At 66.5% G+C, this 55,765-nt stretch carries 52 protein-coding genes and 2 pseudogenes (1 of these 54 cut by a window edge); 28 read left to right on the top strand and 26 right to left on the bottom strand.

Annotated elements, in window-relative coordinates; all coding sequences use genetic code 11:
• On the bottom strand, positions 1 to 111 hold the 5' portion of the coding sequence (locus tag CAG11_RS30775) for a PaaI family thioesterase (protein WP_085600117.1). Its footprint begins 429 nt before the window's first position; the window shows 111 of its 540 coding nt (coding positions 1-111); its start codon is at positions 109 to 111; the stop codon falls past the left edge of the window.
• 103 nt (positions 112 to 214) lie between these two features.
• Positions 215 to 1,123, bottom strand: coding sequence for a LysR substrate-binding domain-containing protein (locus CAG11_RS30770; RefSeq protein WP_085600115.1), 909 nt, complete (start codon positions 1,121 to 1,123; stop codon positions 215 to 217).
• A 97-nt stretch (positions 1,124 to 1,220) separates the two neighbouring features.
• Here CAG11_RS30770 and CAG11_RS30765 point away from each other — a divergent pair, with 97 nt between their 5' ends.
• The 4 genes from CAG11_RS30765 (at position 1,221) to CAG11_RS30750 (ending at position 5,275) form a co-directional block, all read left to right on the top strand.
• Positions 1,221 to 2,096 carry a pirin family protein gene (locus CAG11_RS30765; RefSeq protein ID WP_053137284.1) on the top strand — a complete coding sequence of 292 codons (876 nt, stop codon included), beginning with the start codon at positions 1,221 to 1,223 and terminating at the stop codon, positions 2,094 to 2,096.
• Between the two features lie 145 nt (positions 2,097 to 2,241).
• Positions 2,242 to 2,868: an isochorismate family cysteine hydrolase YcaC gene (ycaC, locus tag CAG11_RS30760; RefSeq protein WP_022639815.1), complete on the top strand. Its 627-nt coding sequence runs from the start codon at positions 2,242 to 2,244 to the stop codon at positions 2,866 to 2,868.
• A 259-nt stretch (positions 2,869 to 3,127) separates the two neighbouring features.
• Positions 3,128 to 4,570 (top strand): mechanosensitive ion channel family protein, encoded by a 1,443-nt coding sequence (locus tag CAG11_RS30755; RefSeq protein ID WP_085600113.1) that lies wholly within the window; start codon positions 3,128 to 3,130, stop codon positions 4,568 to 4,570.
• 264 nt (positions 4,571 to 4,834) lie between these two features.
• The gene (locus tag CAG11_RS30750; RefSeq protein ID WP_085600111.1) at positions 4,835 to 5,275 is read left to right on the top strand and encodes a carboxymuconolactone decarboxylase family protein; all 441 of its coding nucleotides are present in this window, start codon (positions 4,835 to 4,837) and stop codon (positions 5,273 to 5,275) included.
• 11 nt (positions 5,276 to 5,286) lie between these two features.
• Here CAG11_RS30750 and CAG11_RS30745 read toward each other — a convergent pair whose 3' ends face one another.
• A complete protein-coding gene (locus tag CAG11_RS30745) occupies positions 5,287 to 6,051 on the bottom strand; it encodes a helix-turn-helix transcriptional regulator (RefSeq protein WP_085600109.1) in 765 nt (254 codons plus the stop codon).
• Between the two features lie 97 nt (positions 6,052 to 6,148).
• Here CAG11_RS30745 and CAG11_RS30740 point away from each other — a divergent pair, with 97 nt between their 5' ends.
• The 6 genes from CAG11_RS30740 to CAG11_RS30715 all read left to right on the top strand — a co-directional run bounded on the left by CAG11_RS30740 (position 6,149) and on the right by CAG11_RS30715 (position 13,312).
• On the top strand, positions 6,149 to 7,276 hold the full coding sequence (locus CAG11_RS30740; protein ID WP_085600147.1) for an MFS transporter: 1,128 nt from the start codon (positions 6,149 to 6,151) through the stop codon (positions 7,274 to 7,276).
• A 97-nt stretch (positions 7,277 to 7,373) separates the two neighbouring features.
• Positions 7,374 to 8,285 carry a universal stress protein gene (locus CAG11_RS30735; protein ID WP_085600107.1) on the top strand — a complete coding sequence of 304 codons (912 nt, stop codon included), beginning with the start codon at positions 7,374 to 7,376 and terminating at the stop codon, positions 8,283 to 8,285.
• A gap of 153 nt (positions 8,286 to 8,438) precedes the next feature.
• The gene (locus CAG11_RS30730) at positions 8,439 to 8,822 is read left to right on the top strand and encodes a DUF2946 domain-containing protein (protein WP_085600105.1); all 384 of its coding nucleotides are present in this window, start codon (positions 8,439 to 8,441) and stop codon (positions 8,820 to 8,822) included.
• Between the two features lie 118 nt (positions 8,823 to 8,940).
• The gene (locus tag CAG11_RS30725) at positions 8,941 to 11,109 is read left to right on the top strand and encodes a TonB-dependent siderophore receptor (protein WP_085600103.1); all 2,169 of its coding nucleotides are present in this window, start codon (positions 8,941 to 8,943) and stop codon (positions 11,107 to 11,109) included.
• Positions 11,110 to 11,161: 52 nt separating this feature from the next.
• Complete coding sequence (locus CAG11_RS30720) at positions 11,162 to 12,655, top strand: PepSY domain-containing protein (protein WP_085600101.1); 1,494 nt, start codon at positions 11,162 to 11,164, stop codon at positions 12,653 to 12,655.
• Between the two features lie 126 nt (positions 12,656 to 12,781).
• Positions 12,782 to 13,312 carry a DUF3087 family protein gene (locus tag CAG11_RS30715; protein ID WP_085600099.1) on the top strand — a complete coding sequence of 177 codons (531 nt, stop codon included), beginning with the start codon at positions 12,782 to 12,784 and terminating at the stop codon, positions 13,310 to 13,312.
• Position 13,313: 1 nt separating this feature from the next.
• Here CAG11_RS30715 and CAG11_RS30710 read toward each other — a convergent pair whose 3' ends face one another.
• Entirely contained in the window at positions 13,314 to 15,944 is a 2,631-nt protein-coding gene (locus CAG11_RS30710; RefSeq protein WP_085600097.1) for a patatin-like phospholipase family protein, read from the bottom strand.
• Positions 15,945 to 16,257: 313 nt separating this feature from the next.
• Here CAG11_RS30710 and CAG11_RS30705 point away from each other — a divergent pair, with 313 nt between their 5' ends.
• A complete protein-coding gene (locus tag CAG11_RS30705) occupies positions 16,258 to 17,040 on the top strand; it encodes a sulfite exporter TauE/SafE family protein (protein ID WP_085600095.1) in 783 nt (260 codons plus the stop codon).
• 64 nt (positions 17,041 to 17,104) lie between these two features.
• Here CAG11_RS30705 and pcsA read toward each other — a convergent pair whose 3' ends face one another.
• Together pcsA and ampC are read right to left on the bottom strand one after the other, a co-directional pair.
• The gene (gene pcsA, locus CAG11_RS30700; protein WP_085600145.1) at positions 17,105 to 17,821 is read right to left on the bottom strand and encodes a phosphatidylcholine synthase; all 717 of its coding nucleotides are present in this window, start codon (positions 17,819 to 17,821) and stop codon (positions 17,105 to 17,107) included.
• Positions 17,822 to 18,125: 304 nt separating this feature from the next.
• Entirely contained in the window at positions 18,126 to 19,298 is a 1,173-nt protein-coding gene (gene ampC / locus CAG11_RS30695) for a class C beta-lactamase (protein WP_085600093.1), read from the bottom strand.
• 227 nt (positions 19,299 to 19,525) lie between these two features.
• Here ampC and CAG11_RS30690 point away from each other — a divergent pair, with 227 nt between their 5' ends.
• The 3 genes from CAG11_RS30690 to CAG11_RS30680 all read left to right on the top strand — a co-directional run bounded on the left by CAG11_RS30690 (position 19,526) and on the right by CAG11_RS30680 (position 21,984).
• Entirely contained in the window at positions 19,526 to 20,410 is an 885-nt protein-coding gene (locus CAG11_RS30690; protein WP_085600091.1) for a LysR substrate-binding domain-containing protein, read from the top strand.
• A gap of 140 nt (positions 20,411 to 20,550) precedes the next feature.
• On the top strand, positions 20,551 to 21,360 hold the full coding sequence (locus CAG11_RS30685; protein ID WP_085600089.1) for a helix-turn-helix domain-containing protein: 810 nt from the start codon (positions 20,551 to 20,553) through the stop codon (positions 21,358 to 21,360).
• Positions 21,361 to 21,567: 207 nt separating this feature from the next.
• Complete coding sequence (locus tag CAG11_RS30680; protein WP_085600087.1) at positions 21,568 to 21,984, top strand: hypothetical protein; 417 nt, start codon at positions 21,568 to 21,570, stop codon at positions 21,982 to 21,984.
• 9 nt (positions 21,985 to 21,993) lie between these two features.
• Here CAG11_RS30680 and CAG11_RS30675 read toward each other — a convergent pair whose 3' ends face one another.
• On the bottom strand, positions 21,994 to 22,440 hold the full coding sequence (locus CAG11_RS30675) for a hypothetical protein (RefSeq protein ID WP_085600085.1): 447 nt from the start codon (positions 22,438 to 22,440) through the stop codon (positions 21,994 to 21,996).
• Positions 22,441 to 22,527: 87 nt separating this feature from the next.
• On the bottom strand, positions 22,528 to 23,103 hold the full coding sequence (locus CAG11_RS30670; protein WP_085600083.1) for a helix-turn-helix domain-containing protein: 576 nt from the start codon (positions 23,101 to 23,103) through the stop codon (positions 22,528 to 22,530).
• Between the two features lie 154 nt (positions 23,104 to 23,257).
• Between CAG11_RS30670 and CAG11_RS30665 the strand changes: the two genes are divergently transcribed.
• From CAG11_RS30665 to CAG11_RS30650, 5 genes are all read left to right on the top strand, one after another.
• On the top strand, positions 23,258 to 24,163 hold the full coding sequence (locus CAG11_RS30665; protein WP_085600081.1) for a DMT family transporter: 906 nt from the start codon (positions 23,258 to 23,260) through the stop codon (positions 24,161 to 24,163).
• Positions 24,154 to 24,306, top strand: a complete 153-nt coding sequence (locus CAG11_RS33900; protein ID WP_022639787.1) for a hypothetical protein — start codon at positions 24,154 to 24,156, stop codon at positions 24,304 to 24,306. The genes CAG11_RS30665 and CAG11_RS33900 overlap by 10 nt, the downstream gene beginning before the upstream one ends.
• Positions 24,307 to 24,386: 80 nt before the next feature.
• A complete protein-coding gene (locus tag CAG11_RS30660; protein ID WP_053137336.1) occupies positions 24,387 to 24,887 on the top strand; it encodes an RNA polymerase sigma factor in 501 nt (166 codons plus the stop codon).
• 40 nt (positions 24,888 to 24,927) lie between these two features.
• Complete coding sequence (locus tag CAG11_RS30655; protein WP_085600079.1) at positions 24,928 to 25,911, top strand: FecR family protein; 984 nt, start codon at positions 24,928 to 24,930, stop codon at positions 25,909 to 25,911.
• Positions 25,912 to 26,007: 96 nt separating this feature from the next.
• Positions 26,008 to 28,455, top strand: coding sequence for a TonB-dependent receptor (locus tag CAG11_RS30650; protein WP_085600077.1), 2,448 nt, complete (start codon positions 26,008 to 26,010; stop codon positions 28,453 to 28,455).
• Positions 28,456 to 28,628: 173 nt separating this feature from the next.
• Here CAG11_RS30650 and CAG11_RS30645 read toward each other — a convergent pair whose 3' ends face one another.
• Positions 28,629 to 29,780, bottom strand: coding sequence for an MFS transporter (locus CAG11_RS30645; protein ID WP_085600075.1), 1,152 nt, complete (start codon positions 29,778 to 29,780; stop codon positions 28,629 to 28,631).
• Positions 29,781 to 30,311: 531 nt separating this feature from the next.
• Here CAG11_RS30645 and CAG11_RS30640 point away from each other — a divergent pair.
• Entirely contained in the window at positions 30,312 to 30,779 is a 468-nt protein-coding gene (locus tag CAG11_RS30640) for an Lrp/AsnC family transcriptional regulator (RefSeq protein ID WP_085600073.1), read from the top strand.
• Between the two features lie 3 nt (positions 30,780 to 30,782).
• Here the strand turns inward: CAG11_RS30640 and CAG11_RS30635 are convergent, their stop codons facing one another.
• Entirely contained in the window at positions 30,783 to 31,673 is an 891-nt protein-coding gene (locus CAG11_RS30635; RefSeq protein ID WP_085600071.1) for a LysR family transcriptional regulator, read from the bottom strand.
• Between the two features lie 99 nt (positions 31,674 to 31,772).
• On the opposite strand from CAG11_RS30635, the gene CAG11_RS30630 reads away from it, so the two are divergent.
• Together CAG11_RS30630 and CAG11_RS30625 are read left to right on the top strand one after the other, a co-directional pair.
• Positions 31,773 to 32,771 carry a cyclase family protein gene (locus CAG11_RS30630; RefSeq protein WP_085600069.1) on the top strand — a complete coding sequence of 333 codons (999 nt, stop codon included), beginning with the start codon at positions 31,773 to 31,775 and terminating at the stop codon, positions 32,769 to 32,771.
• 67 nt (positions 32,772 to 32,838) lie between these two features.
• Positions 32,839 to 33,834, top strand: coding sequence for a hypothetical protein (locus CAG11_RS30625; RefSeq protein ID WP_085600067.1), 996 nt, complete (start codon positions 32,839 to 32,841; stop codon positions 33,832 to 33,834).
• A 38-nt stretch (positions 33,835 to 33,872) separates the two neighbouring features.
• Here CAG11_RS30625 and codA read toward each other — a convergent pair whose 3' ends face one another.
• The 9 genes from codA to CAG11_RS30580 all read right to left on the bottom strand — a co-directional run bounded on the left by codA (position 33,873) and on the right by CAG11_RS30580 (position 40,509).
• Positions 33,873 to 35,129 carry a cytosine deaminase gene (codA, locus tag CAG11_RS30620; RefSeq protein ID WP_053137352.1) on the bottom strand — a complete coding sequence of 419 codons (1,257 nt, stop codon included), beginning with the start codon at positions 35,127 to 35,129 and terminating at the stop codon, positions 33,873 to 33,875.
• A gap of 138 nt (positions 35,130 to 35,267) precedes the next feature.
• Positions 35,268 to 36,353, bottom strand: coding sequence for a cytosine permease (locus tag CAG11_RS30615; protein WP_085600065.1), 1,086 nt, complete (start codon positions 36,351 to 36,353; stop codon positions 35,268 to 35,270).
• A gap of 194 nt (positions 36,354 to 36,547) precedes the next feature.
• Positions 36,548 to 36,745, bottom strand: coding sequence for a helix-turn-helix transcriptional regulator (locus CAG11_RS30610; protein ID WP_022639774.1), 198 nt, complete (start codon positions 36,743 to 36,745; stop codon positions 36,548 to 36,550).
• Positions 36,742 to 37,116 (bottom strand): hypothetical protein, encoded by a 375-nt coding sequence (locus CAG11_RS30605; RefSeq protein WP_022639773.1) that lies wholly within the window; start codon positions 37,114 to 37,116, stop codon positions 36,742 to 36,744. Before CAG11_RS30605 ends, CAG11_RS30610 begins: the two co-directional genes overlap by 4 nt.
• A gap of 82 nt (positions 37,117 to 37,198) precedes the next feature.
• Positions 37,199 to 37,822, bottom strand: a complete 624-nt coding sequence (locus CAG11_RS30600; RefSeq protein WP_085600063.1) for an NUDIX hydrolase — start codon at positions 37,820 to 37,822, stop codon at positions 37,199 to 37,201.
• 60 nt (positions 37,823 to 37,882) lie between these two features.
• Positions 37,883 to 38,386, bottom strand: coding sequence for a nucleoside 2-deoxyribosyltransferase (locus CAG11_RS30595; protein WP_085600061.1), 504 nt, complete (start codon positions 38,384 to 38,386; stop codon positions 37,883 to 37,885).
• A 17-nt stretch (positions 38,387 to 38,403) separates the two neighbouring features.
• Positions 38,404 to 38,868 (bottom strand): GNAT family N-acetyltransferase, encoded by a 465-nt coding sequence (locus CAG11_RS30590; RefSeq protein ID WP_103326047.1) that lies wholly within the window; start codon positions 38,866 to 38,868, stop codon positions 38,404 to 38,406.
• Between the two features lie 78 nt (positions 38,869 to 38,946).
• A complete protein-coding gene (gene queD, locus CAG11_RS30585; protein ID WP_022639769.1) occupies positions 38,947 to 39,303 on the bottom strand; it encodes a 6-carboxytetrahydropterin synthase QueD in 357 nt (118 codons plus the stop codon).
• 126 nt (positions 39,304 to 39,429) lie between these two features.
• Entirely contained in the window at positions 39,430 to 40,509 is a 1,080-nt protein-coding gene (locus tag CAG11_RS30580; RefSeq protein WP_022639768.1) for a patatin-like phospholipase family protein, read from the bottom strand.
• Positions 40,510 to 40,669: 160 nt separating this feature from the next.
• Between CAG11_RS30580 and CAG11_RS30575 the strand changes: the two genes are divergently transcribed.
• From CAG11_RS30575 to CAG11_RS30560, 4 genes are read left to right on the top strand one after another with little or no spacing between them, the layout of a single operon-like run.
• Positions 40,670 to 40,978, top strand: a complete 309-nt coding sequence (locus CAG11_RS30575) for a PepSY domain-containing protein (protein WP_022639767.1) — start codon at positions 40,670 to 40,672, stop codon at positions 40,976 to 40,978.
• Entirely contained in the window at positions 40,978 to 41,292 is a 315-nt protein-coding gene (locus CAG11_RS30570) for a PepSY domain-containing protein (RefSeq protein ID WP_031320197.1), read from the top strand. The genes CAG11_RS30575 and CAG11_RS30570 overlap by 1 nt, the downstream gene beginning before the upstream one ends.
• Positions 41,292 to 41,960, top strand: a complete 669-nt coding sequence (locus CAG11_RS30565) for a response regulator transcription factor (protein WP_022639765.1) — start codon at positions 41,292 to 41,294, stop codon at positions 41,958 to 41,960. Before CAG11_RS30570 ends, CAG11_RS30565 begins: the two co-directional genes overlap by 1 nt.
• On the top strand, positions 41,957 to 43,270 hold the full coding sequence (locus CAG11_RS30560; protein ID WP_022639764.1) for a sensor histidine kinase: 1,314 nt from the start codon (positions 41,957 to 41,959) through the stop codon (positions 43,268 to 43,270). The genes CAG11_RS30565 and CAG11_RS30560 overlap by 4 nt, the downstream gene beginning before the upstream one ends.
• 150 nt (positions 43,271 to 43,420) lie before the next feature.
• On the opposite strand, the pseudogene CAG11_RS34600 reads toward CAG11_RS30560, so the two are convergent.
• Positions 43,421 to 43,930 (bottom strand): annotated as a pseudogene (locus CAG11_RS34600) (methyl-accepting chemotaxis protein); the annotation flags it as partial.
• 348 nt (positions 43,931 to 44,278) lie between these two features.
• Positions 44,279 to 45,349 (bottom strand): annotated as a pseudogene (locus CAG11_RS34595) (HAMP domain-containing protein); the annotation flags it as partial.
• Positions 45,350 to 46,014: 665 nt separating this feature from the next.
• On the opposite strand from CAG11_RS34595, the gene CAG11_RS30550 reads away from it, so the two are divergent.
• Positions 46,015 to 47,331: a Na+/H+ antiporter family protein gene (locus tag CAG11_RS30550; protein ID WP_164485057.1), complete on the top strand. Its 1,317-nt coding sequence runs from the start codon at positions 46,015 to 46,017 to the stop codon at positions 47,329 to 47,331.
• Between the two features lie 60 nt (positions 47,332 to 47,391).
• Here CAG11_RS30550 and CAG11_RS30545 read toward each other — a convergent pair whose 3' ends face one another.
• The 5 genes from CAG11_RS30545 to CAG11_RS30525 are packed head-to-tail and all read right to left on the bottom strand — an operon-like array spanning position 47,392 to position 55,072.
• Positions 47,392 to 48,294 (bottom strand): DMT family transporter, encoded by a 903-nt coding sequence (locus tag CAG11_RS30545; RefSeq protein ID WP_158091451.1) that lies wholly within the window; start codon positions 48,292 to 48,294, stop codon positions 47,392 to 47,394.
• Positions 48,291 to 49,184 (bottom strand): phosphoserine phosphatase SerB, encoded by an 894-nt coding sequence (gene serB / locus CAG11_RS30540; RefSeq protein WP_085600053.1) that lies wholly within the window; start codon positions 49,182 to 49,184, stop codon positions 48,291 to 48,293. The genes CAG11_RS30545 and serB overlap by 4 nt, the downstream gene beginning before the upstream one ends.
• A gap of 53 nt (positions 49,185 to 49,237) precedes the next feature.
• A complete protein-coding gene (locus CAG11_RS30535) occupies positions 49,238 to 50,053 on the bottom strand; it encodes a 2OG-Fe(II) oxygenase (protein ID WP_207245112.1) in 816 nt (271 codons plus the stop codon).
• Positions 50,054 to 50,085: 32 nt separating this feature from the next.
• Entirely contained in the window at positions 50,086 to 50,841 is a 756-nt protein-coding gene (locus CAG11_RS30530; protein WP_022639757.1) for an SDR family oxidoreductase, read from the bottom strand.
• A gap of 31 nt (positions 50,842 to 50,872) precedes the next feature.
• The gene (locus CAG11_RS30525; RefSeq protein WP_256578798.1) at positions 50,873 to 55,072 is read right to left on the bottom strand and encodes an amino acid adenylation domain-containing protein; all 4,200 of its coding nucleotides are present in this window, start codon (positions 55,070 to 55,072) and stop codon (positions 50,873 to 50,875) included.
• A 302-nt stretch (positions 55,073 to 55,374) separates the two neighbouring features.
• Between CAG11_RS30525 and CAG11_RS30520 the strand changes: the two genes are divergently transcribed.
• A partial coding sequence (locus CAG11_RS30520; protein ID WP_143494828.1) for an SDR family NAD(P)-dependent oxidoreductase occupies positions 55,375 to 55,765 on the top strand: 391 nt, incomplete at its 3' end.

The raw sequence follows: 55,765 nt of genomic DNA, 5'->3' as shown, positions 1-55,765 counted from the left end.
GGCGCTGACCTCGGCCAGGGACAGGCTCCCGGGGCCGGCCAGGCGCGCACGCATGGCTTGTTCCTGGGCTTGCCATTGGGCCAGGGTGGCTTCACGGGTTGGGCTGTGCATGGGCTTCTCCTCGGCTGGGCGACAGGGTTTGGGGAAAATATTATGGCTGGAATATTTTCTTGCCCAGTGCCATACCTGCCATGGATCAGCCGTTTCCCGCGTTTCAGGCCATGTCGCTGTGGCTGAACTCCTCGCCGAGAAAATCGATCAGGCTGCGCACCGAAGGCAGCAGGCCCCGGCGTGAAGGGAAGATGGCATGGACGATCCCGCAACGCGGCGCCCAGCCGGGAACCAGTTCATGCAGGCGCCCGGCCTCCAGGTCCTCGCGCACCACAACCCGGGGCAGGTGGGCGATGCCGATCCCGGCCAGCACCGCATGGCGCAGCGCGATCAAGTCGTCGGTGACCAGCCGTGGATGATGGCGGATCAGGGCCTCGGCCTCGTCCGGGCCCTGCAATTGCCATTGGTAGTCCCGTTGCCCCGCGCCCCAGTGCAGGCTCGGCAGGCCGCTGAGATCGGCCGGCGAGGGCGGGCTCGACAGCCGCTGGAGAAAGTCCGGGTGCCCCACCAGGCATTGGGTGCTGTTGCCCAGCACCTTCATCACCAGGTCGGTGCTTTCCAGTGGCGGGAAGCGCACCCGCAGGGCGATGTCGAACCCTTCGTGGATCAAGTCGACCCGGCGGTTGGTGCTCTCGATGAACAATTCCACCAAGGGGTACTTGAGCATGAAGCGGGTGAGCATCGGCCCGACCCAGGAGTTGAGCAGGGCGGTGGGGCAAGCCACCCGTACCAGCCCCTGGGGCTCGGAACGATTGCGCTCGATGACTTCCGCCGCGCCTTCGGCCTCGACCCGCATGGCCAGGCAACGCTGGTAGTACTCCTGGCCGATCTCGGTCAGCGAGCAGTGCCGGCTGGTGCGCTGGATCAGGCGTACGCCCAGGCGTTCCTCCAACTGGGCGATGCGCCGGCTGAGCTTGGACTTGGGCATGTCCAGGGCCCTTCCGGCGGCAGCGAAGCCGCGATGTTCCACTACCTGGGTGAAGTAGTAGAGGGTATTGAGGTCTTCCAAGATCGTTCTCCAAATAGAACGCTAAGGGCGATTTTTGCAGTCTAGCGGGTCAAAGGTGCGGGATTTAAGGTGTGTCCATCAGAAAGTTCTGGAGGACTACATGAAAAACATCATCGGTATCTACACCAGCCCCAGGCCCCATTGGGTCGGCGACGGGTTTCCGGTCCGCACCCTGTTTTCCTACGACCAGATGGGCCAGCACATCAGTCCGTTCCTGCTGCTCGACCACGCCGGCCCGGCGCAGTTCAGCCCCACCAGCGCCCGGCGCGGAGTCGGCCAGCACCCCCATCGCGGCTTCGAGACGGTGACCATTGTCTACGATGGTGAAGTGGAGCACCGCGACTCCACCGGCAGCGGCGGCAAGATCGGCCCGGGTGATGTGCAGTGGATGACCGCGGCGTCGGGGATCCTCCACGAGGAGTTTCACTCCGCCGATTTCGCCCGCCGTGGCGGCAACCTGGAAATGGTCCAGCTGTGGGTCAACCTGCCGGCCCGGGACAAGCTCGCCGCGCCTGGCTACCAGACCATCCTGGCCAACGACATCCCGCAGCTGCCACTGCCGGGCAACGCCGGCAGCCTGCGCCTGATCGCCGGTCAGTTCGGCGGTCGCCAGGGCCCGGCCCGGACCTTCACCGCGATCGACGTCTGGGACCTGCGCCTGCGGGCCGGCAAGCCCCTGGACCTGGAGCTGCAGGCCGGGCGTAACACGGCCTTGGTAGTGTTGCGCGGCACCTTGCAGGTCAATGGCCAGGAGCGGGTGCGCGAAGGCCAGCTGGTATTGCTGGAGCGCGATGGCGACCTGCTCGGCCTGGAGGCCGACAGCGACGCGATCGTGCTGCTGCTCAGCGGCGAGCCCATCGACGAACCCATCGTCGGCCACGGCCCGTTCGTGATGAACAGCGAAGAGGAGATTCACCAGGCCTTCGTCGATTTCCAATCGGGACGCTTCGGCCAGATGGACGCCGCCGGTCACTGACCGGCAGCGCTTGCGCGACGACCAGGGGCAACTAGGCTCTGCCAGTCGCGCGCTACACCCCGGCGCCCGCCACCTTCGGGTGGTGTGGGCACGGGCTTCACTCAGGCCGGATTGCCCGGCATCGATCATTAGCGAGGACTTCATCATGACTACTGCTTACAAACGCCTGGACAAGGACAACGCTGCCGTTCTGCTGGTAGACCACCAGGCCGGCTTGCTGTCGCTGGTGCGCGATATCGACCCCGATCGCTTCAAGAACAACGTCCTGGCCCTGGGCGACCTGGCCAAGTACTTCAAGCTGCCGACCATCCTCACCACCAGTTTCGAAACCGGCCCCAATGGCCCGCTGGTGCCCGAATTGAAGACGCTGTTCCCCGATGCGCCGTACATCGCCCGTCCTGGCCAGATCAATGCCTGGGACAACGAGGACTTCGTCAAGGCGGTCAAGGCTACCGGCAAGAAGCAACTGATCATCGCCGGCGTGGTGACCGAAGTCTGCGTGGCCTTCCCGGCGCTCTCGGCCCTGGAAGAGGGGTTCGAGGTGTTCGTGGTCACCGATGCCTCCGGTACCTTCAATGAACTGACCCGCGACTCTGCCTGGAACCGCATGTCCGCCGCCGGCGCCCAACTGATGACCTGGTTCGGCCTGGCCTGCGAGCTGCATCGTGACTGGCGCAACGACATCGAGGGCCTGGGCACCTTGTTCTCCAACCACATCCCCGACTACCGCAACCTGATGACCAGCTACAACACCCTGACCCAGGGCAAGTAAGCCGGCCCTGGTAGCCGCTGCCGAGCCCGTGAGGCTGGCAGCACCCGCCATGCGCGGTACCCAGGCTCATCGCCCAGGCAGGTTGGGCAGCTCGTGCCGAACCGGGCGCAGCCTGGGGCAGCGGCTATATCCGATAGGCCTGTGAAGCCGCCGTATCCCGGCGGCTGATCTCTTTCCCTCCATGCCCGGCTTTTGCGGCTATACCTGCTGCATGCCCTTTCGTGCGATCTTGCCGTCCTCGTCTTGCCGGAGCGCCTCGATGTTTTCCCTGTTCACCGACCATCCGTTGTTGGCCGCGTTGTTCCTGCTGTTCCTGGATATCGTGCTCTGGCGGGTGATAGGCGCCCGTGGCGAGTACTGGAAACTGGCGGTGCGGGTGCTGATCTTCTGCCTCTACAGCCTGATGCTGTTCAACCAGGGCATGAACCCCCTGCAAGCTGCGCCCTGGCCGGACGATGTACCGCTGCACCTGGCCGCCACCGGCCTGGAGATCGGCTGGTGGCTGTTCGGCGCGCGGACCCTGACCGTATTGCTGGGCACCCTGATGATGCAGCAGGTCGGTCATACCGGACGGTTGCTGCAGGACTTGATGGGGGCGCTGATCTTCCTGGTCGCCATCATCGCCGCCCTGGCCTATGTGCTGGAACTGCCGGTCAAGGGCGTGCTGGCGACCTCCGGGGCCTTGGCGATCATCGTCGGCCTGGCGTTGCAAAGCACCCTCAGCGACCTGTTTTCCGGGATCGTGCTCAACACCACCAAGCCCTACCAGATCGATGACTGGATCGCCATCGACGGCACCGAGGGACGGGTGCTGGACATCGACTGGCGAGCCACCCGGCTGCAAACCTCCCAGGGCAGCATGGTGGTGATCCCCAACTCCCTGGCCTCCAAGGCCAAGATCACCAACTTCAGCCGGCCCAGCGATGTCCATGGGGTGGCGGTGAGCCTGCAGGTCAGCCCCCATGCCCGGCCGCAGAAGGTCATCGAGGCCCTGGAGCGCGCGACCCTGGGCTGCCGGTTCCTGTTGGCCAGCCCGGCTGCCAGCGTCGCCATGAAAAGCACCAGCAGCACTGGCGCGGAGTACGAGATCAGCGGTTTCGTCGCCAGCATGGGGCAAAAACGCGAAGTGCGTAATCAACTGTTCGACCTGGCGTTCCGTCATCTGCAGGCCAGTGGCGTCAGCCTGTTGTCCAGCAACGAGGCCAGCCAAGCGGCGGGCGCATCCCGGCCCCGGGCGCTGCTGGACACCTCGAGCATCTTTTCCACCCTGCGCCAGGAAGAGAAGGACACCTTCAGCCAGAACATGCAGTTGCAGACCTTCCGTGCCGGCGAGGTCATCCTGCCGGCTGGCGAGGTCAGCGATCATTTGTTCATCATCGAGTCCGGGGTGGTGTCGGTGACCATGCAGCGCGAAGGCCAGCCGTTCGAGGCCGGGCGCATGGGGCCGGGCGAGGTGATCGGCGAGGCTGGGGTGGTGTCCGAGGAGGCGACCCTGGCGCAGTTCTCGGCCAAGACCTTCTGCAGCCTGTACCGCATCGACAACGAGTTCCTCAAGCCGTGCCTGGATGCCCGCCACGACATCAACGAAGCCATGAAGAACCTGCTGGATTTCCGTCGGCATATGGCCCAGAGCCTGACCCAGGCCCAACCCAAGCCGGTGCTGAAAAAGGGCTTCATGCAATGGCTGCGTAGCCGCACCTGAGGCGCGCCGACAGAGCATCGCGCAACCGCGCCAGTCCCTGTAGCCGTTGCCGAACTGGCGAGGCTACGACCGGGTGCGCAGCGCCCGCTGGCACGCGCTCGCAGGCCTATTGCATAAACCGAGCGGGCGACACGAGCCAGCAGGTCAAGCGGCTACACGAAGCACCGGGCATTGGTCTAGCCAAGTTCCCGGGGATTGGTCATTGGTCACGACCAGGGGCTGGCGTAACGTGGCGGCATCCTCACTGACCCGGAGTTTCCCCTCATGCAACCGCGCCTGGATTTCTATACCGCCTCGCCCGAGGCCCTCAAGGCCATGCTCGCCCTGGAGGCCGCGGTTTCACGGCTGCCACTGGAAAAATCCCTGATCGAGTTGGTCAAGCTGCGAGCGTCCCAGATCAATGGCTGTGCCTTTTGTGTCGACATGCACAGCGTCGATGCCCTCAAGCAAGGAGAGACCGAGCGCCGCCTGTTCGCCGTGGCGGTCTGGCGCGAAAGCCCGTTCTTCACCCCTCGCGAGCGCGCCGCCCTGGCCTGGACCGAAGCCCTGACCCGGCTCGCCGAGACCCAGGCGCCGGACGCCGACTACGAGCTGTTGGCCGGCCAGTTCAGCCCCAGCGAATGCGTCGACCTGACCATGGCGATCTCCACCATCAACAGTTGGAACCGCCTGGCGGTGGGTTTTCGCAAGTTGCCCCAGGCCTGAGGCGCCGAGCCTCACTTGAAGTAGGCGCGAGGCGTGGTACCGGTCATGGCCTTGAAGAAGGCGATGAAGATGCTGTCGCTGGCAAAGCCCAGTTCGAAGGCGCTGTAGCTGATGCTGCGCCCGGTGGCGAGCAATTCGATGGCCCGCATCAGCCGCCATTGCTGGCGCCACTGCTGGTAGCCCAGGCCAGTCTCGCGCTGGAAAATGCGGCCGATGGTCCGGCTGCTGGCGCCCACCCGGGTCGCCAGCACCTGCAGTTCCGGCGGCAGGCTTTGCAAGTCGTCCAGCAGCGGTCGCAGGCGTTTGTCCCGGGGCAGGGGCAAGGACAGCGGTTGGCGCGCGGCCGTAGCGATTTCCTCGAGGCACAGGCCCAGCAGGTGCGGGTAGCGCCCCTGGCTCCAGTCACAATCGAAGGCGGCCTGGGCCATGGGCTCCAGCACCGCATGCAACAGTGGGCTGACCTCGATCACTGCCACCTCCGCAGGCAGCTGTGGGGCCAGTTCGCGGCAGAAGTACAGTGAGCGGTAATCCACGCTTTGCTGCATCTGGGCGCGATGGCGGACGCCGGAGGGTATCCATGCCGCTCGTGAGGGGGGCAGCAGGCACAGGCGGTCGGCCAGGGTGATGCGCGTGCAGCCCTGGCGGGTGTACAGCAACTGGCCGCGCTGGTGCTGGTGCAGGCCGGAGTCATGATCGCCCAGGGTCGCGGCGATGCCGACCACCAGGGTAGTGAAGGCGTCCGGGTCGAAGCGGGCCTGGGGCTCGAGCCATGCCATGGTTGTCTGGTTTCCAATGTTTATTGGCAGAATTTCGATAATACGCCAGTGATGCCTGCCTAGAATCGCCGGCATGTTTTTCTTGCCGAGCAGCCTGATGAATCCCCGTACCTTATTGCCCCTGGCCATGGTCTTGCTGATGTTCGCACCGATTGCCCAGATCCTCTACAGCCCGGCCCTGGCCGATGTCGGCCAGGCCTTCGACGTGCCTGCGGAGCAGGCGGCCCAGAGCCTTTCGGTATTCATCCTGGGTATTGCCCCGGGCGTCGTCTTGTGGGGCCGCCTGAGCGATCGCTGGGGCCGACGCCCGGCCTTGCTGGGCGGCCTGGCCCTGTATGCCCTGGCCCAGTGCCTGGGACTGCTGGCCAGCGACTTCGCTGCCTTTTTGTGCTGCCAGGCCCTGGCCGCCGTGGGCGTGGCGGCATGCTCGGTGGTGACCCAGACCTTGTTGCGGGACCTGTTCCAGGGGCGTGAGCTGGCCCGGGTATTTTCCCTGGTCGGCATGGTGCTGGCGGCCAGCCCGGCCATTGGCCTGTTCGCCGGTTCGGGCCTGACCCAGGCCCTGGGGTATCGCGGAGCCTTGGGCGCGCTGTTGGGGCTGGCCCTGATACTGCTGGCCTGTTGTGTCCGAGCGCTGCCGGAAACCCGTCCGCCGGCCCAGCCCCTGGCGCCCCTGGCCGGGACCCTGTGGCAGATGCTGCGCGATACCGGTATCTGGCGCTCGGCGCTGCTGGTGGCGGCGTTCAACATCGCGTTGCTCAGCTACTACAGCCTGGGTCCCTTCCTGTTCCGCCAACTGGGCCAGGGCGAGCAATGGTTCGGCTACAGCGGCGCGTTACTGGCCCTGGGCTCCGGTTGTGGCGCCTGGTGCAATCGCTGGCTGCTCGGGCGCGGTTGGCAGAGTGCCCGGCTGCTGGTGCTGGCGGCCCTGGCGGTGCTGGCCGGAGGCCTGGGAGTACTGGCCTTGCAACACAGCCTGTGGCTGGTGTTGCCCATGGGCGGCGTGGTGCTGGGTTTCGGCCTGGCGATCCCGAATATCCTCGGCTCGGCCCTGGCGGCCTATAGCGATCGGCTGGGCAGCGCCGGGGCCTTGTTCGGACTGTTCTATTACTTGTTGATCGGTGCCGGATTGCTGCTGGTGGGTTGGGGCCAGGCCCTGGGGGCGAGCCTGTGCCTGTGCGGCGCAATGGCCCTGTTGCTGTGCTTGCCGGGCTTGCGCCGCTAGTCTTGATGGAGAAGCGCTGGCGCCGTTGATGCGTATCAAGGCGTTCGTGGCTGCCAGGCTCGACACTCGAGGCCACTGCCCAACAAGGAGGTGCACCATGAGCCAGTACCAGCATCTGCTGCTGATCGCCGATCCCCAGCAGCACCAGTCACCCGCCGCCCGCCGGGCCGCCGCCCTGGCCCGGGCCAGTGGCGCCAAGCTGCATGCCCTGGTGTTCGTCGAACCGCCAGCGCGCACTTACCTGTGGGAAGAACACCTGGAGGACAGCGAGCGCCAGGCCTATCTGCAACGCCATGAGCGCTGGCTGCAAGTGGAGGCGCGATGGATGCGCGAGCAGGGGGTGGAAGTCAGCACCCAGGTGGTCTGGAGCACCCAGGTGCTCAAGGACATGCTGGACTACATCGCCGAGTTCCAGCCTGACCTGCTGATCAAGGACGTGACCCTGGAATCGGCGCTCAAGCGGGTCTTCGTCACGCCGCTGGACTGCCACCTGCTGCGTGACGCCCCGGTGCCGGTGCACCTGGTCAACGACGCACCGAACAACCTGCCACGGCGGATCGTCGCGGCGGTGGACCCGGCCCAGTCCGATACCCAGATCAGCGGCCTCAATGCCCAGATCATCCGCACCGCCAATGCCCTGGCCTTGCAGTGCGACGCGCAGTTGCACCTGCTATATGCCCATGACCTGATGCCGATGCTCGACGGCGTGGCGCCGGTGGCTTCCACGGCCTGGAGCGCCAGTTGCCTGGACGAGTTGCGCGATTCCCTGCACAAGGAGTTCGAGCGCCTGGGAGACGCGCACAACGTGCCCCAGGAGTTTCGCCACTTCATCATGGGGCCACCGGTCCCGGGCATCGCCCAGTTCGTCGACGAATACCTGGTGGACGCCGTGGTCATGGGCACCGTGCACCGCAGCGGTTTTGGCCGGCTGATCGGCAGCACCACCGAGCGAGCGCTGTACTCGATGCCGGGTAGCATCCTGGCGGTGAAGTCCCAGGACCGCGAATGACCGCTCGCCAGCGCGGTATCCCTGGCTGGGCGCACGATCCCCGGCGGCTCGTGCCGAGCCGTGCGCAGCCGCCACACGAAGCGCTGGGGGCGTGCTCAGGAAAAATGTAACGGTGATTTTCCACGGCGTTGCCGGCTGTTAACCTTGCGCCCCATGACTCGCACCTCACCCTATCGCCGCCACGTTGCCTGGACGCTGTATTTCTGCGTGCTGTTCAACGTGTTCGTCTGCGGCTTGGGCCATGGCCAGGTGGCCGGGTTGGAGCTCAATGGCGTAGGCGGGCAGTTCTGCTCTGCCCTGGGCAACCAGGGCCCGGCGGTGGACACCGACTTCAGCGACCAGGCAGGTGCCGGCTGGCTCAATACCCTGGTCTGCCCGTTGTGCTCGGCCGTCACCCTGGGCCTGGGGCTGCTGTTCTGCCTGGCCTGGCTGTTGCGTCGCCAGCGCCCGCAACGACCCAAGGTCGCGCAGCATGACAAGGCGCCGCCACGCTATGGCTGGCCGCCCCTCAACCCTCGGGCTCCCCCTCTGAGCTGACCTGGCTCCCCGGCGACCCATCGCGGTCGCCTCCTTGCCGTCCCTGGCCTGTTGCCGTGCGCGCGTTCGCGTGGCCACGGGCGGGCGGCATTCGATGGTTTTTTCCGAGTCCGAGACTATGAAGTACCTGTATCGCTCTCCAAGCTGCGCGGCGCTGTGCTGCGCCCTGTCTTTCAATGCCCTGGCCGAGGGCACGCTGGAACTGCCGCAGATGCGCATCAGCGCCGATGAACAGAAGAAGTTCGGCCTGCAACTCGATACCCAGGGCACCACCGGTTCGCGCCTGGGCCTGACCCCCAGGCAGACCCCGGCGTCGATCAGCGTGGTCGAGCGCCAGCAGATCGAGCAGCGCGGTGCTGCCACGACCCAGGATGTATTGCTGGGGATGCCGGGCATGAACGCCGCTTCGTCGCCGGGTATCCCGGGATTCGTGTCTTATCGTGGCTTCTCCGGGCCGCAGATCACCCAGTTGTTCAATGGCATCAGCGTGCAGTACGACTCCATCGCCGCGCGGCCGGTGGACAGCTGGATCTACGATCGGGTCGAGGCAGTGGGCGGGCCCTCGAGTTTTCTCCATGGCGCCGGGGCCGTGGGTGGTTCCATCAACTACATCACCAAGCTGGCCTCGCGCAGCGAGTCGTTCAACGAAGGGCGGATCAGCTACGGCTCCTACGACAGCCGCGCCCTGTCCCTGGGTTTCAACCACGCCCTCAACGCCGGACCGGGCCCCTGGCACTACGCGCGCCTGGACTTCAACCACAGCACCAGCAACGGCTACATCGACCGCGAGCAACGCGATGCCTGGACCCTGGCCTTTTCCCTGCTGACGGATATCAACGACCAGCTGTCCCACACCCTGGCCTTCGAATACCAGGACGAGCGCGTCGACAGCCCCTACTGGGGAACCCCGGCCCTGGCACCGCTGGAGGGCAAGATACAAGTGCAGCGCAGCCGACGCTTCGAGAACTACAACGTCGACGACGGTCGCTACGAGCAGCGGGTGCGCTGGTTGCGCTCGATCATCGACTACCAGCTCGATGACGCCACCTCGTTGCGCAACACCCTGTACCACTACAATGCCGATCGCGAATACCGCAACGTCGAGAACTACGCCTACAACGCTGACAACTCCCAGGTGATCCGTTCCGGCACCTTGCTCCAGCGCCATGCCCAGGAGCTCAACGGCAATCGCTTCGAACTGCTGCATCAGGGCAATGTGTTCGGCCTGGACAGCCAATGGTCGACGGGCATCGACTACAGCCACAACGTCATGAGCAACTACCCGCTGTCTTTGCCGGACCCGGTGGACAAGGTCGACCCGGACCGCTTCGAGCCCGGCAGCTTCTGGAAACTGCCCGGAGTGCGCCGCAGCTTCGACAAGAACCGGCGCAATCAGGTGGACACCTGGGCGCTGTTCCTGGAAAACCGCCTGCAACTCAGCGAGCGCCTGTCCTTGCTCAGCGGCCTGCGCCATGACCAGATCGACCTGGAAGTGACCAACTACCGGGCCGTCAACGCTGCCAACCCGGCGTTCTTCCAGCGCAAGTACCGGCCTACCACCGGACGCCTGGGGCTGGTCTACGAGCTGACCCCGACGGCCAATGTCTATGTGCAATACAGCAGTGCCGCCGATCCGCCCTCTGGGGTCCTCACCACCGCCAGTTATGGCCAGGTGCGCGACTTCGACCTGAGCACCGGCAACCAGTGGGAAATCGGCAGCAAGTTCGACTTCCTCCAAGGGCGCGGCTCGGCCACCCTGGCGGCCTACCGCATCGAGCGCAAGAACCTGTCCACCGCCGACCCGGCCAACCCCGGCAATAGCCAGCCGGTGGGCCAGCAGTCTTCCCGCGGGGTCGAGCTGGCGGCGTCGCTGCGGATCACGCCCAAGCTTCTGGCCGAGGGCAACTTCGCCTATGTCGATGCGCAGTACGACGAGTTCTATGAAAACGTCGGCGGCCGGCCGGTGTCGCGCAAGGGCAACCGTCCCACCAACATTCCCGAGAAGGTGGCCAACCTGTGGTTGACCTACGACCTGGACCCGTCCTGGCAGGTGGGGGCCGACAGCCGCTATGTGTCGTCGATGTACGCCAACGCGGCCAACACCCGCTATGCCCCGGGCTACGGGATCTTCGGCGCCTTCGTCGGCTATCGGGTCGATGCCGATACCCGGGTCACCGCCCGGGTACGCAACCTCACCGACCGGGTGTACGCCCGCAGCACCGCGCCGACCCAACTGTACCTGGGGGCACCGCGGACCTTCGAGCTGGCGCTGCAAACGCGCTTCTGACCTGAACCGGCGGGGCGCCCGTGGTGTCCCGCGTCGCTGCGAGATCGATGTGATGAAGCGTTACCTGTACCTCTGGCACCGCTGGCTGGGGATCGTCGCCTGCCTGTTCATGGCCCTGTGGTTCATCTCCGGGGCCGTGATGCTGTATGTCGGATATCCCAAGCTGACCCCCGCCGAACACCTGGCTCACCTGCCGCCGCTGGTCCTGGACCAGGAGGGCGCCAGCCTGGAGCGGGTGTTGGCGGCCGCCGACAGCGGGCAAGCGCCGACCAGCCTGCGCCTGCTCACGGTGGCCGGAACCCCGGGTTATGTCCTGGAATATCCCGGAGCGCGCAAGCTGGCGGTGGACGCCCGCAGCGCCCGGCCCATGCCCCCAACCGACTGGCCCCAGGCGCTGGCGGCGGCCCGCCAGTTCGCCCCGGGGGTGGCCGCAAGCGAGCGCGGCGTGGTCGCGCAGGATACCTGGAGCCTGTCCCGGGCCCTGGATGGCGACCGGCCGTTGCATCGGGTGGCGGTGGCCGATGCCGAGGACCGGTTGCTGTACGTTTCCGCCAGCACCGGCGAAGTGGTGCGCGACGCCACCGCCAATGAACGGGCCTGGAACTGGATCGGTGCCTGGCTGCATTGGCTGTATGCGTTGCGCGGCATCGGCATCGATGGCGCCTGGGGGCCGATCGTCACCTACCTGTCCCTGGGGGCGACGCTGATGGCGGTCCTGGGCCTGGCGGTAGGCCTGTTGCGCTGGCGCTTTGGCCGCACCTATCGCAATGGCTCGCGCTCGCCCTACCAGGGCTTTGCCCGTTGGCATCACCTGGGCGGCTTGCTGTTCGGGGTGCTCGCCATCACCTGGATCTTCAGTGGCTTGATGTCGATGAATCCATGGAAGATCTTCAGCAGCGCCCGGCCGTTGTCGCTGGCGGCGTACCAGGGCGCGGCGCTCGATGCCGCGGCCTTTCCCCTGGATGCGCGCCAGGTCCTGGAGCGCTTTGCCGGCGACGGCCTGCGGGCCCGGGAGCTGGAGTGGCGAATGATTGCCGGCCAGGGCTACGTGATCGGCTACGACGGCGCCGGGCGCACGCGGATCCTGGACATGGCCGCGGACCGGGTGTTGTCGCGGTTCGAGCCCCATACCCTGCAACAGGCGGCCCAGGCCATCAGCCCAGGCCAACCGCTGCAGGTCGAGCAACTGCAGGCCTACGACTTCTACTACTACGCCCGGGAGCCCCAGAGCATGCTCGGCCATCTGCAGCAGCGCTTGCCGGCACTGCGGGTGCGCTTCGACGATCCGGCCCGGACCTGGTTGCACCTGGATCTCTATACCGGCGCCGTGGTGGGCCAGCTGGACCAGCCACGGCGTGCCTCGCGCTGGCTGTTCGCCCTGCTGCACAGTTGGGACTGGCTGCCGCTGCTGGGCAAGCGACCACTGTGGGACCTGTGGATGTTGCTGTTCAGTGCCGGCGGCTTGCTGGTCAGCGCCAGCGGTGTGGTGCTGGGCTGGCGGCGCCTGGGGCGCGCATTGCGTCCTCGCCGGCCCCGGCAGCGATAGCGGTGAATACCGACCTGGATCAAGCCGAGGGGATATTTCCGTTTTGTGCGGCGATTTTCGTCACCGCCGTGGCCGCCAGCGGTGATAATGCCCGCCCATTTCCTTGCCAGTGGAGCCCATCGCCCCATGTTCGTCATCACCCCCCAGGACCCTGAGCTCTACCGCCGGCAGACCCGGCGCAGCACCCTGATCATCGCCCTGGTGTTCATTGCCCTGGCCATGCTGTTCTCCAGCGCCGCGGTGGCGCTGTTCGGCCAGGGTAGCGGCGACAACCTGGTCTGGAATGCCACCGGGGTGGGCGTTGGCCTGCTGGTCTGCGCAGCCCTGGTACGCACTGTGTTCTGGCAGCAGCCGTGGATGGCGGCGGCGGTCTATGGCTGGCGCCTCAAGCGCAGCCTGATGCGGGTGACCAACGTCATGCACCAGGTCACCGCCGGGGTGGCCGCCCGTGACCCGGCGGCCCTCAAGCTGTTGCGTTTCTATCACCTGGGGCTGGGCCAGATGCACCAGCTCGATGCCAACTCCAGTGCCCATGGGCAGATGCTCGGCGAGGTGGAGCGGCACCTGGCGCTGCTGGCCGAACAGGGCATCGACCCGCAGCAGGAGCGCCTTCAGGCGCAATGGCTGGAAGCGGTCAAGGCGCACCAGCCACGCTGAGCTAGAGCGCTGCTTCACCATCGAGATAGCGCCACAGGGCCTGGGCTATCTCGTTGGCTTGTCCCTCCTGGCCGAACAGCGTCCGGCCGATCTCCAGGCCCAGTTGCCGGTAGCTCTCGAACTGCGCTTCGTCGAAGAACTGGTCCACGGTGCTCTGGTTGGGAAAGCCGGGGTTGTTGCGGGCGTAATTGCACACATCGGGGGCCAGCCCGGCGATCAGGCGCGGCTTGAGCACCAGGATCCGGCAATGGGGCTGGGCGGCGATGCCGCTCTCGCAGCCAGGCGCATGGGCATGCACATTGAGCAGTAGCGCGCACTGGTGGCTGTCGGCGTCCGGTGGCTGGCGGAACTGCTCCTGGCTGGCGAACACCGTCTTGAGCAGTGGATGCTGGAGCACGCCCGGGTCCTCGCGGATCTCCAGGGCCTGGTCGATACGCGCCAGGCGCACCAGGTTGGCCAGGTCATCGAAGCGGTAGTCCGGATCGCAGCCGCTGTCGCAGGTCACGATCAGTCGTACCTGGCGTTCCTGGCGCAGCAGTTCGTAGGTGGCGGTGTTCTCGAAGTGCCCGCCGTCGGACAGGTATTGGTAATCGCGGCGATGCCCGTGGAAACGCGCCGTCAGCTCGTAGAACAGATAAGCCTGGGTGCTGTAGTAGGTCCAGGGCTTGAGATCCTGGCGCACCCAGTGCTGCTGGCCGGGATCGAGGAAGCGGCTGGGCCACCAGATGCCCAGGCGTACGTTGGCCAGGCCCAGGACCAGCGACATGCCCAGGCTGGTGGCTCGCCCCAGCCCGGTACTGAAGGCCGCGCCGGACACGCCGATCCATCCGCCCAGGCTCAAGGGCAGCATGATCTCCGAGGCCGGGGCCTGTTGCAGGTCGCGGCGGTAGGGCTTGCCGTCCAGGGTGTAGCCTTCGGCCGGGCCGTCGCAGGGGGCGCAGCTACCGTCCAGGGCGGGCGCCCAGTTCGGGGCGATGCACAGCGGCTGGCCCTTGCGATCGCGTTGTACCAGCTGTTCGGCGGGGTCCACCGTGAGGTTCATGGTGACGTTGATCAGGTGCACCGGTCCGGCGCTTGGCGTGGCGTAGTACTGCTGCAACGACAGGTCGTCGCTGGACATCGGTTCGGCCACGCTCAGGTAGGTCCGGCGTTGCTGCGCCGGGCCGTTGAAACGCTGGCCATTGGAGGCGCCGAGGTAGGCCCGGGTCAGCCGGGCGCTATAGAAGGCCTGTAGCGACGAGGTGTTGAGAAAGCCGATGAAGCGGCCGCTGACGCACACCAGCAGCGCCGCCAGCAGGCTCAGTCCCAGCAGGCGCCAGGCCGCCGCCGCGTCGTAGGCCACCCTGCCACCGTCGTGGGCCACCCACTGCACCAGCAGGGCCCAGCCCAGGCACAGCAGGGCCAGCAGCAGGCCGCCGGCGATCAGCGCCAGTACATCCAGCGGCAGCTTGCGCATCCAGCCTGGCAACGGTTTCTCATCCTTGAGCAGCACCAGCCGCCGCACCAGCCACATCACCAGCACCAGCAAGGCCATGGCGCCCAGGGTCCGGTAGGCCTGCAAGTAGCCGTACAGCAGCTCGGCGCTGCTCACCAGCAGGGCGAGGAACACCAGCAACGCCACTGCGGCCATGGCCCGGCCCAGGGCCCGGGTGACCTGCACCCGGTAATTGCGCACGCAGTTCTGGCAGGTGCTGTCCTTGCCCGGATCGCGGTTGTTGGCCAGGTTGCGCACCAGTTGGCGGGTGATCAGCAGTGCATTGCTGCCCACCAGGGCGGCGGCCAGGGCCAGGACGCCCACGCCATGCCACTGGGCCACGCTATCGGCCAGGCCGCCAGCCAGCCACAGGCCGGCGACCAGCGCCAGCAGGCTGCGGTAGGCCGCGTTGTCCAGGCGCGGCGGCTGGTCCAGGTCGCCCCGGGGAATCACCAGCCAATAAGCCACGGCGCAGGGCAGGGCGAAGAGCAACGCGGCCATCAGCGGCCAGAGCAAGAGGCTGCTTTGGCTCAGCACCTGGAACAGGCTGAGCAAGCTGAGCACCAGCACGATCGGCAGGCCGAGCATGGCGTGCAGCGACAACCAGTTGCGCCAGGTCATGGCCAGGGCGTAGAGCATGTCGCCGGCGCCGGTCGGGGTCAGGTAGCGACCGTTTTCCCGCAGCCAGGCCGTAGGCCCCTGGCCGACCGGGCGCTCGGCGTAGTCGACGCCGGTGCTGATGCGCCCCGGTGGTTCGAAGCGCAGGGCCTGGTAGGCATCGCGGGCGGCTTGGCCCACCGGGTCACGGGAGTCCGCAGGACGCAGGCGGCCGGGCAGGAACAGGCTGGAAAAGAAACTGCCGATGTAACCGCCGCCACTGACCGTGGACAGGTAGTCGAACCGCGACAGCAAGCTGCGTTCCTCGGTGTTGGCCGGAGGCTGTTCGGGGTTCGCCTGATGGGTGTCGGGGACCGGCGCCCGGGCCAGCGCCTGCAGGACCCCAAGGCCGAAGGTGGCGCTGCGGATGCCGCCGCCGGACAGCGCCAGGCCCCAGTTTTCCAGGGGTGGCTGCTGCTGCGTGGCGGATTGTTGCAAGCTCAGGCGCCTGAAGCGGATGCGTTGCTGTTCGATCTGGTAGGGGGTGTCGGCGGGTGTCATGGGCCTTCCTTGGATACGCAGGGAGCGCTGCGCCGGGCGCCCGGGCAAGCGCCGAGCAGGATACCGGATGCCAGGGCCCGGGTATGCAGCCGGGCCCTGGGACGCCACTTCCGGACCGAGCGTGGCAGCGGGACGATGCATGGTCCGGTGGTGCGCAGGATGCAAGTGGGGCGGGGTTGGCATGCGCAGGGTGCATGGAAAATTCAAGGGCGGTTATAACGTTAGATTTTATTCATATAAATGGTCATAAGCTTTAGCCGCTATGCTGCCGCCAGTTTTTCACCTGGCCGCATGATCTGTAGGGCTTTATTTGATGGATGTGGGTAATTTCGGTTTTGTCGTCGCAGGCCTGATCGTCGGCTTCATCGTGGGTATGACCGGAGTGGGTGGCGGGTCGTTGATGACCCCGATCCTGCTGTGGTTCGGCATCAATCCGGCCACTGCCGTGGGCACCGATTTGCTATACGCCGCCATCACCAAGTCCGGTGGGGTGCTGGTGCACCAGAAGAACCGCAATATCGACTGGCGCATCACCGCTTGGCTGACCCTGGGCAGCGTGCCGGCGGTGCTGCTGACCTTGTGGTTCCTGAAGAACCTGCATGCCGATCCGCAGTCGCTGAACGCGGTGATCAAGCAAGGCCTGGGCGTGGTCCTGCTGCTGACTGCCCTGGCCATCGTGTTCAAGAAAAATCTCATGGCCTTCGCCCAGCGCCACGGCGGCGACTACAGCCCCAGCGTCGGGGGCCTGAATCTTCTGACCCTGGTCACCGGGTTGATCCTGGGCACCATGGTCGCCCTGACCTCCATCGGCGCCGGGGCCCTGGGTACCGTGGCGCTGTTCCTGCTCTATCCGTTCCTGGCCACCAAGCGCCTGGTGGGCACCGAGATCGCCCATGCCGTGCCCCTGACCCTGGTGGCGGGCCTGGGCCACGCCAGCATGGGCAACATGGACTGGGAGCTCCTGGGGTTCCTGCTGATAGGCTCGCTGCCGGGCATCTGGCTGGGCAGCCACATGACTGGCCGGGTCTCCGACGAACTCCTGCGCCCGTGCCTGGCGGTGATGCTGTTCTCCATCGGCTACAAGCTGGCGTTCTGAGCTTTCGCGCCGGGCCATTCATGCCCGGCGATCATCCGTGCTGGGCGCCAGGTTCAGCGTCGCCTCAAGAAGCCTTGCCCAGCCACTCCTGCGCCGAGCGCCATAGGCAGATCCCGAGGAAGTAGGCCGAAGCGGCCAGCCACAGGCCCATGATCGCCGGGTTGTGCTGCGGGTGGCCGAGGATCAGCAGGGCGCCGCTGAGCAGCCAGACGAAGGTCACGATGATGTTCACCGGCATCCACTTGCGGACCCGGAACGGATGCAGGAACTGCACCCGGGTAGCTGTCAGCAGGGCCAGGACGAAGATGCTCAAGAGGGTGGTCCAGGGGCCCGGCTCGATCAGGTAGAAGCACAGCGCGACTACGTTCCAGGCGGCGGGAAAGCCCTGGAAGTAGTTGTCGTGGCTCTTCATGTTGACGTTGCAGAAACACAATAGCGACGACAGCAGGATCAGCGAGGTGGCCAGCAAGGCGCTGTATTCCGGCAGCGGAATGTAGCGATAGATGAACAGCGCCGGGATGAACACGTAGGTCAGGTAGTCGATCACCAGGTCCAGCACCGAGCCGTCGATGTTGGGCAGTACCGAACTGGTCTTGACCTTGCGGGCCAGGGAACCGTCGACGCCATCCACCAAGAGCGCCACTCCCAGCCACAGCAGGCAGGCCTTGGGCTGGTTGTCGAACAGCGCCAGGGTCGCCAGCAGGGCGCTGACCACTCCGGTAGCGGTGAAGCCATGGGCGCCCCAGGCTTTGATTCTGGCGATTTGCATTGTCGTGATCACGGGGCGTCTCTCCGGCGGCTTGGATTCCTGGCCGGTTGCCTGCAGTACGCTGGCAACCCGGGCCCGGTTGCAGTTATCGACCGGAAAGCGGCGTGGAAGGTTCAGCGTGCAAGCCTGCGCCTGCAAATCTGCGGGTTTGCGGACCTGGTCTTGGCGCAGCCGAGCCGCCGTTGGCCAACCTTGCCTGGGTGAACGGTCGAGGGGTTCATTGAGTCTAGGCGCCCTGGCCAAGGCGACAAGCCAGGCGCCACGTAGCCGTTGCCGGCCCGTGGCGCCTGGCTCGAGGGGCGTCGAGGGGGCGCCCTTAGCGTGGGCTATCCAGGGCGGCGAGGATCTTGTGGGCGGCCTTGATCCGTTCCTCGTTGGGGTAGTTCTTGTTGGCCAGCAGCACGATGCCCACTTGCTGGCCCGGGACGAACAGGACGTAGGCGCCGAAGCCGTTGGTGGAGCCGGTCTTGTTGTACAGCGCGTCGGCCTTGGGCGGCTGGGCCGGGGTCAGCCATTGCACCGGATGCGGCTCCAGGGCCATCGGTGTCGAGTTGCCGGCCATCAGCCGCGCCAGGGACACGGGGTAGGCATAACGCTCCCAGCCCAGGCCCTGGGTCATGTCGCCCACCTGGTAGTAGCCGCTTTGGGTACTGGCCAGGGCCTTTTGCAGGGTGTCGTCGAGCTGCCCCGGTTGCAGGTTGTCGGCAACGAACTGCAGCAGGTCCGGGGCGCTGGTCTTGACCCCGTAGGCTTCGGCGTCCAGGGGGCCGGGCCCGACGCGCACTGGCCGATTCTGCTTGTCGTAGCCCTGGGCGTAGTGCTCCAGCTGGTCCTTGGGCACGTGGAGGTAGCTGTGCTTGAGGGCCAGCTTGGGAAACAGCAAGCCTTCCATCGACTGGTCGAATGGCTGGCCCAGGCTACGGGCGGCCAGGTAGCCGAACAGGCCGATGCTGGGGTTGGAATACTGGCGCTGGGTGCCAGGTTCGAAGCGGGGTTTCCAGGTGTTGTAGTAGTCCAGGGTCTTGGCCTCGCCCTGGACTTCATCGGGGAACTGCAGCGGCAGGCCGCCAGCGGTGTAGGTGGCCAGCTGCAACAGGCTGACGCCGTCGAAGACGCTGCCGCGCAGGGCCGGCAGGTACTGGCTGGCGGGGTCTTGCAGGGCCAGCTTGCCGCTGGCCTGGGCATAACCGCCGAGGGTCGCGGTGAAGGTCTTGCTCACCGAACCCACCTCGAACAGGGTGTCGTTGTCCACCGGTCGCTGATTGTCCTTGGAAGCGACGCCGTAGTTAAAGTAATGTCGCTGGCCGCCAGCGATGATCGCCACCGCCATGCCGGGGATACCCTGCTGGTGCATCAGGGGGCGGATGGTGGCATCCACCGTGGCTTTCAGCGCGTGCTCGGGGCTGGTTTCGGCCAGGGCCTGGGGCGCGAGGACGAGCAGCGCGCAGGCGCTGATCATGGTCAATCCGGTCAAGGTCGTTTGCCGCATGATTATTGGTTTTCCATGTTTTTTAGTGGTGTTGGCCGCAGGCTTCCAAGCGGTCCTGCGGTTTGCGTGAGCGGTTTGAACGCTCCGCTGCGCAAGGCCCGTGGATCTTTCCTGGCAGGGAAAGACAGCGTGCAGGTCGCACGAGCGACGCCAAATTTAGGCAGTCTGCGTAGGATCGACAAACGACGATATCTCGTGCTAGCCATTAGAAAAACTAAGGCTCTAATATGCTCAGACCTCATCTACCCCTCAATGCCCTGCGCGCCTTCGAGGCTTCCGCGCGTCACTTGAGCTTCACCCGCGCGGCCATCGAGCTGTGCGTGACCCAGGCTGCCGTCAGCCACCAGGTCAAGAGCCTGGAGGCCCAGCTCAACGTCACCCTGTTCAAGCGCCTGCCCCGGGGGCTGATGCTCACCAGCGAGGGCGAGACGCTGCTGCCGGTGCTGCGCGAATGCTTCGACCGCATCGCCCAGACCCTGGGGCGCTTCGATGGTGGCCACTATCGCGAGGTGCTGACGGTGGGGGCGGTGGGCACCTTCGCCGTGGGCTGGTTGTTGCCACGCCTGGGGGATTTCCAGGCGCGCTTTCCCTATATCGATCTACGCCTGAGCACCAACAACAACCGGGTGGACGTGGCTGCCGAGGGCCTGGACTATGCCATCCGCTTCGGCAGCGGGGCCTGGCACGGCACCGAGGCGTTGCAGTTGATGCAAGCGCCGCTGTCGGTGTTGTGCGTGCCGCAGATCGCCCGCCAGTTGCAGGTCCCGGCGGACTTGCTGGGCCAGACCCTGCTGCGTTCCTATCGCACCGATGAATGGCCGCAGTGGTTCGAGGCCGCAGGCCTCGGGAGCAATACGCTGTTGCCGCAAAGCATCGTCTTCGATTCGTCCCTGGGCATGCTCGAGGCGGCCCTGCAAGGCTTGGGCGTGGCCCTGGCGCCGCCGATGATGTTCGAGCGACAACTGGCCAGCGGCGCGATAGAGCAACCCTTTGCGGTGGGCATCGTCACCGGCAGCTACTGGCTGACCCGCCTGCAATCCCGCACGGAAACCGCGGCCATGAGCACCTTCAAGGGCTGGTTGCTGGAGCAGGTAGCTTGCCATGCCCCGTGAAGTGTCGATTGCGGCCGTCCCTGGACGTGACTCCGGGTTCAGGTTGCTTGGCCAAGTCCCGGGACCTGGGCACAATCACCGGCCTTGCCGCGCAGCACCGCATCGCTGGAGTTATTCGAAGACAAGACGCGAGGACAGGCATGTCGAGGTTCGATCCACCCCGCGAGACTGATGATCCGGACGCCATCCCGCGTCCGGTTTGCGCCTTGCGCATCTCGGCCCAGGAGGAGCGCTGGGAGCGACCCTGGCACAGCCACCGCAAGGCGCAGTTGTTGTTCCCCCTGGCCGGGGTGCTCAGTTGCGAAAGCGCCGAGGGCCTGTGGTTGGCGCCGCCGCAATGCGCCGTATGGATTCCCAGCGCGGTCGCGCACCGGGTCCAGGGGCTGGAGCATGCCCAGGGTTACTGCCTGTTCGTCGAGCCGGAACAGGCCCGGGACCTGCCCGATGCCTGCTGTACCCTGGCGGTCTCACCCTTGTTGCAGGAGCTGTTGCGCCGTTGTGCGCAGTTGCCGCAGCTCTACGACCTGGATGGTGCCCAGGGGCGATTGATGGCGGTGGCCCTGGACGAGCTGGCCGTTGCCCCACGGGAGCAGATCCACCTGCCCATGCCCCGGCATGGGCAACTGCGCCGCCTGGCCCAGCAGATTCTCGAACAGCCGCAGCAGCGCCTGAGCCTGGAGCAGTGGGGCGAGCTGATCGGTCTCAGCGAGCGCAGCCTGAGCCGCTTGATCCTGGCCGAAACCGGCCTGAGTTTCGGGCGCTGGCAGCGCCAGCTGCATATCCTGCTGGGGCTCAAGCAACTGGGGCGTGGCGATTCGGTGGAGCGGGTGGCGCTGACCCTGGGTTATGACAGCGCCAGTGCCTTCATCCGCATGTTCAAGAAGGCCGTGGGCCAGCCGCCCGGGCGTTTTTTCGCCGAGCGCCGCCAGGTCCTGGACAGCGACCTGTAATTTCGCTTCACACCCATTCCTTTAGCCGCCAAGCCTGTGAGGCTGCGCCAAGGCCCGCGGGGCCTGCGCCAGCGGCTACACGACGCGGCGGCCTGGCGGCGATCTTTGGCTGGATTGATCAATAATTTGTCGATCTTGACTGATGTGGACAGATTGTCTCTCGAAGATGATAAGCATTCTTGTTTGAAAGCCATCATGAGGTGTCCCATGTACTTCGATCACCAGCATTTTCCCCTGGTCTGGATGCGTCACGCCGCCCCCGTTCCGGGCCTTGAAACCGACCCCTTCGTGCAACTCGAGCAACTCATGGAGCGCGGCCATGCCTTCGTCTTGTTGAGCGAGGGCATGCCCGATCCGCAAGAGCGCGCCAGCGAGCAGAGCCTGGCCTTGCTCAAGCAGGGATCGTTGTGGATGAAGCGCCACAAGGCGGCGCTGCGGCGTTGGATCAAGGCGATGATCGTGGTCGCCCCGGAGCCCGAGGCCCAGGCCGGGGTCGAGGCCTTTGCCGGCAATTACGAGAAGTTCTGGGGGTATCCGCTGTTGCACTGCGCATCGCCATTGGCGGCGGCGCACCTGGCCCAGCGCCTGCTCACCCCGTCACGCAACAACCAGCACAACTGGTAGGGGCGGTTATCACTCGTGCTGGTGGCCGGGCCAGGTTTCTGTCGGGAAGTAGGCTTCCAGGCCCGGCTCCAGGTGCTCGATCCCGGCCTTGATCCAGTAGCAGGTCAGGCGCGAGTAGTTGTCCAGGTCGCCGCGCACCAGGCAGGTGGAACTGTGCCCCGGCCAGCTGAAGCGCAACACTTCGGCCTCGCCCATCACGGCCCGCTCCACCTTGCCGATGGCCGTGGTGGTCTGGCCATTGAGGGTCTTGACCAGGGTCAGGGCCTGGTTTTCGAAGCGGATCACCGCCGTGCCCGAATAAGTCGGGCCACCGTCGGGCTCCTTGCCGATGAACAGGTAATGCCCGGGCACCAGGCTGTAGTAGATATGCGGTTCGGGAGCCTGGGCGGCGTGGGCGGCCAGGCTGCCCAGCAACACCCCGAGAAGCGTGGTGACCAGGCGCGGTAGAAGTGGCATAGGGGCTCGATCCTGTAGGGAGAGGGGCATGATTCCAGACTCGACGGCACAGATAAATACCTGTGCCGTGGGACTGGGTTGCGCTGATCAGGGATGTTCCATCACCACCAGGGCCAGGGTGTCCGGTTCCAGCGCTTCGAACAGATGCGGGGTACTGGCGCTGTACTTGATGTAGTCGCCGGGCTCCAGGCGCAGCGGCTGTTCCAGCGGACCGGCCAGCGCTCGTCCGCGGCACAGCAAGACATGTTCCACCGTGCCCGGTGGATGGGCGCTGGACTGTCGAGGCCGGCCGGGCTGGGCGAGCACCCGGTACAGGTTGCGCTGCGCCCCGGGTGGGCAGTTGTCCAGCAGCGTGGCGGCATAGGGCGCATCTTCGGCGTGCACGGTCACGCCTTCGCGCGCGCGGATCACCTTCAATTGCGGGGCGGGCTGTTCCAGGAACTTGGTGACTTGCAGGCCCATGGCCATGGCCAGGGCCCACAGTGTCTCGATGCCGGGATTGCCCACCCCGCCTTCCAGTTGCGACAGGGTGGACTTCGCCACCCCGGCGCGCTTGGCCAGTTCCGAGACCGACAACCCGGCGTTCAGGCGTTCGCGCTTGATGGCGTGGGCCAGCAGGCCGATGGGGGAGAGTTCGTTCATTTCGTTCGTTTTATCGTTCATGTCGTCTATTAAATCATCCTTGAAGTGCTTGACGGGCATAATTCGCTCTGTTCATTATGCCGATCTATCGTTCGTTTTAATGAATATTGCTCGCCGTGCCCCGGAGTTTCTCATACCGGGTCGCGCCCGGGCGCCTGCCAACAGGAAGCACAGGATGCAGACCAAGACTCGCGGAACCCTGGAAATGCTCGCGGCCATGGCCATCTCCGGCACTGTGGGCTGGCTGGTGGTGGGCTCGGGACAGGCGCCCTGGGTCGTGGTGTTCTGGCGCTGTGTGTTCGGCGCCCTGGCGATGTTGCTGGCTTGCGCCGGCCTGGGCCTGTTGCGAGGCTCGCGCTTGAGCGGGCGCCAGGTGGCGCTGATCGCCCTGGGCGGTTGCGCGCTGATGCTCAACTGGGTGTTGTTGTTCAGCGCCTACAGCCAGGCGTCGATCGCCGTGGCCACCGTGGTCTACAACACCCAGCCGTTCATGCTGGTGGGCCTTGGGGCATTGCTGTTCGGTGAGCGCCTGACGCCGGGCAAGCTCGGCTGGCTGGCCCTGGCCTTCGCCGGAATGCTGTTCATCGTCGGTGCCCGGCCTGCCTCGGCAATGGTCGGCGGCGACTACCTGCTTGGCATCCTCCTGGCCCTGGGCGCGGCCTTCTTCTATGCCATCGCCGCGGCTACCACCAAGCATCTGCGCGAAGTCCCGGCGCCGTTGATCGTGCTGCTGCAGATGCTGCTCGGCATGCTGCTCAGCGCGCCTTTCGCCTTGGGTTCGCTACCAGCGCCCGCCGGCGAGGCCTGGTTCTACCTGGTGACCATCGGCGTGGTCCACACCGGCTTGATGTCGACCTTGCTCTATGGCGCCATCCAGCGGCTGTCCACGGTGCTGGTGGGGGCCCTGTCGTTTATCTATCCACTGGTGGCGGTGCTGGTGGACTGGCTGGTCTTCGGCCATCGCCTGGGTTGGCTGCAGGTCCTGGGCGGCGCGGCCATCCTGCTGGCCGCCGCCGGGCTCAATCTTGGCTGGAGCCTGCGCTTGCGCAGCGTCCGCGAAGGCCGGGCGACATGGGACTGAGCCTGCGCCTGCTGGACTTTCCCTATGCCCAGGCGTGGCAGTTGCTGCACTGCCTGGCCCACCTGCAACCGTGCCTGGGGGATTGGCTGGTGGCCGGGCAAACCCACCTGTTCGTCGAGCCGCCAAGGTTCTATAGCCGCTAGGAGGCGAGCGGTCGGCAAGTCCATTGCCGGCATTAATGCGAAGCATTACTATTCACGCCCCACCTTTCCAGCGCATCGCGATGACAGCCAAGCCGCCCCGCAGACCAGGCTTTTTCGAGCATTACGAAGAGTTGATCGGTACCTGGACCCGGCGCTTGCGCAATCGCCAGCAGGCCGAGGACCTGGCCCACGACACCTTCGTCCGGGTGCTGGAGTCCGACGCCGCCAGCGTGCAACAGCCGCGGGCCTACCTGCACCAGACCGCGCGCAATATCGCCGTGGATGCTTTTCGCCGTGAAGACCGGCGCGCCGGCCTGGAAGAACACCAGGCCCAGCTTGGTGTGTCGCCCAGCGGCGATCCCGAACATTTCATGCATGCGTTGCAGTTGGCCGCGTCCGTCGAGCGGGCCCTGGGCGAATTGCCGGTGAACTGCCGCAAGGTGTTCGTCTGGCAGAAGATCGAGGGCCTGACCCAGGCCGAGATCGCCGAGCGCCTGGGGCTGTCAAAAAACATGGTGGAAAAGTATATGATCCGCACCCTGCGGCACCTGCGCGAGCGCCTGGATGGGCCGCTGCCATGAGTCGCAAGGTTTCTTCACCCTCTGCCAAACAGGATTCCGCATGATGGACAGCCGCGCTTGTGCCTGTGGACAGGCCAAGGTTCGCGATGAGGCGGCGCAGTGGTTCGTGCGCCTGCAAGAGCCCGGGCTGAGCCAGGAGCAACAGGCGGATTTCCAGCACTGGCTGGCCGAACACCCGCAACACCACCATGAGTGGCAAGTGCTGCAGTCGTTGTGGGCCGCTGCCGAGCTGGTGCCGGCGGCACGCTTGCGGGCCCTGTGCGCCGAGCCTGCGGCTACCGGCAGGCGGCGCCCGTGGTTGCGTGTCGCCGCGGCCGCTGCGGTGCTGGCCGTGGCGGTGGCCCTGGGTACGTTCAGCGGCCTGGGCCCGACGACTTCCTATAGCGCCAGCTTCGCCACTGCCCTGGGCGAGCGGCGCTTGGTGGCCTTGCCCGACGGCTCGCAGGTCGAACTCAACAGCCGCAGCCGGCTTCAGGTCCGTTATGCCCAGGACCAGCGCCTGGTGGAACTGGAGGAGGGCGAGGCCCTGTTCAGCGTCGAGCACGACAGCGCCCGACCCTTCGTGGTGAATGCCGGCCCGGGCAAGGTCACGGTGACCGGGACCCGTTTCGACGTGCGCCGCGACCCGCAACAGACCCGGGTCGTGGTGGCCCAGGGGCGGGTCAGGGTCCAGGGCCGACAGGCTGGCGCCGATGACTTCATCACCCTGACCCCGGGCCTTGGGACCCATGTCGACGCCCAGGGCCGGGTGGCCACGGCCTACGCGGTGAATCCCGAGAATTCGACGGCCTGGCGCCACGGCAAGCTGGTGTTCGACAACGCCCGGCTGGCCGATGTGCTGGCCGAGGTCGCGCGCTACCGCCAGCAGCCGTTGCACCTGGCCAGCCCGGCGCTGGGTGAGTTGCGCCTGACCAGCGTATTCAAGTCCGATGACACCGACGCCCTGCTAAAAGCCCTGCCGAGCGTCCTGCCGGTGGCGGTACGCACCCGGGCCGACGGCAGCCAGGAAATTTTTTCCCGTTAGATTCAGGTTTTTTTTCAGTTCGTCGTCTTCTTGTCCAACGCAACTGGTTTGCATTAACAGACGCACCCTGGTGCGATCCACAGGACAGCCGCCGACGTGACAAAAATAACCGTTCTTCCTGCCGTATCACCCTTGCCCACCCGCCGCTGGCTGCCTCTGGCGCTGGCCCTGGCGGTGTCGGCCGCATTGCCCCAGGCCCAGGCCGCACAGGGCACCAATGCCATCCACATCCAGTCCCAGCCTTTGGGCCAGGCCCTGGGCCAGCTGGGTTTGCAGACTTCACTGCAACTGTTCTTCAGCCCCGAGCTGGTGGCCGGCAAGCAGGCCCCGGCGGTGGACGGCAACCTCTCCCCGGAGCAGGCCCTGGGCCAGTTGCTCCAGGGGAGTGGCCTGCAGTACCGGATCGACGGCAGCTCGGTGACCTTGAGCCCGGCCCCGGCCCCGGCTGCCGCCGGTAGCCTGCAGTTGGACTCCACCAGCATCAGCGTGGTGGGCGATTGGTTGGCCGATGCCGATGCCGAGAAAGTCCAGAACCATCCGGGGGCACGCACGGTGATCCGCCGCGAGGCCATGGTCGAGCAGGGCGCGATGAATGTCGGCGATGTGTTGCGCCGGGTGCCGGGGGTGCAGGTGCAGGACGCCAACGGTACCGGCGGCAGCGATATCGCCCTGAACGTCGGCGTGCGCGGCCTGACCTCGCGCCTGTCGCCGCGCTCCACGGTGCTGATCGACGGTGTGCCGGCGGCCTTCGCGCCCTACGGCCAGCCGCAGTTGTCCATGGCACCGATTTCCTCGGGCAACCTGGACAGCATCGATGTGGTGCGCGGCGCCGGTTCGGTACGCTACGGGCCACAGAACGTTGGCGGGGTGATCAACTTCGTGACCCGGGCCATCCCGGAGCAGGCGACCGGGGAAATCGGCACCACCCTGGAAACCTCCCAGCGTGGCGGCTGGAAGCACATCGACACGGCGTTCCTCGGCGGTACCGCCGACAACGGCCTGGGGGTGGCGCTGCTGTATTCCGGGGTCAATGGCAACGGCTACCGCGAGCGCAACAATGGCAACGACATCGACGACGTGATCCTCAAGACCCACTGGGCACCCACGGATCAGGACGATTTCTCGCTGAACCTGCATTACTACGATGCCACCGCCGACATGCCCGGCGGCTTGACCCAGAAGCAGTACGACGCCCACCCCTACGACTCCGACCGGGACTGGGACAACTTCAGTGGCCGGCGCAAGGATGTGTCGTTCAAGTACCTGCGCCAGGTGGACGACCGTACCCAGTTCGAGGTGCTGACCTACTACTCCGACAGCTTCCGTGGCAGCAACATCGCCGCCCGCGACCAGAAGACCCTGGTGTCCTACCCGCGCACCTACTACACCTTCGGCATCGAGCCCCGGGTGTCCCATGTGTTCGACCTCGGGCCCACCACCCAGGAGGTGAGTGTGGGCTACCGCTACCTGAAGGAAGGCATGCATGAGCAGGCCAGCCGCGTGGCCCTGGTGAACAACCAGCCGGTGCTGACCAAGGATGCCGATGGCCACGTCTACCAGGACCGTACCGGCGGCACCGAGGCCCATGCCTACTACATCGACGACAAGATCGACGTCGGCAACTGGACCATCACCCCGGGGATCCGCTTCGAGGACATCAGCACCCGTTGGCATGACCGGCCGGTGCCGGGCACCGATGGCGTGCGGGTCCAGGAGAAGCGCCGCAGCATCGACAGCAACGAGGCGCTGCCGGCCCTGAGCGTGATGTATCACCTGTCCGACGCCTGGAAGCTGTTCGCCAACTACGAGACCTCCTTCGGCAGCCTGCAGTACTTCCAGCTGGGCCAGGGCGGCCAAGGCGACCAGACCGCCAACGGCCTGAGCCCGGAAAAGGCCAAGACCTACGAAATCGGCACGCGCTACAACGACGATGTCTGGGGTGGCGAGGTGACCCTGTTCTACATCGACTTCGACGATGAACTGCAATACATCAGCAACGACGTGGGCTGGACCAACCTCGGCGCCACCAAGCACCAGGGTGTGGAAACCTCCATGCACTACGATCTCGCAGCCCTGGACCCACGGCTGCAAGGGCTGACCGCCAGCGCCGGCTTCACCTATACCCGGGCCAGCTACGAAGGCGAGATCCCCGGCTTCAAGGGCCGCGACCTGCCGTTCTACTCGCGCCAGGTGGCCACTCTCGGGTTGCGCTACGACATCGACCACTGGACCTACAACATCGATGCCTTCGCCCAGTCCGGGCAGCGTTCGCCAGGTACCGGGGTGAAGAGCAATGGCAGCTTCACCGGCAACTACATCACCGAGGGCAGCGCCGACGGCCAGTACGGCGACATGCCCGGTTATGTGCTGTGGAACATCCGTGGGGGCTATGACTTCGGCCCGCAGCTGTCGAACCTGAAGCTGGGCGCCGGGGTGAAGAACGTCTTCGACCGCCAGTACTACACCCGCTCCAGCGACAACAACTCGGGGATCTACGTGGGCGCGCCACGGACCTTCTTCGTCCAGGCCAGCGTCGGTTTCTGAGACGTGCCGCCGCTACTGGCTTCGTGTAGCCGCTATCGCAGGCTGCGTACGGCTGCGCAGCAGACGCTGGTGTCGTCGGCGCGTCGGGCCTGGCACGCCGGGTGCGAGGCCTGCGGGTGCTGCGCCCCTGTGCGCAGCTTCGCAGGCTCAGCAGCGGCTAGATGGCCGGGGGCTCAGACCTTGAGCACCTTGCTGCTGGCGGCCACTGCCAAGAGCGCCGCGGCGATCAGGCCGAAGGCCGCGCTCAGGCTGCTGCCATGGGCGATGAAGCCGATCACCGCCGGCCCGGCGAGGATGCCGGCGTAACCCAGGGTGGTGATGGCCGGGACGGCGATGGCCTCGGGCATGACCTTCTGCTTGCCCACCGCGGTGTACAGCACCGGCACTATGTTCGAGCATCCCGCGCCCACCAGGGCGTACCCCAGCAGCGCCGCTTCCCAGGCCGGGGCCAGGGTGGCCAGCAGCATGCCGGCCGCCGCGGTGGCACCACCGATGAAGATCACCCGACGGGCGCCCAGGCGATGGACGATGGCATCGCCGGTCAAGCGCCCGGCGGTCATGGTCAGGGCGAAGGCGGCATAACCCAGGCCGGCGTAGGCGGTATCCAGGCCGCGCTCGGCGGTGAGGAACACCGCGCTCCAGTCCAGCACCGCGCCTTCGGCCAGGAACACCACGAAGCACAGGCACCCGATGAACAGCACCACGCCGTGGGGCACGGCAAAGGCCGGTCCCGAGCTCTGGCTGCCGTAGGGCAGCATGTGCGGCGCGGACTTGGCCAGGGCCAGCAGCATCAGTGCCACCGCCGCCAGGGTCGCTCCCAGGGGCGACAAACCCAGGCCCAGCAGGGCGCTGACGCCAGCGGCGCCGACGATCCCGCCGAGGCTGAACATGCCGTGGAACCCCGACATCATGGTCTTGCCGCTGGCTCGCTCGACGATCACCGCTTGCAGGTTGACCGTGGAATCCACGGTGCCGAGCCCGGCGCCGAACATGAACAGGGCGAACATCAGCGACGGCGCCGACGCCAGGGTCGCCAGCAAGGGCAGGGCAATGCAGATCAGCAAGGTGCCGGCGGCCATCACCCGCCGGCAACCATGGCGCGCGGCCAGTGCGCCGGCAATGGGCATCGCCAGGATCGAGCCCACGCCCAGGCACAACAGCAACAGGCCCAGGGTGCCTTCGTCGAGTCCGGCCCGGCTCTTGGCGTAGGGCACCAGCGGCGCCCAGGCGGCGATGCCGAACCCGGCGATGAAATAGGCCACGCGGGTGGACATCTGTTCGAGGCGGCCGGGGGTGGCCTGGAAGTGGGTGTTGCTGGCAGTCATAAAAATCCTTGCTGGCCGGGCATTGTGCGGGGGGCGCCGCTCGTGCCGTTTCGCCGACCCTGTGTTGGTAGGGGCAGTGTCGGTGGCGTCTTCAATATTGATCAGGAGCATGGGCGAACGGACATCCAGGGCCGGCCATGGGGCGGTTGCCTGAACCGCCCACGGCGGCGGATTAGCCGGCCGCCTGCGGTCGAGCCGTTCGCTGCCGGCCGCCAGGTAGCGCAGGGCACCCCATGCGGCCGAGTCGGGGATTGTGACAAATCTGGCGAGCCAAGGTTGCAGAAATCACCAGGCCAGTCCTGCTCGCGATGGCGTCGCGGTCGATCAGCCCAGGGGCGTGGAACAGGTGCCGTGCTGCCCGGGCAACCCTTCCTCCGGACGCAGCGCAGGAGCCGGCAAGTGCTTGAAGCTGCCACCGAACCAGCTCGCAGGGCCGGAATAAACTTGCGCAGGCCGGGCGTCGGTTACGCATAATCGCGCGCCGTCGCGCAATATCATTCCACCCATGCCTGCCGTACCCGGAGCCCCATCATGACCACCAGCCTCGACGCCTACGACCTCAAGCTGCTCGCCGAGCTGCAGCGCGATGCCAGCACCGCGCAGAGCGAACTGGGGTTGCGGGTCAACCTGTCCACCGCAGCGGTCAACCGGCGCCTCAAGCGCCTGGCCGAGGAAGGGGTGATCGAACGCTATACGGCGGTGGTCGCCCCCGATGCCCTGGGCCATGAGCTGAGCATCATCGTCGAGGTGGAGGTGGAGAGTGAGCGGGTCGACCAGCTCGATGCGCTCAAGCGCAGCTTCCAGGCCTGTCCCCAGGTCCAGCAGTGCTACTACGTGGCCGGCGAGTGCGACTTCGTGCTGATCTTCTGCGTGCGCAGCATGGGCCAGTACAACCAGCTGACCCGCGAGCTGTTCTTCGACAACGCCAACGTCAAGCGCTTCAAGACCCTGGTGGCGATGAACCGGGTCAAGGTCGGGCTGGAAGTCCCCACCGCCTGAGACTCAGCCTTGCTGCAGGGCCTGGACCAGGAAGTCGACGAATACCCGGACCTTCTGCGACAGGTGCCTCTGGCTGGGATACAGGGCATAGATGTGCCGGCTGGGCAGGCTTTGTTCCGGCAACAGCCGCTGCAACTGGCCGCTGTCGAGCAGCGGTTGGGCGACGAAGCCGGGCAGGGCGCCGATGCCCAGGCCGGCCACCAGCATGTCGGCCAGCATCAGGCTGTTGTCCACCGCGAAGTGCACCGGCAGCTCCAGCCGGGTTTGCCCTTCGGGACCTTCCAGTTGCCAGCGCCCGGGGTGCTCGGCCAGGCGATAGGCCAGCCAGCGATGCCGGTGCAGGTCGGCGATGCCCACCGGCGTGCCCTGGGCCTGGAGGTAGGCCGGCGCGGCGCAGATCACCTGCTCGACCTGGCCCAGGTGGCGGGCGATCAGCGATGAGTCTTCCAGTTGGCGGCGGATCCGCAGCGACACGTCGAAACCCTCGCCCACCACATCCAGCACCTGGTCGTTGAGGGTCAGGTCCACTTGCAGTTGCGGATAGCGCTGCATGAAGGCCACCAGGATCGGCGACAGCACCTTGAGCCCGAACGACAGCGGCGCGTTGACCCGCAGGCGCCCGCCGGGCTCACTCGATCCGGCCTGGGTGGCGCGTTCCAGGGCGTCCAGTTCGTCCAGCAGGTGGCAGCACTCGGTGAAGTAGCTTTGCCCGGCTTCCGACAGGCTCATGCGCCGGGTGGTACGCAAGATCAACAAGCTGCCCAGGCGCTCTTCCAACTGCCGGACCTGCTTGCTCACCGCGGCGGTGGACTGCCCGAGGTCGGCGGCGGCGAGGCTGAAACTGGCGCGTTCCACCACCCGGCGAAAGGTGCGCATGGCCATCAGTACATCCATATTGTTTCCCTTGAGTTGAATATCTATTCACCAATCGGCTGATTATCTCTGAATAGCCGCCCAATACCATGGCCACTTCTATTTCAAAGGAGTGTTGTCATGGGTATCCGCGCAATGTCGAAAATCCTTCCCGGGGTCCTCGCCCTGTCGCTCGCCAGCGCCGCTTGCAGCGCCGCCACCGCGCAGCAGCCAGACGTGGGCATCAGCCCCTGGGGGCCGAAGGACGAGATCGGCCGCCTGAACCTGATCACCCCCGAATCGCGAGCGGCGATCATGTCCCGGGTCAGCGGCGAGCAGGCCTACGACCTGGCGGTGGACTACTTCGTCGGCATGCCCAGCTGGCAGGCCGCCGGCGATCCGCCGTACCAGATGTGGATGACCCACACCCCCCACGGCAATGTGATCGCCGACCCGATGCAGGTCGGCGAGCCGATGAACCAGCACGTCAGCTACAGCGGTTCGGCGGTGTCGATGTACGCCCACATGGGCACCCATATCGACGCCCTCAACCACTTCGGGCTCAACGGCAAGATCTGGAACGGCTTCCGCGCCGACCAACACCTGGGCGACCGGGGCTGGAACGTCACCGGGGCCGAGAAGCTGCCACCGATCATTGCCCGTGGGGTGATGATCGATGTGGCCGCGGCCAAGGGCCTGGACCAGTTGGCCGACAGCTATCGGGTGACCCGCGCCGATCTCAAGCAGGCCCTGGCCAAGCAGAAGGTGGCCCTGGAGAAGGGCGATGTGGTGTTGATCCGCACCGGGCGCATGCGTGACTACGAGAACGCCCAGGTGTACATGGCCAACCCGCCGGGCCTGAGCCTGGATGCCGCCAAGTTCCTGGTGGAAGAGGGCGGTGCCATGGTGGTGGGGGCCGACAACCTGAGCTTCGAGACCTTCCCGTCCGAGGTCGAGGGCAACTATCTGCCACTGCACACCTATCTGCTGGCGATGCAGGGCGCGCCGATCATGGAGTTGGTGAATCTCGAGGGCCTGGCCCGGGACAAGGTCTACCAGTTCGCCTTCATCGGTGCCTCGCTCAAGCTGCGGGGTGCCGATGCGGCGCCGATCCGGCCGATGGCCCTGCCGATTCGCTGATCGATCCTCTGGTACAGCCGCGGCATTGGTCGTAATGTCAGCGGCTGGTTTTTTCGGAGATGGGGCGATGGCGGCGTTCTACGATGCACGGGGCAATATCTATGGCGTGGTCTCGCCGGCGGCGTTGCGGCGCCTGGGGGTGGCCCTGCCGGGCACTGCGGCCCAGGCGGCGCGGGATCGACGGCTATGGGCCGAGCAGGCCATCGCCGCCTTGTGCGACTGGGCGCCGGGCAGCCGCCCGGCCGGAGCCAAGGCCCACCGCAGCGATGGCCTGCTGGTGGGGCCGTTCCAGGAGGCGGCGCCGTTCGACCTGCTGATCGTCAACACCGACGGCACCCTGGCCGAGCGCAGCGGCAACGGCCTGACGATCTTCTCCCAGGCCCTCACCGAGCAAGGGTTGCTGCCGGACCCGGGGCAGACTGTGTTGCAGGTCCATCACGACCAGGGCGCCGGCCTCTCGCCAGTGGCCACGGTCGTGGAGCCAGCCCAGGTGACGGGTGTGCAGGGCTTCTGGCTGGATCTCGGGCAACCGGCGTTCGGTCCCGAGGCGGTGGCGGCCCTGGGCGTCGAGGCAGTGACGTTCAATGGACGCCAACTGAGCCAGGTCAGCCCGTTGCAGGCCTTGAACCCGCAATGGGAATACAGCCAGTTCGTGCGGGTCGGCAATCCCCATTGCGTGACCCTGGTGGATGAGGCCGGCGCCTTGCCGGACAACCGGCAGATGCTTGAGTCGCCCCTGGCCGAGAGCCTGACCGCCACGGCCTTCGCCTTGCCGGTGGGCAGTGGCGAGCCGTGCCCGGCCGGGGTCAACCTGCAATGGGCGGCGCGCGAATCGGGGCAACGCATCGTGGCCCGGGTGTTCGAGCGGGGCGAGGGGCCGACGGCGTCCTCCGGCACCAGTGCCAGTGCCGTGGCCTGCGCCGCCTGGCGAGTGGGTTGGGTCAAGGCCGGCGAGGTCCAGGTGGTGATGCCGGGCGGCACCGCGCCGTTGCGCCTGGAAGAGTGCGATGGAGTGCTGCGCCGCGTGAGCCTGTTCGGCACCGCCCAGCGCATGTCCCTGTAGCCGTCGTCGAGTTGGCGAGGCTGCGCCGCGGCCCTGGGCTACAGCGGGGTGTCCTGCAACTGCACCTGGGCCATCTGGCGTTGCATCAGCACCTTGCCGTGGCGGATCGAATACAGCGGCAGGCCCTGGCTGCGGAGCATTTCGTAGTCGCTGTCGGCGGACAGGATCAGCAGGTTCGCCGGGCGTCCCTCCTCCAGGCCGTAGCCATCGCCCAGGGCCAGGGCCTTGGCGCTGTTGTCGGTGACCAGGTCCAGGGCGCCTTGCAGGTTGCTGTAACCGAGCATGTGGCAGATGTGCAAACCGGCTTCCAGCACCCGCAGGATGTTGCCGTTGCCCAGGGGATACCAGGGGTCGACGATGGAGTCCTGGCCGAAGCAGACGTTCATGCCCGCATCCAGCAGCTCCTTGACCCGGGTGACCCCGCGGCGCTTGGGAAAGGTGTCGAAGCGGCCCTGCAGGTGGATGCTCTCGGTCGGGCAGGAGACGAAGCTGATCCCGGAATGCCCCAGCAAGCGGAACAGCTTGGCGCAGTAGGCGTTGTCGTAGGAACCCATGGCCGTGGTGTGGCTGGCGGTGACCCGCGAGCCCATGTCGCGGCTGCGAGCCTCTTCGGCCAGCACCTCGAGAAAGCGCGAGTGCGGGTCATCGGTCTCGTCGCAATGCACGTCCACCAGGCAGCCGGTGCGTTCGGCCAGGTCCATGAGGAACTTCACCGAACTCACGCCCTGGTCGCGGGTGTATTCGAAATGCGGGATGCCGCCCACCACGTCGGCCCCCAGGGCAATGGCTTGCTCCATCAGTTGGCGGCCATTGCGAAACGACTCGATGCCTTCCTGGGGAAAGGCGACGATCTGCAAGTCCACCAGGTGCCGGGCCTGCTCGCGGACTTCGAGCATGGCCTTGAGCGCGGTCAGGTCGGGGTCGGTGACATCGACATGGGTACGCACCTGCTGGATGCCATGGGCGGCCAGGGCGCGCAGGGTCTTGTGGGCCCGGGTGCGGGTGTCTTCGGCGGTGATGCTGGCCTTGCGCTCCCCCCAGCACTCGATGCCTTCGAACAGCGTGCCGCTCATGTTCCAGCGTGGCTCGCCGGCGGTGAGGGTGGCGTCCAGGTGGATATGTGGCTCGACGAAAGGCGGTACCACCAGGTTGCCGCCGGCATCCAGGTGCTCCGGGCCGTGGGCCGGCACCGGAGGCTGCTGCTCCTGGGGCAGGATGCGGGCGATGCGCCCGTGTTCCAGGTGCAGTTGGTGCAGGCCTTCACGGTGGCGCAGGCGGGCGTTGGTGATCAGCATCGGGGTGGTTCCTCGGAGCGGTCGGAAAGGTTGCCGCCGGATCCGGGCCCTGGCCCTGGTCCGGCGGTCATGTTCTGGATGAGGCCATGATAGACCTGCGGCGCAGCGGATAGACAACAGCGCTGGGTGGCTGTCGGGTCAAGCCGTGTCGGCGGCGATCGGCGCGCGCCCGCCCAGGAGCGTCCTGAACAGGATGTAGCCCAGGCTGGCGACACCGATGCCCACCAGCGGCGCGACCCACGGCGAGCAGAACGCGGCCAGGGTGCCGAGGCCATAGGCCCCGAGGCCCGGCCAGTTCCAGACCGGCAGCTGGCTCTGGGCCAGGCGCGGGTAGCGACCGCGCCAACGATAGAAGAAGTCGGCCATGATCACTCCGCCAATCGGCGGGATCACCGTGCCCAGCAGGATCAGGTAGGGCACCAGCAGGTCGTACATGCCGAGCATCGCCAGCAGGGTACCGATCACGGCACCGACCAGGGTCACGGTCTTGCGTCGGTCGGTGCGCAGCAGGTTGCAGCCGGCCACCGCGAAGTTGTAGATGGTGTTGTCCTGGGTGCTCCAGATATTCAGCAGCAACATGGCCATGGCGGCCATGGCAAAGCCCTGCAGCAGCAGGACTTCGACCACGTCCGGCTGCTGGTAGACGATGGCGCCATAGGCGCCGATCAGCACCATCAGGCCGTTGCCGATGAAGAAGCCGATCAGGCTGGCGCTGATGGCGACCTTGGCCGAGCGCGAGAACCGGGTCCAGTTGGTGGCCTGGGTCGCGCCGCTGACGAAGGTGCCGAACACCAGGGTGATGGCGGTGGACAGGTCCAGTGCGCCGCTGGGTTGCCGTGCCAGCAGGCCGTCGAGCCCGCCGACCTGCTCGGTGGCGGTGCCCCAGGCATACCAGCCGATCTGGGTGAAGCCCAGGATCAGGTCGCTGAGCTTGCTGCCTCGCTCGCCGAAGCAGAAGCGCCCCATCAAGGCGGAGTTGAGCCCACTGCTGAAGGCGATGTAGCCCAGGATTGCGGCGTACAGCCCCAGCAGCAGGTTGCCGAGGACGATCACCGCCAAGAGGGTGGGGAAGTCGTAGGCCACGCCCAGCTTGCCGCCGGCGAACATGGTCGCGGTGAAGAAGGTGAAGCCCAGCAGCACCATGGCCATCGAGGCCAGGCCCTTGCGGGCATGCTGCGGGACTTCGCTCAAGGGGTAGTCGTTGCCGGGTGCGTGCTGGGTCATGGCCTGTCCCTGGTTTGATTGGCGCGACGCGGTGTTGCAGGTGCCGTGCCATTCTCGACGGCCATGGCTGGACGCCGCCGCTGGAGCCGGGGCGCTCCAGCAGTTATAGCCAATCCCCGGGTAAAGACGTTGAAGCACGCTGGGGTAAAACGGTGCGCAGCCCGGCGCAACAGGCCAGGGCGCACCGATAGAGGTCAGTCCGGGTCCGGGCTGAAAATATCTTCGATGGGCATCTGGAAAGCCCGCGCGATCTTGAAGGCCAGGGGCAGGCTGGGGTCGTAGCGGCCGGTCTCGATGGCGTTCACCGTCTGGCGCGACACCTCGAGCCGGGTGGCCAGCTCGGCCTGGGACCAGCCTTGCCGGGTGCGCAGTTCGCGTACCTGGTTGTTCATTGGTAGCGCCGCATGCCGACCACCGTGGCCAGGGCCCAGATCAGGCCCATCAGCGGCCACACGTAGAACATCGACAACCTGGGCAGGCCGACGGTCTCCAGGAAGCCGTAGCTGAAGGTGATCAGCGCGGTGCAGACGAAGGACAAGGCCAGGGCCTCGAGCTGGACGCGCCGGACCATTTCGTCCAGGCGCCGCAACTGCCGGACCACCGCCAGGGCCATGGCGATCATCGGCACTACCGGTACCAGGGCCAGGGCGATCTTGCCCGGGCCCGATGCCATGCCTTCCAGCCAATGGCTGCTGAGCACCACGCAGGCGATATAGGCCAGCAGGGTCAAGGTGAATTCCACGAGGTAACGCTTGGCGCCCATGGGCGATCTCCTGATGTAAAGTGAGCTTTACATTAGGTGGAACGACACACCGGTGTCAAGCTCACTTTACATCGGCTGGTGCTCAGTCGAATTGCACTCGCGCGGTCTTGCCCTGGTGGAAGTCGAACGCTTCGTGGATGTCCCGCTCCACGGTGCGCCCCTGGGATAGCGGCGGCAGTTGGTCCAGGGCAAAGAAGCCGGCCTCGCTGGCCTCGCTACCGGCCACCGGTGCCCGGCGCTGTTGCCGGTCGCAGAGGAAATACAGCTTGTAGAAATCGCGATGGTCGGCCTTGTAGGGGCCCTTGGCCTTGTGCCGGATGCTGTACAGGCCGCGTACGGCCACCTCGATCCCGGCCTCTTCGTGGATTTCCTTGATCACGTTCTCGCTGGCCGACAGACCGACATCGGCAAAGCCGCCGGGCAAGGCCCAGAGACCGTCGGTCGTCTCCCGTACCAGGAGGATCTTGTGGTCCTCGATCAGTGCGCCGCGCACTTCCACCATGGGCGTCGAATAGCGCTGGGCGAAGTCCGATACCAGTTCGGTGATGCGTTCCAGCGGCACGTTGCCCAGCTGCGCGAGCATCTGGTGGGCGATCTCGGCGACTTCCCGGTAGCGCTCGCGATCGTGGGCATCCTTGCAGAAATGCAGGCCGGTGGAGGCGATGGCCTGCAGGCGTTTGGCGTGGGTCAGCCAGCTGCTTTCCATGGGAGGGCTCCTGCGACTTCAAGGCGAAGAGAGTTGTTTTAGACCGTCATGGCCCAGGGATCAAGCCGGGGTTGTACGCGCCAGCCATTGCCCGAGTTCGCTGATCGCGGACTGCACCGTGGTGCTCAGGCCGCTCCAGGTGCAGGCCAGCATCAGGTTGCGCGGCAGCTCGAAGTCCTCCACCAGCAGGCCCTGGGCATCCCGGCCGCAGGCGTCGTGGGGCACTTGCTGGCGCAGGGTGGCGGGACCGCTGAAGTAGGCCCACACCGGCTTGCCCAGGGCGATGGCCGCGCCGACTTCGAAGGCGGTGCCGGAGTCGGGCTCCAGGCCGCGAAAATCGTTGAGGTTGGCCAGCAGCGCCGTGCAGTCGCGGATCATCTGCAGGTTCTGCCGGCAGATCCATTGCGCGGTGGCCGCCGGCGACAGCTCTGGCGGTGCCTGGTGGTCCAGGGGAAACAGCCCGTGCAGGCCCTGGGCCTGGCACAGCCGTTTGAGGTACTCGCCATGGTCCTGCGCATCGGCGCGGAACACATCGAAGCCTGCGAGGTAGATACGTGGCGGCATGGGAACTCCTGTGCGGTTCAGTCCAGCGGTTTGCTCATGTACACCCGGTGCAGCCCGTTCTCCACCGCGCGGTGGGTTTCCACGTAGCCATGGCGGCCGTAGAGGGCGATGTTCTCGGTCATCGCCTGGTTGGTGTAGAGGCGCACGCAACTGTGACCGGCGGCCAGGGCCTGTCGTTCGGCAAAGGCCAGCAGCTGGCGGCCATGACCACGGCCCTGGGCCTCGGGGCTGACTGCCAGGTTGTCCAGCAGCAGGGCTTCCTGGGCATCGAGCAGGACGACGAAGCCGGCGATCGCATCTTGCTCCTCCAGGACCCAGACCTGCCGGGCCAGTACCAGGCAGGAATAGTCCTCGAGCATGGGCGCCGGTTCCCGGCCGAGCCGCGCGATATAGGGCGCATAGGCGTTCTTGGCGATGCGTTCGATGGCGGCCAGGTCAGGTGGCGCGGCGGGGCGGATGGTCGGTGGTGGGGTCGAGGGCATGGCGCGAATGCTCGGGAGGCGGGAGTGGGGCAAGCATAGGCATGAAAAAACCACCCCGTGGGGTGGTTTCAGGTCGGCTCATTCGCCGCGATAGATGCAACCGCTGGTGCAGGTCTCGTGGATGCGGATCGCGCTGAGTTCCGGCAGCAGGGGCTTGAGCTCGTTCCAGATCCACTTGGCGAGGACTTCGCTGGTGGGGTTTTCCAGGCCCGGGATATCGTTCAGGTAGTTGTGGTCCAGGCGCTCGTACAGCGGCTTGAAGATGGCCTTGATTTCCGAGAAGTCGCGAATCCAGCCGGTATGCGGATCGACCTCGCCGCTCAAGTGGATCGCCACCTTGAACGAGTGGCCATGGAGGCGGCCGCACTTGTGGCCTTCAGGCACGAAAGGCAGGCGGTGGGCGGATTCGAAGGTAAATTCTTTGAAGATTTCCACGGTATCGGTCAGCTCTGTCGGATGGCATCGCCCTGGGGCGAATTGAGGCAGTCGGCGAGTTTATCAGCTTGCCCCCGGTTACGGAAAAACCCTGATCAAAGGGTTTTGCCGCAGCGATGCCGGGTATCAGAGGCTCTGCAGGCGCTCGCCCAGCCGACCCTGGCTGGCCAGTTCGAGGAACTCGTCGCCCAGGCGCCGGCTTTCATCCATGGCGCTGCGCCAGTATTTCTGCCGGCTGGCGTCGTCGCCCATGAAGCGCTTGAAGTCGTTGCGGTCCGGCAGCTTGCCGTAGGGCAGGCGCGCCAGGTATTCCCGCGATGGCGCCAGCAGCAGGACATCGCGCAGGCGCTCGGGGCTGGCCCGGCGCCAGGGCAGGGTCTTGTCGAACCAGCCGGGGATCACCCGGTCGGTGAAGTGTGGATAGAGCACGATGTCGCTGCCGCTGTAGGGCAGGTCCAGGTGGTAGTCCAGCAGGCCGCCGTCGCGGAAGGTACCGGCACCGGCGCCGGGTAGCTCGCGCACGCCCTGCATGACCATGGGGATCGAGCCCGAGGCCAGCAGCGCCTGGCGCAGGTTGCCGCGATCCAAGGGGACGAAGCGCGAGGGGAAGTCTTCCAGGGCATGCAGCGGCGGGGCCAGGCGCGGGTCGTGCAGCACCAGGCGCTCGAAGTGCCGTGACAGCCGCGCGCGGCCGCGCAGGTTGTCGGCGATCACCGAGGACAAGCCCAGGCCCAGGCGTCCGCGATGGTCATCGGCGAGCAGGCCGTGGCTCTTGACCACCATGATGTTCAGTCGGTAGTGGGGATTGTCGAGGATGCTGGCATCGCGGCCTTCGAGCAGGTCGTCGAGCATCTGCCGCGAGCTCTGGCTGATCTGCGCCATGGTCACGCCCTTGGCGAAGCTCTGGGCGTTGTACAACTGGCCCAGGCGGCGGATGCCTGCGGCGGCATCGGGCAGGCAGGCGCTGGCGAACCGCCAGGAACCCACCGAGGCGCCGATCAGCGAACGTTCGCGGGGCACCCCGGGCAACCATTCGCCGAACAGCGCCAGGTCCAGGCCCTGGATGCCCAGGGCCTTGGGACCGCCGGCAGCGCCGGGCAAGGTGCCGACTTCACCGGCGTGCAGGCCCTGGCGGCGGATGCGCGCCAAGGCGCGCGGGCCGGCCTTGAGGGTCAGGGCGGCGAACTTGATGTGGATGGCGGTCATACCGGGCTCGTTGTCGAATCAGTCGCCGAGTATAGAGAACCCTGCCCGTGGGGGCCGAATGAAAGTTCTGTCAGGGCGCTGCGGCAGATTCAGCTTCAATTAAGTTGCCCCGGGTATCGTGGACAACATTGGCCATTGGCCACTGCCTTGGAGACCTGCCATGAAGACCCTGACCGCCCTGTTCGCCACCACCCTGATCGCCCTCACCGCGAGCCTGGCCCATGCCCGCGACCTGGGCCCCGACGAAGCCCTGCGCCTGCGCGACGCTGGTACCATTGCCTCCTTTGAAAAACTCAATGCCATGGCCCTGTCCCGGCATCCTGGGGCGAGCATCAGCGAAACCGAGCTGGAAGAGGAGTACGGCAAGTACATCTACCAGGTCGAGCTGCGCGACCCGCAGGGGCTGGAGTGGGACCTGGAACTGGACGCCGTGAGCGGCCAGGTACTCAAGGATCATCAGGACACGTAATGAATCGGAGATTGCCCCTCGGCAGCCGGCTGGCCCTGGCGCTGTTGTTGTTCTGCTCGCTGGCGGTGGCCCGCGACCTGGACCAGGACGAGGCCCTGCGCCTGCGCCAGCGAGGGGTGATCCTGCCCCTGGAGCAGCTGCTGCAACAAGCCATGGACCGTTATCCCGGGGCCAAGCTGCTGGAGGCCGAACTGGAAGAAAAACACGACGTATACATCTATGAAGTCGAGTTGCTGACCGTGGACGGCGTGGTCCGCGAGCTGGACCTGGAGGCCGCCACCGGGCGCCTGTTGAAAGACGAGGAAGACGACTGATGCGCCTGCTGCTGGTGGAAGACCATGTATCCCTGGCCGACGAGTTGCTCGAGGGCCTGAACCGCCAGGGCTACGCCGTGGACTGGCTGGCCGATGGCCGCGATGCCCTGTACCAGGGGGCCAGCGAACCCTATGACCTGATCATCCTCGACCTGGGCCTGCCCGGGGTGCCGGGCCTGGACGTGCTGCGCCAATGGCGTGCCGAAGGCCTGGCCACCCCGGTGCTGATCCTCACGGCCCGGGGCTCCTGGGCCGAGCGTATCGAAGGGCTCAAGGCCGGCGCCGACGATTACCTGAGCAAGCCGTTCCATCCCGAAGAACTGCACCTGCGGGTCCAGGCCTTGTTGCGCCGGTCCCATGGCCAGGCCAACCAGCAGACCCTGCAGGCCGCCGGCTTGCACCTGGACGAAGGCCGCCAGTGCGTGGTGCGCGATGGCCAGGACGTGCAGCTGACCGCGGCGGAATTCCGCTTGCTGCGCTACTTCATGCTGCATCCGCAGCAGATCCTCTCCAAAAGCCACCTGGCCGAACACCTCTATGACGGCGAGACCGAGCGCGATTCCAACGTGCTGGAAGTCCACGTCAACCATTTGCGCCGCAAACTGGGGCGCAGCGTCATCGAAACCCGTCGGGGCCAGGGCTACCTGTTCGGCGGGGCGGCCTCGTGAGGTCGATCCAGCGCCGCCTGAGCCTGGGCCTGGTGGGGGTGATGCTGGTGGTCGGGCTGGCGCTGGCGCAGACCAGCTTGTGGTTGTTCGAGGTGGGCCTGCAACGCTACCTGGAGGCTGGCCTGCGCAACGCCAGCGAAAGCCTGCTGCTGGCCCTGGTTCGCGGTCCGCAAGGTTTGCAGCTGGATGAGCGGCGGCTGTCGGCGGCCTACCAGCGGCCGTTCTCCGGGCATTACTTTCGTATCGACTTCGCCAACGTGCACTGGCGCTCCCGCTCGCTGTGGGACCAGGACCTGCCGCAATTGGAGCAGGCCGGGCTGCAAGGCAACCTGCAACTGGGCCCCGAGGGCCAGCAACTGCTGGTGCTGCGCAGCGATTACAAGCGCTTCGGCCAGGCCATCAGCATCAGCGTGGCCCAGGACTACACCCCGGTGCGCGAGAGCTTCCAGCGCATGCGCCAGATCGGCCTCGGGCTGGGCCTGGCGGGGCTGTTGCTGATTCTGCTGCTGCAGCGCCTGACCGTGCGCCGGGCCTTGCGTCCGTTGGAGACGGCCCGCGAGCAGATCGCCCAGCTGCAACTGGGCCAGCGCTCCCAGCTCGATGCCCAGGTACCGGTTGAGCTGGAGCCGCTGGTGGCCCAGGTCAACCATTTGCTGGCGCACACCGAAGACAGTCTCAAGCGTTCGCGCAATGCCCTGGGCAACCTCGGGCACGCCCTGAAGACGCCCCTGGCGGTGCTGCTGAGCCTGGCCTCGGGGCCGAAGCTGGCGGGCCAGCCGCAGGTGCGGCAGATTCTTCTGGAGCAGCTGGAACAGGTGCAGTCGCGGCTCAACCGCGAATTGAACCGGGCGCGGCTGGCCGGCGATGCGCTACCCGGCGCGCTGTTCGAGTGCGATGCCGAGTTGCCGGGGCTGCTGGCGACCTTGAACATGATCCATGGCGAGCACCTGGAGCTCAGCTACCACGCGGCGCCGGGGCTGCGCCTGCCCTGGGATCGCGAGGACCTGCTGGAGCTGCTGGGCAACCTGCTGGACAACGCCTGCAAGTGGGCGGATGCGCAAGTGCGGCTGCAGGTCGAGGAGGGTGCCGCGGGCTTTTGCCTGGCGGTGGACGACGATGGCCCGGGGATTCCGGAGCAGCGCCGGGATGAAGTATTCAGCCGTGGCGCCCGGTTGGATGAACAGACCGACGGCCACGGCCTGGGCCTGGGCATAGTGCGCGATATCGTCGAGGCCTGGGGCGGCCGCCTGAGCCTTGGGCAAAGCCCCCTGGGCGGCCTGCGGGTAGAGATCGAGTTGCCCCGGCGCTGAGCTTGCAGGGGCCACTTTGCGCTGCTGCCGGATGCCGGGCTGGCGGCGTCGCGGCGGTCGAAGGCGGCGATCGACTCCGAAGAGGACGTCGCCTTCGATGGCACCGAAGGCCCTGTGCGCTTTATCGCGGCCTCGGCAGCGGTTGCAGGGTCAGACGCGGAACTGGTCCATCAGGCCCTGCTGCTGGTTGGCCAGGCTGTTCAGCGACTGGCTGACCCGCGCCGACTCGTTGGCCTGTTCCGACAGCGATTCGGTGACGTCGCGGATGGTCGCCACGTTGCTGTTGATCTCCTCGGCCACGGCGCTCTGCTGCTCGGCGGCGCTGGCGATCTGCAGGTTCATGTCGCTGATCACCGTCACCGCATCGCCGATCTGGCGCAAGGCGGTCACCGCCTGTTCCACCTGCTCGACACTACCCTGGGCCTGGCGATGGCTATTGCCCATGGACGCCACTACATCACGGGTGCCGTTCTGCAACTGCTCGATCACCTGGCGGGTTTCTTCCACCGATTCCTGGGTGCGCTGGGCCAGGTTGCGCACTTCATCGGCCACTACCGCGAAACCACGCCCGGCTTCCCCGGCCCGGGCCGCTTCGATGGCGGCGTTGAGAGCCAGCAGGTTGGTCTGCTCGGCGATGGTGCGGATGACCTCCAGCACCGAGCCGATCTGCTCGCTGTCGCTGGCCAGGCCTTCGACCTGGCCCATGGCGGTACTCATGTCGGCGGCCAGCAGGTCGATGGCGCGGGTGGTGCGGTCGATCACGGTCAGGCCCTGCTGGGTCGCCTGGTCGGCATCCCGGGCAGCCTGGGCGGCCTGGGCGGCGCTGCGGGCCACGTCTTGGGCCGTGGCGCTCATTTCGTGGGATGCGGTCGCCACCTGGTCCACCTGGCGGTATTGCTGCTCCATGCCGGCGCTGGTCTGGGTGGCGATGGCCGACGACTGGTCGGCGGTGCCCCGGGCGTCCTGCACCGAGCGTTTGACCTCGGCGATGATCGGTTGCAGCTTGTCCAGGAAGCGGTTGAACCAGCCGGCCAGTTGCCCCAGTTCATCCTGCTTGTCGTAGTTCAGGCGGCGGGTCAGGTCGCCTTCGCCGCTGGCGATGTCCTGGAGCATGGCGGCCACGCCAAGGATCGGCCGGGTCACGCTGCGGGCCATCAGCCATACCAGCAACAGGCCGACCACCGCAGCCAGCAGGCCCAGGCCCAGCTCCATCAGGGTGCCGCTGCTGTTGCTGGCATCCAGTTCGTTCTTCAGTGCCTCGGCCGGACCCACCAGGACCTTTTCCGGCACGTCCAGCAGCACGCCCCAGGGCTTGCCGCCGGGGATCGGGGTGAACGGCGCCAGTACCTTGAGCTCGTGGTTGTTGTGCAGGCTGCGGGTCTGGGTGCTGCTGGCCAGCTGGCGGATCAGCTCGGCGCCGTTGGCGCTGTCGACACTGTCCAGGCGCTGGCTGAGCTTGCTGGCGTCGGGGCTGTAGCCGGCCAGCAGGCCTTCGGGGCTGACGATGCTGACGTTGGTCTGGCCGGCGTAGAGCTTGCGGCTGGCGTTCTGGCTGACCGCCTGCAGGCTGTTGAGGTTGATGTCCACCGACAGCGAGGCGATGACCTTGCCGTCCACCAGTAGCGGAAAGACGATGCTGGTCATCAGCACCTTCTGCCCGGCGATGTCATAGAAGTAGGGCTCGATCACGCAGGGCTTGAGGGTGCTGCGCGGGCAGGTGAACCAGGCATTGGCCGGCTGGCCGCTGGGGCCGGTGCGGGTATTGCTCATGTCGCTTTCCGGCAGCGCCATGGCGGTCAGCTGGCCCGGGGTCGGTTGCGACCAGTACAGGGCGAAGCGGCCTTGCTCATTGCTGCCCAGTTCGGTCTGGCCGTTGAACAGGCTGTCCTTGCCGTCCAGGGCGTTGGCCTCGAACACCAGGGACAGGCCCAGCAGGTCGGGGTTGGCCTGCAGTGCCGACTTGACCTGGCGGGTCAGGTCCTCGCGCAGGTCGAAGGCATCGAGGAAGCGCTTCTCGGCCTGTTCACGCAGGAACAGCACCTGGCGCGAGAAACCGTGGCCGTATTGATAGGCATCCATGAACTGCTGGCGGATCCCCAGGGCCTGGACTTCGCCCTGGGCCTCGATCCGGGCCTGGGCGGCTTCGTTGAGCATCTCCATGCTCGAGGCCTTGACCATCTCGGAGCTGTGCTCCATGCGATACAGCGAAAGCCCCACCAACAGCGACACGATGCCCAACAGGCAGAGTCCGGCCAGCAAGGTGATCTTCCATTGGATGGAAAGTTGTCTGAGCGACATGGAGACGTCCTTTATTCGATAAATATCTGAGACTTTGCACTGTAGCGGCCGTTGGTCGGGTTTCTTTAAACGAGCGTTCGAAATCCGTTACCCCCATATGGGTAGCCGCTGCCGAGCCCGCGAGGCTGCGCCAAGGTCCGCCGGACCTTCAGCGTTCTTGCGACCATTGCGGCCCTGCGGCCCGTACGCAGCCTGCGGCAGCGGCTACACGAAGCCGTTTGGATCTTCAACGTTCTCGCGACCCATGCGACCCATACGACCCTGCGAGCCATGCGAAGCCGGGTGCCGATGGGCGCCAGGCCGCGGTTTTGACAAGCCGGGCCCACTGCTGCAAAGTGCGCGCCCTCTAACAACAAGCTCTTTCATCCCGATGTCGGCAGCGTGCTGCCCTCCGGTCGGTCACTGGCTTTTGCGCGGTTTTTGCCCGCAGTAATGAGGTAACGATGATTAACGCAGTAATTGCCGCGGTAGGCGTGATGCTGGTACTCAGCCTGTCCCGCGTGCATGTAGTGATCGCCCTGATCGTGGGCGCGCTGGTGGGCGGCCTCACCGGCGGCCTGGGGATCGAGGCCACGCTCAAGGCCTTCAACAGTGGCCTGGGCGGCGGGGCCACGGTGGCCCTGTCCTATGCCTTGCTCGGGGCCTTCGCCGTGGCCATCGCCAAGTCCGGCCTGGCCCACGCCCTGGCGGACAAGATCCTGCTGCTCGTGGATCGCCAGGACGCCAATGGCGGCGGCCAGGTCAAATGGTTGCTGATCGGCCTTTTGTGGGTGGTGGCCATCGCCTCGCAAAACATCCTGCCGATCCACATCGCCTTCATCCCGCTGCTGGTGCCGCCGCTGCTCTACGTGCTGACCAAGCTGCAGCTGGATCGGCGCCTGATCGCCTGCGTCATCACCTTCGGCCTGATCACCCCCTACATGTTCCTGCCGGTGGGCTTCGGCAACATCTTCCTCAACGAGATCCTGTTGGCCAACGTCGCCCGCAGCGGTGTCGACATCAGCCAGGTCAACGTCACCCACGCCATGGGCATTCCCGCCCTGGGCATGGTCTGCGGCCTGTTGCTGGCGTTCGTCAGCTACCGCAAGAAGCGCGTCTACGACCTGGGCCGGATCGAGAAGGTCGAGCAGGTCGAGGTGCAGTACAACCCGCGGACCCTGCTGGTGGCGGGCCTGGCCATCGTCGCCGCGTTCGTCATCCAGCTGCTGCTGGACTCGATGATTATCGGCGCCCTGTGCGGCTTCCTGATCTTCTCTATGTCGGGCATCGTGCGCTGGCGCGAGACCGACGAGCTGTTCACCGAAGGCATGAAGATGATGGCCATGATCGGCTTCATCATGATCACCGCCTCAGGCTTCGCCGAGGTGATGAAGGCCACTGGCGAGGTCAACAGCCTGGTCCAGGCGTCGGCCAGCTGGATCGGCCACAGCAAGGGCGTGGGCGCGCTGCTGATGCTGCTGGTGGGGCTGTTGGTGACCATGGGCATCGGCTCGTCGTTCTCCACCGTGCCGATCCTGGCGGCGATCTTCGTGCCGCTGTGCGTGCAACTGGGCTTCAGCCCGGTGGCCATCGTCTGCATCGTCGGCACCGCCGGGGCCCTGGGCGACGCCGGCTCGCCGGCCTCGGACTCGACCCTGGGCCCGACCTCTGGCCTGAACATCGACGGCCAGCACCACCACATCTGGGACACCGTGGTCCCGACCTTCCTGCACTACAACCTGCCGCTGCTGGCCTTTGGCTGGGTCGCGGCCATGGTGCTCTGAGCAACATCCCCGCCCGGGGAGCCCGGCCGGCTCCCCTTTGGCCTCAGGCCGTCCTGCCGATCACTTGAGCAATGGCTTGCCCGGCGCGGGCGAGCTGCACAGGCGCACGCCCATGGCGGCCAGTACCACGCCCCCCCAGGCCAGCCAGGGCATCGGCTCGCCCAGCAGCAGCCAGGCCACCAGGGCCGCGCAGGGCGGTACCAGGAAAAACACCGCCGATACCCTGGCCGCCTCGTTACGCCGCACCAACAGCATCAGCAAGGCGATCGCCAGCAGCGAATTGAAGAACGACAGGTAGCCCAGGGAACCGACGAAGGCCCAGTTCCACTGGATCGGCTGGGTATCGAAGGTGAAGGCCAGGGGCGAGACCAGCAGCATGCCCAGCAGGTACTGGCTGAACAGCGAAAGGATGATCGGCTGCGGGGTCGAGGCCTTCTCCAGCAGCACGCTGGCGCTCAGCCCCAGCAGCGACAGCCAGGCCAGGCCCATGCCCAGCGCGGTGAAGCGTTCCACGCCGGACTTGGCCAGGATCACCACCGCCGCCCCGAAAAATCCCAGCAACAGCCCCAGCCATTGGCGGCCGGCCACCGGCGTGCGCAGCAGCAAGGGCGAGGCGACGCCGATCACCACCGGTTGCAGCGAGACGATCAGCGCCAGCAGGCCGGCGCTGATCCCGGCGCCGATGGCCAGGTAGGTCCCGGCGAAATACACGCACTGCATGAGCACGCCACTGGCGATCATCGCCAGCAGGGGCCGGCCCCGGGGCAGGGGCGGACGCTGCACCAGCACCACCGGCAGCAGCACCAGCACCACGATCACGTAGCGCAGCCAGAGGAACATCATCGGGCTGCAGTACTGCAGCCCGACCTTGACGATGGCGAAGCCCGACGACCAGAGCAGCAGGAACAGGCCGCAGATCCACAGGTCCGACCGCTGGCGCAACGTTGGCGGCAGGCTTTTCACTGGACCGCCTCGGCCCGCAGGCCCTCGACCTGACGGCCCTGGGCCAGGACCGTGGACAGGCTGTCGAGGCCCCCATGGTCGAGGACGATATCGCAGGCCGGCAGCAGCACCGGCTTGGGCCGGAAGCCCACGAACAACCCGGCCTGGCGGGCCATGTCCAGGTCGTTGGCTCCGTCGCCGACGGCGATCACCTGCTGCGGGGCGATGCCATGGCGGGCGCACAGTTGCTGGACGATGGCGGCCTTGCCCGGGGCATCGATCACCTCGCCGAGCAGGGTGCCGCTCAGGCGCCCGTCGACCACCTCCAGCTTGTGGGCGAACGCCTCGTCCATGCCCAGGCGCTGCCTGATGCCCTGGGCCACCAGGTCGAAACCGCCGCTGACGATGGCGGTCCGCAGGCCGGCCCGGGCGGCGATGGCGATCAGTTCGGCGGCGCCGGGGGACAGTCGTACGGTGCGCTCGATCAGCCGATGCAGGTCGGCCACGGCCAGGCCGCGCAGCAAGCCGATGCGATAGCGCATGCTGGCGGCGTAGTCGTCCCGGGCATCGCTGATCGCCCGCTCGGTGAGGCGCCCGACTTCCTCGGTGGCGCCGACGAGGTCTGCCAAAGCGACGATGGTCTCGACTTCGATCAGGGTCGAGTCCATGTCGCAGGCCAGCAGGCGGAAGTCCGCCAGGGCCAGGCCCGGGGGCAGCACCGCGAAATCCGTGGCCAGCTCGCGCAGGCCGTTGAACAGCTCCCCGCGCCGCGCTTCATGGCGCGGTTGCCACTGGACGACAAGACTGCCGTGGGCGTGCCTGGGGGAGTCCAAACCCAGCTGGTGCAGGTCGCTGGCCAGGGCCGCCTGTCGTGCCGGGGTGAAGCCGAACAGAATGAGGTGTCGTGTCATAACCTGTCGCCAAGGTGGCGCCGCATCGGTGCGGCGCCACGTCCATGGGACGATCAGCTCCAGTAGGTCAGGGGCCGGTCGCTGCCATAGCAGCCAATGAAGGCCGCCATGCCGATACGATAGCTGTCTTTGCTGGGAGTCACGGCATGCAGCATGCGCGAACTGAAGATAATCAGGTCGCCGGCATCCGGATGCAGCACCAGCGGCGGCTGCTCCACCTTCTCCGGCAGCAGGCCTTCCACATCGCGGATCAGGACCAGTTCCTCGGGGCTCGGGTCACGCAGCCACAGTTGCAGATCGCCGCCCTGTTGCGGGGTGCGCAGGTACATGTTGGCCACCAATTGCTCTTCGATGCCCTCCAGTTCCGGTGCATCCGACTCCTCGATGATGGTGTCGTTGTGCGGGTAGAACCGCGACGAGGACGGCTTGAACACGCGGATCGCGCCGACGAAGCAGGCATGGCCGTAGAGCCGCTGGATGTTGGCGCCACCGGGCCAGTATTCCTGCAATTGCAGGCGGATCTTGTCGGCCGGGGTCAGGTGCGGCTCGAACAGGCTGCGCAGGTCCTGGATGTTCTCCACCGCCTCGGCGTGGTACTTGCGGCCGGCTTCCTGGTTCCACTCCGAATCGATGTGCGGCGTGCAGATGCGCCCGACGCTGCTGGTGTATTTCTTGTTGTAGTAACCCAGCTTGGGGTGCTCGATGGCGGCCTCGGCGGCTCGCTCGGCGATCGCCACCGGGTAGTAGCCCTTGACGTGGATCGCGCCGATCTCCCGGGCGGCCAGGGCCAGCAGGGTGTCGGTGGTCAGTTCGCTGGCCACCACCGGTGGCGCGGTTTCTCTTCTTGCAGGTTTTACGAGCATGTTCATGCATGGATCCTCTTGGGAAGTGACGTTGCGGGTCAGATGCGTTGCCGCGAAGGGCGGATGCGGATGTCGTCGATGTGCACGTGCTCGGGTTGTTCGAGCACGAAGCGGATGGCGCGGGCCACGTCCTCGGGGCCGAGGAACGGACCCTGGTCGCGTTCCAGCGCAGCGAAGCCGTGCATGTCGTAGCCGGCGGTTTCCTGGAAGCCGGTGCGCACGAACCCGGGCTCGATCAGGGTCACCCGGACCAGGCTGCTGGCCAGCTCCTGGCGCAGGGACTCCACCAGCGAATGCAGGGCGAACTTGGTGGCGCCGTATACCGGGTTGCCGGCGGACAGCTGGCGCCCCACGGTGGAACCGATGACCACGATGTCCTGGACCCGCTCGCTGCTGCGCCGGCGTTCGAGGAAGGCCCTGGCCGCGGCGCGCAGCTGATGCATGGCGCCCAGTACGTTGACGTCCACCAGCTCTTGCCACTGCGCGCTGTCCGAGCCCAGCAGCGATCCTGGCAGGCCACGCCCGGCGCACAATACGAAGGCGCTGGGCGGCTCGCCGAAGGCTTGCTCGCCGGCCCGCCACAGTTGCGGCACATGGGCCGGGTCGCAGGCATCCATGGCGATGCCGACGGCTTTCCTGGCGTTGTCGTTGGCCGCTGCGCAGACCTGCTCCAGGCGGGCCTGGTCGCGGCCGCTGAGGGCCACGTTGGCCCCGGCCTGCACCAGCGCCTGGACGACGGCGCGGCCAATGCCCGAGGTGCCGCCGGAGATCGCCACGGTCGAATGATTGTTCATTGCTTGCTCCTTCAAGTGGGGGTGGCCGTGGTCACCCGTTGGTCCGGGCGTACCCGAACAATCCGCGATCCTTCAAGCGCCGGACGAACTCGAACACCCAGTCCCGGGACAGCTGGGAGAACTCGACCCGGTGTTCTTGCAGGCGCGACAGGGTCCGTGAGTGGTCGTAGGTCAGGTTGCGTGCCTCGCGCGAGGCCCAGAACAGGCCCAGCGCCACTTCGGCCTGGGTGGTCTTGCCCGAGCGTTCCAGGGCGTCCTTGAGGCTGCGCGCGCGGACCCGCTTGATCGGGATGCCCAGGTCTTGCAGCGAGGCGACGAACAGGTCCGAGGAAATCGCGTAGGGCGAGTCGACGTGGTAGGTGCCGCTGCGCAGGGACGGGTCCAAAGACAGGCTGACGATGCCCCGGGCGACGATGTCCACCGGGCTGAGCACCAGCGGCTCGTCGTACTGCGCCGGTGCGTAGCCGGCATGGGCGATGGCGTTGATGCACTGCACCCAGCGATTGGCATTGGCGTTGCGCTGGAACATCGCGGTCTGGGAGTGACCGGTGACGTTGCCCGAGCGGTAGATAAAGGCGCTGTGCCCGCGGTATGCCAGCTCCCGGACTATGCCTTCGGCGAGGAACTTGCAGCGCTCGTATTCGTTGAGGAAGTCCTGGCCCACGTCCAGCGCGTCTTCGTCGAACACCACCGGCTCGGCGCCCCGGTAGCAGCCGCTGACGGCCAGGGTCGACATGAAGTGCAGGGCCTTGGCGTGGCCGCTTTCGACGAAGCGCACCAGTTCATGGGTGGGGAACACGATATTGCGCTGCATGTCGCTGCGGCTGCCCACCAGGCGGGTATCGGCGGCGAAGTGGTAGACCGCGTCGATGCTCCCGGCCAGGCTGTCCCATTGGGCCTGGGACAGGCCGAAAGCGGGCTGGCTCATGTCGCCGACGCAAACCTGCACCCGTTCCCGGGGCAGGGCGCTGGCATCGCTGAAGAAGTGGCTCCAGGCGGCGGCCAGGCGGGCCTGGGCCGCGCTCGGGGAGTCCGCCCGGACCAGGCAGTGCAGGGTCGCGCTGCTCTGCTCCAGCAATTCGCGCAGCACATGGATGCCGATGAAACCGGTGGCGCCGGTCAGCAGGATGTTCTGCGCGGCCTTGCCCGGCTGCGCCACGCCATGGCTGCCGATCACCGTTGCGGGGATGTTCCACAAGGCGCCGCTGGAGCTGCTGCCGGACAGCTGGACGCCGCCTGCCGAGGCCTGGCCGTCGAGCAAGGCCGCGCGCAGGGCCTGGGCGAACTCGGCGATCAGCGCCGCCGGGGTGGCCAGGGCGTTGAAGTTCAGGTCCAGGATCAATTGCTCGCCCGCCAGCCGGCCGGTGAGCTTGAACTGGTTGATCCGCGGGTTCTCGCGACCGCGCAGCCCGGCGTAGGTCACCGGCGCCGGGCGCAGCTTCCAGTCATCGCGCAGGCCGAGGCTGGTCTTGCCCAGGTAGTTGAAGCAGTGGCGTGTGGCGAACGCTGGCAGCCCGCTGCAGGCATAGGAGTGTCCAAGGTGGGGAACATCGGCCAGGGCCTGGCGAACCGTGGCGATTGGCTCGCGGGCCAGCTCGGCGGCGTCCAGGGCCAGGGGAAAGGCGGCGGTGAACCAGCCCACGGTACGCGAGATCTCGGTCTGGTCGTCGAGACTGAGGCGGCCGTGGCTCTCGAAGGTCACGTTGAGCACCGGTTCGGGCCATTGCCGGCTCGCCAGGGCCAGGTAGTGGCCCAGCAGGTACTGGTCGATGGACACCCCGCTGCGCGCCGCGCCAGCCATGATGCGCGCGGTCTGCTCGGCGTCGAAGGCGATCCAGGCGGTCTGGGCGTCTTGTTCCTGGCCGGCGGGGAACGGTTGTTGCGCTGGGCTCGCGAGCCGTTGTCGCCAGTAGCCGGCGTCCCGGGCCAGGAGTTCGCGGTGGGCCTGCAGGTGCCCGACCCAGTCGGCATAGCTGGCGCAGCGCAGGGGCATGGCGCGGCTGTCGCTGGTGTAGCGGATCATCAACTCGTCGAGGATCAGGCTCCAGGACACCACGTCCACGGCCAGGTGGTGGGCCACCAGCAACAGGTACTGCCGGTCCTGGTGAGTGATCAGTTCGACGAAGAACAAGCGTCCGGCACTGATGCTCAAGCGGCTTTCCAGGACGGCATAGCGACGGTTGGCCAGGTCATCGAGGCTGGCATCGACGGCCCCGGCATCCAGCTCGGAGAACACCTCGGGGTAGGCGGCGCCGGCCTCGAACATCCAGGCCTGGCGCTGGCCGTCGAAGGCGAAGCGCGAGCGCAGCATCTGATGGGCCTGCAAGACCTGGAGGCAGGCCTGGCCCAGGCGCCCGGCATCCAGGCGCACTTCGGCTTGCACCAGCATCGATTGGGTCCAGCGGTCGGGCTCGCGCACGTCCTGTTGCAGGAACCACTGCTGCGCCGGGCCGGCGATGCCTCGGCTGGCCTGCTCGGCACGGTTGTGGCCGGGCTCGGCGGGTGAGCTGGCCTGTTGCAGCTGGGCCACCAGGCCGGCGAGGGTGGGGCTGCCCAAAAAGGCCCGGGCGCTGACGTCGAAGCCCTCCAGTTGCAGCTCGGAGATCAAGCGCACGGCGTCCAGGGAGTCGCCGCCCAGGTCGAAGAAGTCGCTGTCGGTCTCCACGCTCGTTGCCCGGCAGTGGCGGCGGAAGGCGTTCAGCAGCTTGGCGTAGGGTTCGTCGGCCTGGACCTGGTCGTCCAGGGCGTTGGCCATGGTCGCGGCGAAACCTTCCTGCAACCGGCGCACGACGGCCTGGCGATCGAGCTTGCCGTTGGCATTCATGGGCAGGTGCGCAAGGTTCTCGAAGCGCAACGGCAGCATGTAGCCCGGCACCTGCCGAGCGAGCCCGGCGCGCAGCCAGTCGTTGCTCCTGGGCGGCCCTTCATAGGCGCACAGCAGGTAGTCGCGCTCGGCGAAGCGGCGATGGACCACCACCGCCCGCTGTTCCAGCAGCCGTTGCAGCGCGCTTTCGACATGTCCCAACTCGACCCGGTAGCCGTTGACCTTGACCTGGCGGTCGGCCCGCCCGGCGAAGTGCAGGCGCCCCTGGTCGTCGAGCCGGACCCGGTCGCCGGAGCGGTAGAACCTGTGGCCCTGGAGTTCGACGAAGCGCCCGGCATCCAGGTCCGGCCGCTGCCAGTAGCCCAGGGCCACTTGCGGTCCGCCGATGAACAGCTCGCCGGTGACGCCTACCGGGCAAGGGTGGCCATGGCCGTCCAGCACCCGCAGCTGGCTGTCTCCCAGGGCGCGGCCAATGGGCACGCTGGCCTCGCCCAGCGCTGCCAATTGTTCGGCCAGGACCGGCTGGACCGTGACGCCGACCGTGGTTTCCGTCGGGCCGTAATGGTTGAACAGCCGGGCGACCATGCCGCTGGCCAGGGTGCTGCGCGCCAGTGGCGGTTCCAGGGCCTCGCCGCCGAGCAACAGCCAGCCCAGGGTCGGGCGCGGCCCCTGGTCCGCCGTGGCCTGGTCGAGCAGGGTGCGCCAGTGGGTGGGGGTGATCTTCAGCACGTCGATGCGCTGTTCGCCCAGCAACCGATACAGGGCCCGGGGGTCTTTGCGTTCGTATTCGTCGGCGATGTACAGGCTGCCGCCGGTCCAGAGCGCGAGGAACAATCCGGTGTTGCCCAGGTCGGCCGCCAGGGTACTGACATGGGCATAGCGCAGGCCGTCGACGATGCCCAGCGCCTGGGCGACGCCCTGGCAATAGTGGGCGATGTTGCGGGCGGACACCGCGACGCCCTTGGGCGTACCGGTGGAGCCGGAGGTATAGAGCACGTAGGCGGCTGCATCGCCCCCGGCACCGGTTGGTTGCGGTGCAGGGGCAGCGGCGCGGCAGTTGGCATCGAAGGCATAGCGCAGCGCGTCGTTCTGCGCATCGTGCTGCATCAGGGTGTAGCCGCCCACGGCCAGCACCAGGTCGGCGCCGATCTGCTCCAGGCGCGGGCCGGCGTCCTCTTCAAGGGAGGCGACCTCGACTATGGTGTAGGCGGCGCCGCTGAACATCACGGCCACTAGAGCGACCACCACTTCCAGGCACCTGGGGCCGACTACCGCCACCAGTTGCCCTGCGCCGATGCCTCTTCCTTGGATTTGCCTGGCCAGGTCCAGGGCATCTCGTTCCAACATTGAATAAGTCATTTGCCGGGAGGCATCGCTGAGTGCGACTTGTTCTGCCGACCGTGACATCCATCCGGTCAGCCGCTCTATTAGAAGTTCAGCCATTTCCATCTCCGTTATTAGAACTTTCCTTGTGGCCAAAGTGGCCGGCCTGGAAAACATCAACAGATGAGCGAGTTGGCCTGCAGGCTATGCAGCACGGGACCTTGCGTCCAATATCGGCTGCGTATGCTTTTATATGGGCTATATATAAGTTGCCGTTGATGAACTTCGGCGTTGACACTTGCTGGAAGCGGGAATTATAAAAATTAGTTGTTCTTTGAACTTTGGCTTGTAAGGTTTCTTGAACTGCAACGGATAAGGAAATCGCTATGAAAGGCTTGGCATTGGTAACCGGTGGCAGTCGTGGAATAGGTGCGGCGGTGGCCCGTCAGCTTGGGCTGTTGGGGTATGAGGTGTGCCTGACCTACGAGCACGACGGAGAGGCGGCCCGGCAGGTGGAGGAGGCGATTGGCGCCGCTGGTGGCGTGGCCTGGAGCTGGCAGCTGGACATCGCTTCGCCGGTGGCGGTCATGGCGTTGTTCGAGGCCCTGGATCGACGCCCGCTACCCCTGGCATTGCTGGTCAACAATGCCGGGATCACCGAAGGTTTCTCACGGCTCGAGGCGCTGTCCTATAAGCGCCTGGAGCATGTCTTCCAGGTCAATGTGTTCGGCGCCTTCATGTGTGCCGTCGAAGAGGTGCGGCGCATGGGGCGTTCCC

The organism is Pseudomonas sp. B6(2017) (genome assembly GCF_002112765.1).
GTDB classification, from domain to species: Bacteria; Pseudomonadota; Gammaproteobacteria; order Pseudomonadales; family Pseudomonadaceae; genus Aquipseudomonas; species Aquipseudomonas piscis.
This window is presented reverse-complemented; position numbering and strand designations above follow the sequence as displayed.

Excerpts from the sequence above, each read along its gene's own strand:
- CAG11_RS30720 (WP_085600101.1), top strand. The coding sequence starts at position 11,162 with ATGAAGCGTTACCTGTACCTCTGGCACCGCTGGCTGGGGATCGTCGCC.
- CAG11_RS30680 (WP_085600087.1), top strand. The coding sequence starts at position 21,568 with ATGTACTTCGATCACCAGCATTTTCCCCTGGTCTGGATGCGTCACGCC.
- CAG11_RS30735 (WP_085600107.1), top strand. The coding sequence starts at position 7,374 with ATGAGCCAGTACCAGCATCTGCTGCTGATCGCCGATCCCCAGCAGCAC.
- serB (WP_085600053.1), bottom strand. The coding sequence starts at position 49,184 with ATGACACGACACCTCATTCTGTTCGGCTTCACCCCGGCACGACAGGCG.
- CAG11_RS30575 (WP_022639767.1), top strand. The coding sequence starts at position 40,670 with ATGAAGACCCTGACCGCCCTGTTCGCCACCACCCTGATCGCCCTCACC.
- CAG11_RS30610 (WP_022639774.1), bottom strand. The coding sequence starts at position 36,745 with ATGAACAACCAGGTACGCGAACTGCGCACCCGGCAAGGCTGGTCCCAG.
- CAG11_RS30640 (WP_085600073.1), top strand. The coding sequence starts at position 30,312 with ATGACCACCAGCCTCGACGCCTACGACCTCAAGCTGCTCGCCGAGCTG.
- CAG11_RS30600 (WP_085600063.1), bottom strand. The coding sequence starts at position 37,822 with ATGGAAAGCAGCTGGCTGACCCACGCCAAACGCCTGCAGGCCATCGCC.
- CAG11_RS30595 (WP_085600061.1), bottom strand. The coding sequence starts at position 38,386 with ATGCCGCCACGTATCTACCTCGCAGGCTTCGATGTGTTCCGCGCCGAT.
- CAG11_RS30675 (WP_085600085.1), bottom strand. The coding sequence starts at position 22,440 with ATGCCACTTCTACCGCGCCTGGTCACCACGCTTCTCGGGGTGTTGCTG.
- CAG11_RS30625 (WP_085600067.1), top strand. The coding sequence starts at position 32,839 with ATGGCGGCGTTCTACGATGCACGGGGCAATATCTATGGCGTGGTCTCG.
- CAG11_RS30530 (WP_022639757.1), bottom strand. The coding sequence starts at position 50,841 with ATGAACAATCATTCGACCGTGGCGATCTCCGGCGGCACCTCGGGCATT.
- CAG11_RS30665 (WP_085600081.1), top strand. The coding sequence starts at position 23,258 with ATGCAGACCAAGACTCGCGGAACCCTGGAAATGCTCGCGGCCATGGCC.
- CAG11_RS30605 (WP_022639773.1), bottom strand. The coding sequence starts at position 37,116 with ATGGGCGCCAAGCGTTACCTCGTGGAATTCACCTTGACCCTGCTGGCC.
- codA (WP_053137352.1), bottom strand. The coding sequence starts at position 35,129 with ATGCTGATCACCAACGCCCGCCTGCGCCACCGTGAAGGCCTGCACCAA.
- CAG11_RS30705 (WP_085600095.1), top strand. The coding sequence starts at position 16,258 with ATGGATGTGGGTAATTTCGGTTTTGTCGTCGCAGGCCTGATCGTCGGC.
- CAG11_RS30645 (WP_085600075.1), bottom strand. The coding sequence starts at position 29,780 with ATGACTGCCAGCAACACCCACTTCCAGGCCACCCCCGGCCGCCTCGAA.
- CAG11_RS30630 (WP_085600069.1), top strand. The coding sequence starts at position 31,773 with ATGGGTATCCGCGCAATGTCGAAAATCCTTCCCGGGGTCCTCGCCCTG.
- CAG11_RS30525 (WP_256578798.1), bottom strand. The coding sequence starts at position 55,072 with ATGTCACGGTCGGCAGAACAAGTCGCACTCAGCGATGCCTCCCGGCAA.
- CAG11_RS30570 (WP_031320197.1), top strand. The coding sequence starts at position 40,978 with ATGAATCGGAGATTGCCCCTCGGCAGCCGGCTGGCCCTGGCGCTGTTG.
- CAG11_RS30660 (WP_053137336.1), top strand. The coding sequence starts at position 24,387 with ATGACAGCCAAGCCGCCCCGCAGACCAGGCTTTTTCGAGCATTACGAA.
- CAG11_RS30730 (WP_085600105.1), top strand. The coding sequence starts at position 8,439 with ATGACTCGCACCTCACCCTATCGCCGCCACGTTGCCTGGACGCTGTAT.
- ampC (WP_085600093.1), bottom strand. The coding sequence starts at position 19,298 with ATGCGGCAAACGACCTTGACCGGATTGACCATGATCAGCGCCTGCGCG.
- CAG11_RS30615 (WP_085600065.1), bottom strand. The coding sequence starts at position 36,353 with ATGACCCAGCACGCACCCGGCAACGACTACCCCTTGAGCGAAGTCCCG.
- CAG11_RS30670 (WP_085600083.1), bottom strand. The coding sequence starts at position 23,103 with ATGAACGATAAAACGAACGAAATGAACGAACTCTCCCCCATCGGCCTG.
- CAG11_RS30745 (WP_085600109.1), bottom strand. The coding sequence starts at position 6,051 with ATGGCATGGCTCGAGCCCCAGGCCCGCTTCGACCCGGACGCCTTCACT.
- CAG11_RS30765 (WP_053137284.1), top strand. The coding sequence starts at position 1,221 with ATGAAAAACATCATCGGTATCTACACCAGCCCCAGGCCCCATTGGGTC.
- ycaC (WP_022639815.1), top strand. The coding sequence starts at position 2,242 with ATGACTACTGCTTACAAACGCCTGGACAAGGACAACGCTGCCGTTCTG.
- CAG11_RS30580 (WP_022639768.1), bottom strand. The coding sequence starts at position 40,509 with ATGACCGCCATCCACATCAAGTTCGCCGCCCTGACCCTCAAGGCCGGC.
- CAG11_RS30715 (WP_085600099.1), top strand. The coding sequence starts at position 12,782 with ATGTTCGTCATCACCCCCCAGGACCCTGAGCTCTACCGCCGGCAGACC.
- CAG11_RS30710 (WP_085600097.1), bottom strand. The coding sequence starts at position 15,944 with ATGACACCCGCCGACACCCCCTACCAGATCGAACAGCAACGCATCCGC.
- CAG11_RS30755 (WP_085600113.1), top strand. The coding sequence starts at position 3,128 with ATGTTTTCCCTGTTCACCGACCATCCGTTGTTGGCCGCGTTGTTCCTG.
- CAG11_RS30740 (WP_085600147.1), top strand. The coding sequence starts at position 6,149 with ATGAATCCCCGTACCTTATTGCCCCTGGCCATGGTCTTGCTGATGTTC.
- CAG11_RS30535 (WP_207245112.1), bottom strand. The coding sequence starts at position 50,053 with ATGAACATGCTCGTAAAACCTGCAAGAAGAGAAACCGCGCCACCGGTG.
- CAG11_RS33900 (WP_022639787.1), top strand. The coding sequence starts at position 24,154 with ATGGGACTGAGCCTGCGCCTGCTGGACTTTCCCTATGCCCAGGCGTGG.
- CAG11_RS30690 (WP_085600091.1), top strand. The coding sequence starts at position 19,526 with ATGCTCAGACCTCATCTACCCCTCAATGCCCTGCGCGCCTTCGAGGCT.
- CAG11_RS30565 (WP_022639765.1), top strand. The coding sequence starts at position 41,292 with ATGCGCCTGCTGCTGGTGGAAGACCATGTATCCCTGGCCGACGAGTTG.
- CAG11_RS30750 (WP_085600111.1), top strand. The coding sequence starts at position 4,835 with ATGCAACCGCGCCTGGATTTCTATACCGCCTCGCCCGAGGCCCTCAAG.
- CAG11_RS30685 (WP_085600089.1), top strand. The coding sequence starts at position 20,551 with ATGTCGAGGTTCGATCCACCCCGCGAGACTGATGATCCGGACGCCATC.
- CAG11_RS30635 (WP_085600071.1), bottom strand. The coding sequence starts at position 31,673 with ATGGATGTACTGATGGCCATGCGCACCTTTCGCCGGGTGGTGGAACGC.
- CAG11_RS30725 (WP_085600103.1), top strand. The coding sequence starts at position 8,941 with ATGAAGTACCTGTATCGCTCTCCAAGCTGCGCGGCGCTGTGCTGCGCC.
- CAG11_RS30590 (WP_103326047.1), bottom strand. The coding sequence starts at position 38,868 with ATGCCCTCGACCCCACCACCGACCATCCGCCCCGCCGCGCCACCTGAC.
- CAG11_RS30655 (WP_085600079.1), top strand. The coding sequence starts at position 24,928 with ATGATGGACAGCCGCGCTTGTGCCTGTGGACAGGCCAAGGTTCGCGAT.